The sequence below is a fragment of the Kitasatospora sp. NPDC001539 genome (genome assembly GCF_040298565.1).
Classification (GTDB): domain Bacteria; phylum Actinomycetota; class Actinomycetes; order Streptomycetales; family Streptomycetaceae; genus Kitasatospora.
Genome location: NZ_JBEPAK010000001.1, coordinates 1 through 56611, shown reverse-complemented (window position 1 = coordinate 56611; position 56611 = coordinate 1). Strand labels below are relative to the sequence as shown.

At 73.5% G+C, this 56611-nt stretch carries 48 protein-coding genes and 2 pseudogenes; 28 read left to right on the top strand and 22 right to left on the bottom strand.

Features of this window, described 5'->3' with window-relative positions; genetic code table 11:
• Positions 1-57 precede the first annotated feature (57 nt).
• On the top strand, positions 58-861 hold the full coding sequence (locus ABT247_RS00250; protein WP_350735486.1) for a thioesterase family protein: 804 nt from the start codon (positions 58-60) through the stop codon (positions 859-861).
• 118 nt (positions 862-979) lie between these two features.
• Here ABT247_RS00250 and ABT247_RS00245 read toward each other — a convergent pair whose 3' ends face one another.
• Complete coding sequence (locus tag ABT247_RS00245; protein ID WP_350735484.1) at positions 980-2305, bottom strand: radical SAM protein; 1326 nt, start codon at positions 2303-2305, stop codon at positions 980-982.
• Positions 2306-2796: 491 nt separating this feature from the next.
• On the opposite strand from ABT247_RS00245, the gene ABT247_RS00240 reads away from it, so the two are divergent.
• On the top strand, positions 2797-4131 hold the full coding sequence (locus ABT247_RS00240) for a family 2 encapsulin nanocompartment cargo protein terpene cyclase (RefSeq protein WP_350735481.1): 1335 nt from the start codon (positions 2797-2799) through the stop codon (positions 4129-4131).
• Positions 4132-4222: 91 nt separating this feature from the next.
• Complete coding sequence (locus ABT247_RS00235; protein WP_350735478.1) at positions 4223-5101, top strand: geranyl diphosphate 2-C-methyltransferase; 879 nt, start codon at positions 4223-4225, stop codon at positions 5099-5101.
• Between the two features lie 129 nt (positions 5102-5230).
• On the opposite strand, the gene ABT247_RS00230 is transcribed toward ABT247_RS00235, so the two are convergent.
• On the bottom strand, positions 5231-5881 hold the full coding sequence (locus ABT247_RS00230) for a dihydrofolate reductase family protein (protein ID WP_350735476.1): 651 nt from the start codon (positions 5879-5881) through the stop codon (positions 5231-5233).
• Positions 5882-6252: 371 nt separating this feature from the next.
• Here ABT247_RS00230 and ABT247_RS00225 point away from each other — a divergent pair, with 371 nt between their 5' ends.
• From ABT247_RS00225 to ABT247_RS00215, 3 genes are all read left to right on the top strand, one after another.
• Positions 6253-7323, top strand: coding sequence for a phosphatidylinositol-specific phospholipase C domain-containing protein (locus tag ABT247_RS00225; RefSeq protein ID WP_350735474.1), 1071 nt, complete (start codon positions 6253-6255; stop codon positions 7321-7323).
• Between the two features lie 306 nt (positions 7324-7629).
• Positions 7630-8019, top strand: a complete 390-nt coding sequence (locus ABT247_RS00220) for a guanyl-specific ribonuclease (RefSeq protein ID WP_350735471.1) — start codon at positions 7630-7632, stop codon at positions 8017-8019.
• A 144-nt stretch (positions 8020-8163) separates the two neighbouring features.
• Positions 8164-8691 (top strand): hypothetical protein, encoded by a 528-nt coding sequence (locus ABT247_RS00215; RefSeq protein WP_350735469.1) that lies wholly within the window; start codon positions 8164-8166, stop codon positions 8689-8691.
• Between the two features lie 531 nt (positions 8692-9222).
• Here the strand turns inward: ABT247_RS00215 and ABT247_RS00210 are convergent.
• Entirely contained in the window at positions 9223-10845 is a 1623-nt protein-coding gene (locus tag ABT247_RS00210) for an alpha/beta hydrolase (protein ID WP_350735467.1), read from the bottom strand.
• Between the two features lie 234 nt (positions 10846-11079).
• Between ABT247_RS00210 and ABT247_RS00205 the strand changes: the two genes are divergently transcribed.
• The 3 genes from ABT247_RS00205 to ABT247_RS00195 all read left to right on the top strand — a co-directional run bounded on the left by ABT247_RS00205 (position 11080) and on the right by ABT247_RS00195 (position 14818).
• Positions 11080-12444 carry an MFS transporter gene (locus tag ABT247_RS00205; protein ID WP_350735464.1) on the top strand — a complete coding sequence of 455 codons (1365 nt, stop codon included), beginning with the start codon at positions 11080-11082 and terminating at the stop codon, positions 12442-12444.
• Positions 12445-12502: 58 nt separating this feature from the next.
• Positions 12503-13351 (top strand): SAM-dependent methyltransferase, encoded by an 849-nt coding sequence (locus tag ABT247_RS00200; RefSeq protein WP_502892351.1) that lies wholly within the window; start codon positions 12503-12505, stop codon positions 13349-13351.
• Between the two features lie 198 nt (positions 13352-13549).
• Positions 13550-14818: a serine hydrolase domain-containing protein gene (locus tag ABT247_RS00195; protein WP_350735461.1), complete on the top strand. Its 1269-nt coding sequence runs from the start codon at positions 13550-13552 to the stop codon at positions 14816-14818.
• Positions 14819-14853: 35 nt separating this feature from the next.
• On the opposite strand, the gene ABT247_RS00190 is transcribed toward ABT247_RS00195, so the two are convergent.
• A complete protein-coding gene (locus ABT247_RS00190; RefSeq protein WP_502892350.1) occupies positions 14854-16044 on the bottom strand; it encodes a CapA family protein in 1191 nt (396 codons plus the stop codon).
• A gap of 285 nt (positions 16045-16329) precedes the next feature.
• Here ABT247_RS00190 and ABT247_RS00185 point away from each other — a divergent pair, with 285 nt between their 5' ends.
• Positions 16330-16608, top strand: coding sequence for a hypothetical protein (locus ABT247_RS00185; protein ID WP_350735455.1), 279 nt, complete (start codon positions 16330-16332; stop codon positions 16606-16608).
• A gap of 140 nt (positions 16609-16748) precedes the next feature.
• On the opposite strand, the gene ABT247_RS00180 is transcribed toward ABT247_RS00185, so the two are convergent.
• The gene (locus ABT247_RS00180; protein WP_350735452.1) at positions 16749-18122 is read right to left on the bottom strand and encodes an FAD-dependent oxidoreductase; all 1374 of its coding nucleotides are present in this window, start codon (positions 18120-18122) and stop codon (positions 16749-16751) included.
• Between the two features lie 295 nt (positions 18123-18417).
• Between ABT247_RS00180 and ABT247_RS00175 the strand changes: the two genes are divergently transcribed.
• The gene (locus ABT247_RS00175; RefSeq protein ID WP_350735449.1) at positions 18418-19059 is read left to right on the top strand and encodes a DUF4360 domain-containing protein; all 642 of its coding nucleotides are present in this window, start codon (positions 18418-18420) and stop codon (positions 19057-19059) included.
• Positions 19060-19416: 357 nt separating this feature from the next.
• A complete protein-coding gene (locus ABT247_RS00170) occupies positions 19417-21066 on the top strand; it encodes a purple acid phosphatase family protein (protein ID WP_350735446.1) in 1650 nt (549 codons plus the stop codon).
• 213 nt (positions 21067-21279) lie between these two features.
• On the opposite strand, the gene ABT247_RS00165 is transcribed toward ABT247_RS00170, so the two are convergent.
• From ABT247_RS00165 to ABT247_RS00145, 5 genes are all read right to left on the bottom strand, one after another.
• Positions 21280-22740 (bottom strand): cytochrome P450, encoded by a 1461-nt coding sequence (locus ABT247_RS00165; protein ID WP_350735443.1) that lies wholly within the window; start codon positions 22738-22740, stop codon positions 21280-21282.
• A 39-nt stretch (positions 22741-22779) separates the two neighbouring features.
• Complete coding sequence (locus tag ABT247_RS00160) at positions 22780-23397, bottom strand: GTP-binding protein (RefSeq protein ID WP_350735440.1); 618 nt, start codon at positions 23395-23397, stop codon at positions 22780-22782.
• The gene (locus ABT247_RS00155; RefSeq protein WP_350735438.1) at positions 23378-23737 is read right to left on the bottom strand and encodes a DUF742 domain-containing protein; all 360 of its coding nucleotides are present in this window, start codon (positions 23735-23737) and stop codon (positions 23378-23380) included. Before ABT247_RS00155 ends, ABT247_RS00160 begins: the two co-directional genes overlap by 20 nt.
• Positions 23738-23800: 63 nt before the next feature.
• Positions 23801-24187 carry a roadblock/LC7 domain-containing protein gene (locus ABT247_RS00150; protein ID WP_350735435.1) on the bottom strand — a complete coding sequence of 129 codons (387 nt, stop codon included), beginning with the start codon at positions 24185-24187 and terminating at the stop codon, positions 23801-23803.
• 17 nt (positions 24188-24204) lie between these two features.
• The gene (locus ABT247_RS00145; RefSeq protein WP_350735432.1) at positions 24205-25869 is read right to left on the bottom strand and encodes an ATP-binding protein; all 1665 of its coding nucleotides are present in this window, start codon (positions 25867-25869) and stop codon (positions 24205-24207) included.
• A 438-nt stretch (positions 25870-26307) separates the two neighbouring features.
• Between ABT247_RS00145 and ABT247_RS00140 the strand changes: the two genes are divergently transcribed.
• Together ABT247_RS00140 and ABT247_RS00135 are read left to right on the top strand one after the other, a co-directional pair.
• On the top strand, positions 26308-27243 hold the full coding sequence (locus tag ABT247_RS00140) for a class I SAM-dependent methyltransferase (RefSeq protein ID WP_350735429.1): 936 nt from the start codon (positions 26308-26310) through the stop codon (positions 27241-27243).
• 4 nt (positions 27244-27247) lie between these two features.
• On the top strand, positions 27248-27760 hold the full coding sequence (locus ABT247_RS00135; RefSeq protein ID WP_350735426.1) for a GNAT family N-acetyltransferase: 513 nt from the start codon (positions 27248-27250) through the stop codon (positions 27758-27760).
• Between the two features lie 104 nt (positions 27761-27864).
• Here ABT247_RS00135 and ABT247_RS00130 read toward each other — a convergent pair whose 3' ends face one another.
• The 4 genes from ABT247_RS00130 to ABT247_RS00115 form a co-directional block, all read right to left on the bottom strand.
• Complete coding sequence (locus ABT247_RS00130) at positions 27865-28407, bottom strand: GNAT family N-acetyltransferase (RefSeq protein WP_350735423.1); 543 nt, start codon at positions 28405-28407, stop codon at positions 27865-27867.
• Positions 28408-28576: 169 nt separating this feature from the next.
• Positions 28577-28804, bottom strand: coding sequence for a DUF6458 family protein (locus ABT247_RS00125; protein WP_350735419.1), 228 nt, complete (start codon positions 28802-28804; stop codon positions 28577-28579).
• Positions 28805-28925: 121 nt separating this feature from the next.
• A complete protein-coding gene (locus tag ABT247_RS00120; RefSeq protein WP_350735416.1) occupies positions 28926-29090 on the bottom strand; it encodes a hypothetical protein in 165 nt (54 codons plus the stop codon).
• Positions 29091-29146: 56 nt separating this feature from the next.
• Complete coding sequence (locus ABT247_RS00115) at positions 29147-29680, bottom strand: hypothetical protein (RefSeq protein WP_350735413.1); 534 nt, start codon at positions 29678-29680, stop codon at positions 29147-29149.
• Positions 29681-30019: 339 nt separating this feature from the next.
• Between ABT247_RS00115 and ABT247_RS00110 the strand changes: the two are divergent.
• Positions 30020-30589, top strand: a pseudogene (locus tag ABT247_RS00110) (carbohydrate binding domain-containing protein); the annotation flags it as partial.
• Between the two features lie 171 nt (positions 30590-30760).
• A pseudogene (locus ABT247_RS00105) lies at positions 30761-31720 on the top strand (chitinase); the annotation flags it as partial.
• Positions 31721-31872: 152 nt separating this feature from the next.
• Here ABT247_RS00105 and ABT247_RS00100 read toward each other — a convergent pair.
• Positions 31873-32880, bottom strand: a complete 1008-nt coding sequence (locus ABT247_RS00100; RefSeq protein WP_350735410.1) for an NADP-dependent oxidoreductase — start codon at positions 32878-32880, stop codon at positions 31873-31875.
• A gap of 422 nt (positions 32881-33302) precedes the next feature.
• Between ABT247_RS00100 and ABT247_RS00095 the strand changes: the two genes are divergently transcribed.
• Both ABT247_RS00095 and ABT247_RS00090 read left to right on the top strand, forming a co-directional pair.
• Positions 33303-33719, top strand: coding sequence for a hypothetical protein (locus ABT247_RS00095; RefSeq protein WP_350735408.1), 417 nt, complete (start codon positions 33303-33305; stop codon positions 33717-33719).
• Between the two features lie 53 nt (positions 33720-33772).
• Positions 33773-34704, top strand: a protein-coding gene (locus ABT247_RS00090) for an IS5 family transposase (protein ID WP_350735690.1) whose coding sequence is annotated in 2 segments (ribosomal slippage) — positions 33773-34148 and positions 34148-34704 — 933 coding nt in all. Because the reading frame shifts where the segments join, the coding sequence is not laid out codon by codon here.
• 684 nt (positions 34705-35388) lie between these two features.
• Here the strand turns inward: ABT247_RS00090 and ABT247_RS00085 are convergent.
• From ABT247_RS00085 to ABT247_RS00070, 4 genes are all read right to left on the bottom strand, one after another.
• Complete coding sequence (locus ABT247_RS00085) at positions 35389-36420, bottom strand: LLM class flavin-dependent oxidoreductase (RefSeq protein ID WP_350735405.1); 1032 nt, start codon at positions 36418-36420, stop codon at positions 35389-35391.
• A gap of 240 nt (positions 36421-36660) precedes the next feature.
• Entirely contained in the window at positions 36661-37050 is a 390-nt protein-coding gene (locus tag ABT247_RS00080; RefSeq protein WP_350735402.1) for an SCO5389 family protein, read from the bottom strand.
• Between the two features lie 102 nt (positions 37051-37152).
• Positions 37153-38697 carry an MFS transporter gene (locus ABT247_RS00075; RefSeq protein ID WP_350735399.1) on the bottom strand — a complete coding sequence of 515 codons (1545 nt, stop codon included), beginning with the start codon at positions 38695-38697 and terminating at the stop codon, positions 37153-37155.
• Positions 38698-38947: 250 nt separating this feature from the next.
• Complete coding sequence (locus tag ABT247_RS00070) at positions 38948-40219, bottom strand: APC family permease (protein ID WP_350735396.1); 1272 nt, start codon at positions 40217-40219, stop codon at positions 38948-38950.
• Positions 40220-40445: 226 nt separating this feature from the next.
• Here ABT247_RS00070 and ABT247_RS00065 point away from each other — a divergent pair, with 226 nt between their 5' ends.
• From ABT247_RS00065 to ABT247_RS00045, 5 genes are all read left to right on the top strand, one after another.
• A complete protein-coding gene (locus tag ABT247_RS00065; RefSeq protein WP_350735393.1) occupies positions 40446-41552 on the top strand; it encodes a hypothetical protein in 1107 nt (368 codons plus the stop codon).
• 182 nt (positions 41553-41734) lie between these two features.
• On the top strand, positions 41735-42436 hold the full coding sequence (sigK, locus tag ABT247_RS00060) for an ECF RNA polymerase sigma factor SigK (protein WP_350735391.1): 702 nt from the start codon (positions 41735-41737) through the stop codon (positions 42434-42436).
• Positions 42433-43527, top strand: coding sequence for a MerR family transcriptional regulator (locus tag ABT247_RS00055; protein WP_502892349.1), 1095 nt, complete (start codon positions 42433-42435; stop codon positions 43525-43527). The genes sigK and ABT247_RS00055 overlap by 4 nt, the downstream gene beginning before the upstream one ends.
• 153 nt (positions 43528-43680) lie before the next feature.
• Positions 43681-45174 carry an SDR family oxidoreductase gene (locus ABT247_RS00050; RefSeq protein WP_350735388.1) on the top strand — a complete coding sequence of 498 codons (1494 nt, stop codon included), beginning with the start codon at positions 43681-43683 and terminating at the stop codon, positions 45172-45174.
• A gap of 236 nt (positions 45175-45410) precedes the next feature.
• A complete protein-coding gene (locus ABT247_RS00045; RefSeq protein ID WP_350735386.1) occupies positions 45411-46730 on the top strand; it encodes a cryptochrome/photolyase family protein in 1320 nt (439 codons plus the stop codon).
• A gap of 285 nt (positions 46731-47015) precedes the next feature.
• Here ABT247_RS00045 and ABT247_RS00040 read toward each other — a convergent pair whose 3' ends face one another.
• The 3 genes from ABT247_RS00040 to ABT247_RS00030 all read right to left on the bottom strand — a co-directional run bounded on the left by ABT247_RS00040 (position 47016) and on the right by ABT247_RS00030 (position 50575).
• Entirely contained in the window at positions 47016-47630 is a 615-nt protein-coding gene (locus ABT247_RS00040) for a hypothetical protein (protein ID WP_350735384.1), read from the bottom strand.
• 284 nt (positions 47631-47914) lie between these two features.
• The gene (locus ABT247_RS00035) at positions 47915-49573 is read right to left on the bottom strand and encodes a beta-1,3-glucanase family protein (protein WP_350735381.1); all 1659 of its coding nucleotides are present in this window, start codon (positions 49571-49573) and stop codon (positions 47915-47917) included.
• Between the two features lie 252 nt (positions 49574-49825).
• Positions 49826-50575, bottom strand: a complete 750-nt coding sequence (locus tag ABT247_RS00030) for a FadR/GntR family transcriptional regulator (RefSeq protein ID WP_350735378.1) — start codon at positions 50573-50575, stop codon at positions 49826-49828.
• Positions 50576-50787: 212 nt separating this feature from the next.
• Between ABT247_RS00030 and ABT247_RS00025 the strand changes: the two genes are divergently transcribed.
• From ABT247_RS00025 to ABT247_RS00005, 5 genes are read left to right on the top strand one after another with little or no spacing between them, the layout of a single operon-like run.
• Entirely contained in the window at positions 50788-52353 is a 1566-nt protein-coding gene (locus ABT247_RS00025; protein ID WP_350735377.1) for an amino acid permease, read from the top strand.
• Entirely contained in the window at positions 52350-53708 is a 1359-nt protein-coding gene (locus tag ABT247_RS00020; protein ID WP_350735374.1) for a glutamine synthetase family protein, read from the top strand. Before ABT247_RS00025 ends, ABT247_RS00020 begins: the two co-directional genes overlap by 4 nt.
• Positions 53705-54433, top strand: coding sequence for a gamma-glutamyl-gamma-aminobutyrate hydrolase family protein (locus ABT247_RS00015; protein ID WP_350735371.1), 729 nt, complete (start codon positions 53705-53707; stop codon positions 54431-54433). Before ABT247_RS00020 ends, ABT247_RS00015 begins: the two co-directional genes overlap by 4 nt.
• Entirely contained in the window at positions 54430-55803 is a 1374-nt protein-coding gene (locus tag ABT247_RS00010) for an aldehyde dehydrogenase family protein (RefSeq protein WP_350735368.1), read from the top strand. The genes ABT247_RS00015 and ABT247_RS00010 overlap by 4 nt, the downstream gene beginning before the upstream one ends.
• A 5-nt stretch (positions 55804-55808) precedes the next feature.
• Positions 55809-56576 (top strand): 3-oxoacyl-ACP reductase, encoded by a 768-nt coding sequence (locus tag ABT247_RS00005; RefSeq protein WP_350735366.1) that lies wholly within the window; start codon positions 55809-55811, stop codon positions 56574-56576.
• Positions 56577-56611 lie beyond the last annotated feature (35 nt).

The following is a 56611-nucleotide window of genomic DNA, read 5'->3' as shown; positions in this document are numbered from 1 at the left end:
CGGAGTCCTGCGGCGCCCGCTCGGCCCCCCGCGATCCGGCCCGAGGAGAAACGCACCTTGACCGCCCCCACCGCCGCGCCCGACAGCTACTACCAGCGCACCGGCGAGCACCGCTACAAGCCGACCGGCCACGCGCAGGGCGCCTGGCACCCGGACGAGCAGCACTTCAGCCCGGTGGGCGGCCTGATCGCCCACGCGATCGACCGCTACCGGGCCGGCCGCCCCGCCGACGGCCTGGCACTGGCCCGGATCAGCTACGACATACTCGGCCTGATCGCCCTCGACGAGCTCGAGATCACGGTGGAGACCGTCCGGCCGGGCCGCACCATCGAGCTGGTGGAGGCGGTGGCCACCGTGGGCGACCGCGCGGTCGTCCGGGCCCGGGCCTGGTTCCTGGCCGAGCTGGACACCGCCGCCGTCGCCGGAACCCACGACGAACCGCTGCCCGCGCCCGAGGAGTTCGAGCCGTGGGCGATGAGCGGACAGTGGGGCGGCGGCTACATCGCCTCCATCGACGTCCGGCACCGCCTCACCGCCCCCGGGCGCGCCGCCGCCTGGGTCTCCACGCCGCTGGAGCTGGTCGCGGGGGAGCCCAGCAGCCCGCACGCCGCCTTCCTCACCCTGGTCGACACCGCCAACGGGATCGCCGTCCGCCGGGATCCCGGTGAGTGGATGTTCCCCAACACCGATCTGACGGTCCACCTGCACCGCCGCCCCGAAGGCCGCTGGACCGGCCTGGACACCGCCGTCACCTTCGGTCCGGCCGGGCACGGTGTCACCAGCACGGTGCTGCACGACGTCCACGGCCCGGTCGGCCGTGCCGAGCAGATCCTCACCGTCCGCCCGCTGAACGGCGGGTGAGGCCACGCTCGGCCGGCCTTCGACGGGCCGCTGCGCGGCGGGCGAGCGCTCGCCGGGCGGGTCCGGCGGTCCGGCAGTGCCGCCCCCGGCCGGGCGCGCGGCACCGCCGGCAGCGGGCTCAGCCCGGGAGCGAGTCCATGAAGGAGCTGACCGAGAAGACCGCCTTGCCGGGACCGGCCGGGCCGTAACCGGGCGGGGAGGAGAGGCCGAACTCCTCCAGGGCCGCCCGGTAGGTCCGCAGCAACCGGATGTGGTACTCCAGCGGCGCGCCCTGCGGGTTGGCCTTGCCGAGCGGGGTGGTGGGCTCGGGGCACCAGGTGGTGAACCGGGGGACCACCCCGTGGGACATGAAGAACCGCAGGCCTTCCCGGGTGGAGGCGATCGCCTCGTCGACGGTGGTGAAACCGAAGGGCTCGGCCATCTCCACGCCCGCGACGAAGTTGGGGATCACGTTCTCCGCGCCGAACACCTCGGTGGAGTCGAGGATCCGGCGGTGCCACTCGTCCCGGCCGACGTAGCGCTCCTTGCCGGGGCAGTAGAGCTCGAACAGGCGCTTGTCCCAGACCTCGAAGTTGGGGTGGTAGATCCGCACGCCGTAGTCGCGGAAGCGCTGGATGTCCTCGCGCGGCAGCGCCTGGGCGACCACCTTGCCGATCCAGCGGCGGGGGAAGCGCTCCTCGATGGCCCTGGCGTACTGCCCGTAGAAGTCGGCCTCGTCCCGGCCGCCGACGTGCGAGGTGATGGCGCCGCCGGTGAGGGTGTAGGCCTGGGAGGCGCGGGCGGTGTCGTGCCGGTCGATCAGCTCGAGGGCCTCCAACACCTCCTCGACCGGCTTGACCCCGGTGTACGGGCGGCCGGCCGCCTTGTGCTGGCGCCAGTTGTGGTTGATGTCGCAGTACTGGCACTCCTCCTTGGCGCCGAAGTACTGGCAGACCCGGAACACCGTGAGGTAGATGAGGTAACCCCACTGGATCGTCGGGGCGACCTCCATCACGGACTTGCCGTTGGCCAGGGTGTGGCGGTAGTAGTCGGGCATCGGCGGCAGGCCGACGTCGGCGATCCGGGCTCCGTCCAGGTAGAGGCCGAGGGTGCCGTCCTCGCCCGCCCCCACCCGGTACGGCGAGTCCGGGTTGACCCGCACCGACACCACCGTGCGGCGCAGCCCGTACGGTCCGCCGGTCAGCACCACCTCCTCCGGCGGCCGGTTGAGTGCGGCCGCGCCGAGTTCGGGCAGGGTGCGGTGGTCGAAGGAGAAGATGAAGTACGACTTCGGCTTGACCTCGCCGCCCCCGTCGGCGCCGGAGCTGCCGCTGAGGGCCGACTCGTCGAAGGCCATGCCTCCGCGCAGCAGATCCTCCTTGATCACCGCCTCCCGGGGCACGTCGGGGAAGCGCTCCATAAGGTCCTCGACGAGTGCGGTGCGACTGCTGGGCTGGCTCTCCATGCGCTGGTCTTCCTTCCCGGTCCCGCTTCCTCGACGGGGCCCCAGGCCATTCTTCTCCCTCTTACACGGCCGGCTACGGGCGGAACCGCTCGTCGGGGCGGGCGGCCCGCGGCCGGGCAGCGCCGGACGCGCCACGGTCGCGGTGGGTTGACGCGGTCCGCAGCGGGGGCGCAGGGGGCCGGGCCGCCGCCATGCGCCGGAGGGTGGGGTCGGCCCGTGCAGGATGAGGGGGCGCTTCAAACGCCGTACGCATGAACGTTCACCTTATCGGGTGTAGAAGATCGTCCATTGCGTTCCGTGGCACGCCTTCGCGCCTACGGTTGGGAAACGAGCGAGACGGGGCCCGCGGCGTGGAGTTCCCCTTCGCGACGGCGGGATGACGGCCCGTCACATCCTGCGGTCCTTCTCAGAGGAGGCTCCATGCCCGTGCGCACCCAACCGGACTCACCACCCCCACCGCCCACGACCGTCCTCGTGTCAGGGGTGGGCGCATGAACACCAGCGCCATCGAGCGGATCCTGCGCGGACCGAGCGGAATCGGGACCGCCGGGCTGCAGCCGGCGCCGCAGCTCGCGGCGGCCCAGGCGCCGGCGGCAGCGGCCGCCGTCCCCGCGGAAGTCCTGCCCGAGACCGAGGTGCCCGAGGTCAGGACCCCGGAGGTCAGGACCCCGGGGTTCGGGACTCCCGGCTCCAAGGCCCCGCTCCTGGTCGGGTCGGCCGGTCCGGCGCCGGGCCTGCCCGGTCCGCCCCGCCTCGCACCGGCCGTCGCCGTCGATGCACAAGCCATCGGTGCCCCGGCCGTCGGTGTCCCGACCGTCGATGCCCCGACCGGGGGCAAGCCGAAGGCCGGCGATCCCGTCCCCGGCCTCTACCACCACCCGATCGCCGAGCCCGACCCGGTCCGGGTGGAGGCGCTCAGCCTGAAGATCAAGGCCTGGGCGATCGACGAGATCGAGCTCTACCCGCCGGAGTGGGAGAAGGACTTCGACGGGTTCTCCACCGGGCGCTACATGGTGGCCTGCCACCCGGACGCGCCCAGCGTCGACCACCTGATGCTCGCGGCCCGCCTGATGGTCGCGGAGAACGCCGTGGACGACTGCTACTGCGAGGACCTCGGCGGCTCTCCGGTCGGCCTGGGCAGCCGCCTGCTGCTCGCGCACACCGCGCTCGACCCGCTCCACACCACGGCGGAGTACCACCCGGCCTGGGAGGCCTCGCTCTCCGAGGACCCGCCCCGGCGCGCCTACCGCTCGGCGATGGACTACTTCGTCCGCGCCGCGACGCCCTCCCAGGCGGACCGCTTCCGGCACGACATGGCGCGGCTGCACATGGGGTACCTGGCAGAGGCGGCCTGGGACGAGACCGGCCACGTGCCGGAGGTGTGGGAGTACCTGGCGATGCGCCAGTTCAACAACTTCCGCCCCTGCCCGACGATCACCGACACCGTCGGCGGCTACGAGCTGCCCGCCGACCTGCACGCGCTGCCCGCCATGCAGCGGGTGATCGCGCTGGCCGGAAACGCGACGACCATCGTCAACGACCTGTACTCGTACACCAAGGAGCTGGCCAGCCCGGGGGTGCACCTCAACCTCCCCGTGGTGATCTCCGAACGCGAGCGCGTCTCGCACAAGGAGGGCTACCTGAAGGCCGTCGAGGTCCACAACGAGCTGATGCACGCCTTCGAGGCGGAGGCGGCCGCGCTGGCCGCGGCCTGCCCCGTGCCGACACTCGTACGGTTCCTGCGCGGCGTCGCCGCGTGGGTCGACGGCAACCACTACTGGCACCAGACCAACACCTACCGCTACACGCTGCCCGACTTCTGGTGAGCGCCGTTCCCGGTCGCACGCCCGGCAGCCGCCCGAATCCCGGTAATCACCCGTTTCCGGTAACCACCCTTGAGAACACTGGAGTTGACCCATGTCCGTGACCGACGACCTCAGCGCTCCCGACCGCACCATCCCCGGCCCGGCGACTCCCTACCAGGGTGACATCGCGCGCTACTGGGACCACGAGGCCCGCCCGGTCAACCTCCGCCTGGGTGACGTCGACGGCCTCTACCACCACCACTACGGCATCGGCGCGGTCGACCAGCAGGCGATCGGCGACCCGGCCGACAGCGAGCGCGAGAAGAAGGTCATCGCCGAGCTGCACCGCCTGGAGTCCGCCCAGGCCGACGTGCTGCTCGACCACCTCGGCGACATCCCGGCCGACGGCCTCCTGGTCGACGCCGGCTGCGGTCGCGGCGGCTCCATGGTCATGGCGCACCAGCGCTTCGGCTGCCGCGTCGAGGGCCTGACCCTCTCCACCCAGCAGGCCGAATTCGGCAACAAGCGCGCCGCCGAGCTCGGCATCGGGGACTTCGTCCGCTCCCGGGTGGCCAACATGCTCGACATGCCCTTCGAGAACGGCTCGGCCGCCGGCTCCTGGAACAACGAGTCCAGCATGTACGTCGACCTGCATGACCTGTTCGCCGAGCACTCCCGGGTACTGGCCGTCGGCGGCCGGTACGTGACCATCACGGGCTGCTGGAACCCGAAGTACGGGCAGCCGTCGAAGTGGGTCTCGCAGATCAACGCGCACTTCGAGTGCAACATCCACTCCCGCCGGGAGTACTTGCGGGCGATGGCCGACAACCGCCTGGTGCCGCAGGCCGTCATCGACCTGACCCCCGACACCCTGCCCTACTGGGAGCTGCGCAACACCACCTCGCTGGTCACCGGCATCGAGGAGGCGTTCATCGAGTCCTACAAGGACGGCTCCTTCCAGTACGTGCTGATCGCGGCCGACCGGGTCTGACGTGCCCGGCCGGGTGTGACCGACCGGATCCGACGAGCCCAGGCGGTCCCGGCCGGCCCGGGCGGTCCCGGCCGGTCCGGTGTGTGTCGGGCGGCCTCCCCGGAACGCGGGGAGGCCGCCCGTACCGCGTCAGCCCCGGCGGCGGGTGAGGGTGAGGTGGGTGACGCCGCTCGGGCTGCTCACGGCTTCGCTGTCGAAGCGCTGCTCCAGGCCCTCGAGCCCGGCCCACAGTGACTCGCCCCGGCCGAGCACGATCGGCACCACGACCACGTGCAGGTGGTCGATCAGGTCGGCCTCCAGGAAGGCGCGGACGGTGCTGGGCCCACCGCCGATCCGGACGTCCTTGCCGCCGGCTGCCTTCCGGGCCTGCGCCAGCGCCTCCTCGGGGGTGGCGTCGAGGAAGTGGAAGGTCGTGCCGCCCTCCATCTCGAGGCTCGGGCGCGGGTGGTGGGTGAGCACGAACACCGGGGTGTGGAACGGCGGGTTCGGGCCCCACCAGCCGCGCCAGTCCTCGTCCTGCCAAGGGCCTCGTTGCGGGCCGAACTTGTTGCGCCCCATGATCTCCGCGCCGATGTCGTCGGCCCAGGTGCGGGCCATCGCCTCGTCCACACCGGTGTCGCCGCCCGTCTTGCCGTGCATCCGCCGGAAGGTCTGGGTGCGGAAGAACCAGCGGTGCAACCGATCGGTCGCGTGGCCGAAGGGCTGCTCGAGGCTCTGGCCCTCGCCGGTGCCGTAGCCGTCGAGGGAGATCGAGAAGTTGTGGACGCGGACCAGGGACATCGGTTTCCTCCGCTGCTCGGTGCTCGGTGCTCGGTGCTCGCTGTTCGTGGGCTGGGTGATCTCGAACCCGGTGCTCGTCGCCCGGGTGGGTCGTCACAGTGCTAGTCGTCACAGTGCCCGGCTTCCAGGTGTTCGCGGGACACGCTAGCGCGCGGGTACGACAGGCTGATGCTTCGTCACCTCCGGGGCGTGGCGCCCTGCGCGGCACCCCGCGCGGGCCGGGGGAGCCCGGCCCGGACCCCCTGCAGGCGTGACGGAGTCGTCACGCTATTGTCGTGTCTTCTTCACGAGAAGCACGCCCGGGCGGGCGATGCTTGCTCGGGCGGCCGCGAGGGCGGCCGACGCGACCGAACCCGGGGGGAACGATTCCGATGACCGTACGCCGTACCCTGGCCGGCCTCATGGCGGCCGGCCTGGCCGCCGCCGCGGCGGCCCTGATCCCGACCGCCGCCCCCGCGGCCGCCGAGGGCGGCACGGGCGACCTGCCGTTCGGCTCGGCCACCACCGTGGGCCTGCACAACACCTACGACCCGGCCGCCTACCCGTACCTCGCCCAGAGCCTCGACACCGGCACCGGGATGATCGAGCTGGACCTCTGGACCGACGTCGTCACCAAGGAGTGGAAGGTCAGCCACTCCAACCCGCTCGGCAACTCCAACAACTGCACCGCCGCGGACACCCCGGCCCAGCTCTACGCCGGCGGCACCAACAAGAACCTGGAGCACTGCCTCGACGACGTCCGGGTCTGGCTCGGCGCCCACCCGGGCGCCGGACCGCTGGTGATCAAGCTGGAACTCAAGGGCGGCTTCGCCGGGAACATGGGGATGGGTGCCGACCAGCTGGACGCGCTGATCGCCGGCCACCTCGGCAACGCCGTGCTGCGCCCGGCCGACGTGCTGGCCAGGCCCGGCGGCGGCTCGTACGCCACGGTCGACGAGGCGGTGCGGGCGGGCAACTGGCCGAGCCGCTCGGCGCTCGCCGGTCGGGTACTGCTCTACGCGATCCCCGGGACGGTCGAGGAGGGCAACCCCTTCGACAACCTGCACACCGACGTCGAGTACGGGCGGCACCTGCGGGACCTCGCGGCGGCCGGGCGGATCGGCCAGGCCCAGCTGTTCCCCGCCGTGCACGGCGCCGCGGCCGGCGACCCGCGCGGCAAGTACACCGGGGCGGACGCCGGGATCCGGCCCTGGTTCGTGGTCTTCGACGGCGACGCCGCCGCCTACGTCAACGGCATCGACACCGCGTGGTACGACCGCTCGCACTACCTGCTGGTGATGACGGACGCCCAGAACGTCGCGCCGCAGATCAGCGCGACCGATCCGACCGCCGACCAGGCGCGGGCCCGCACCGAGCAGTTGGCCCGCGCGCACGCCAGCATCGTGTCGAGCGACTGGCGCAAGCTGTCGGCGGTGCAGTCCCTGGTGCTGCCGCGCGGCTGAGCCGCGCGGTCGTCCGGCACCGCGTCCGGCACTGCGGCCGTCACCGCGTCCGCCATCGCCTCCGCGTCCGCCACCGCCTCGACCGGCGGTGGCGGACGCATGTGCGGGTGCGGGGGCGAGTACCTGTGCGGGTGCGGCTGGGGTTCGGCCGGTGGGGACGGCCGACGGGCCGGCCGCCCCCGGATGCGGTCACGCGGAGCGGCCCGCTGACCCGGTCAAGTCCTGCAAAAGTACGGTGAGTTGACCGGAGGTGAAGACTCCGGACAGGGCTTCCGGGCCGCTCCCGGGCTCGTCATCCTGGGTGGCATGACCCGAACTCCACGCGTGTCAAAGCGTGTTGCCGCCACCACCGTCCTCGCCCTGACCACACTCGCGCCCGTCGCCGTCGCCACCGAGGCGCATGCCTCGGTGAGCGGCAAGGTGTGCCTTTCCGCCCTGCCCTCCCAGGCCCGGACCAGCCTCGACCTGATCGCCGCAGGCGGTCCCTTCCCGTACCGCCAGGACGGCACCGTGTTCGGCAACAAGGAGCACGTGCTGCCCTCGCAGCGGTCCGGCTACTACCACGAGTACACCGTCGTCACCCCCGGTGCCCCGACCCGGGGCGCCCGCCGGATCGTCACGGGGCAGCGGTACCGCGAGGACTACTACACCGGTGACCACTACGCCACATTCCGCCTGATCGACTTCGGCTGCTGAGCCCGCTGTCGACCTCGCCCGCGTGCCGGTGGGCCCCGGTCTCTCCCGGCCGGGGCCCACCGCCGCCGGCCGGCCGACGAGCCCGGGTGACGGCTGGTGGAACGCCGACGGTATCGTGACTGCGCCTCGGGGAGGGGGACGAAGGTGACGGCAGCAGACGCCGGCGCGGCCGGCGGACCGGAGCAGCCGGTGGACCGGGCCTCGGCGATCGCCGCCCGGCTGGAGCGGCTGATGGCCCGGGAGGCGGCGCGGTCCGGCGGACGCCCGCCGGCCTACCGGGAGTTGGCCGAGCGGATCAACCGGCTGGCGGGACGCGACGTCATCTCGCGCGACACGGTGCGCAACCTCCACCTCGGCCTGAACCAGAAGGGCCAGGCCTCCAACCCCACCGTGGACACGCTGGACTGGCTGGGCCGCGGCTTCGGCATCAGCGCCGGCGCGAGCTACTTCCTGGACGACGCCAAGGCCGCCCTGGTCGATGAGCAGCTCGATCGGCTGGGGCGGATCGGCGAGCTGGAACAGGCCCTCGGCCACGACGGGGTGGTGGACCTGGCCAGGCGTGCCGCCGCGCTCTCGGACCGGAGCCTGCGGGTCCTGCTCGCCATGGCCGACGACCTCCGCGAGCTCGAGGAGAAGGCCGCGCGTACGCCTGGTCCGGCCGACGGCCGATGAGCGGAGGCGCCGCACCGTTCGGCGATGTCCGTTTCCGCGCCGCCCACGCGGCCCGTGGCTCGGTCGGCCGCGACGGGTGGCCGTGCACCGTGCGGGGAGGCGAGCTCGCCGGTTTCGGTGGTCGCGGGGTACAACGCGCGTCGCCTGGCGATTATGATCGTCACCGCAGTGCGGGTTCGCCGACACCGACGTGATGCAGGATTGCGAAGTGGTGGCACGGGAGGTCCGCAGTCCTGCGCGGGGGCGGTCTACCGGGAGAGGGCAGGAGGGGATTTCCGGTGGCGCCGCCGCCCCTGCGAGGCCGGCTGGGTCCGACGGAGCGCGAAGGGGCGCCGCGCCTTTGTTGACGGCAGGTCCGGAAGGGGCGCCGGCGGTTCCCGTGCCGACAGTTCCCGTGCGAACGGTTCCCGTGTCGACGGCTCTCGCGGTGAGTTCCTGTGCCGACGGTTCCTGTGCCGACGGTGTGCCGACCCCCTGCCCGCTCGGGGGAGAGGCAGGGCAGGGGGACTCGGCGCGCGGCAGCCCCGGGCGTCAGTCGGTCGTGCAGCGGGTGCCCGCGGTCGGCACGGTGCCGTCGACGAGGAAGGCGTTCACCGATGCGCGGACGCAGGCGCTGCGGTCGTACGCCACGTGCCCCTCGCCCTCGCGGGTGAGCAGGACGGCGTTGCCGAGCTCGCCGGTGAGCTTCTCCGCCCAGGCGTAGGGGGTGGCCGGGTCGCCGGTGGAGCCGACGACGACGATCGGGGTGGCGGCGGTGGACTTGACGACGTGCGGCTTCTCGGTCGAGCGGAACGGCCAGACACGGCAGTCGGGATCGAACAGCGCGGCCGTCGGGTCGTGCTTGCTCACCAGCGGGGCCTTGGCGGCGAGGTCGCTGAGCGCGGCCTGGAGCTGCTCGCCGGAGGGCGCGTCGGTGGCGCCGTCGGCGCAGTGGATGGCGGTGTAGGCGTCCGTGGAGGGCCCGTAACGGCCGTCCTTGTCCCGGCCGTTGTAGTCGTCGGCGAGCGCGAGCAGGTCGTCCCCCTCGCCGCGGACCATGGCCCAGCCGAGGGCGTTGCGCAGGCCGGCCCAGGCCTGTTCGCCGCCGTAGAGTCGGCCGATCACGCCGTTCCAGGCCGCGGTGGAGGTGAGGGTCCGGCCCTTGGCGGTCTTGAGCGGCTTGTCCTTGAGCCCGTCGAGGAAGTCGGCGAGCTTCCCCGCCGCGAGATCGGGGTCCTTGCCGAGCGGGCACGGGTTCTTGGCGGCGCAGTCCGCGGCGAACGCCTTCAGCGAGCGCTCGAATCCGGCTTCCTGCTCGATGTTGTGCTGGATCAGGGTGCTGGACGGCGAGGTGGCGCCGTCCAGCACCAGCCGGCCGGCCCGGTCCGGGAACTCCTCGGCGTAGAGCGAGCCGAGGTAGGTGCCGTAGGACATGCCGAGGTAGCTGAGCTTCCGGTCGCCGAGGGCGGCGCGCAGGACGTCCATGTCGCGGGCGGTGTTGCGGGTGCTGACGAAGGGCAGCACCCGGGCGTACTTGGCCTGGCACGCGTCGGCGAGCTGCTTGCCGTGGTCGGCGCCGGCCTCGTCGGTGTTCAGCCAGCCGTCGCGGGTCCGGTCGTCCAGGCAGTTGAGCGGGCTGGTGCCGCCGACGCCGCGCGGGTCGAAGCCGACGAGGTCGTACCGGTCGTGCACCGGACCGTCGAAGCGCTTCGGGCCGCCCTTGACCATGGCGACGCCGGAACCGCCCGGACCGCCCGGGTTGAGGATCAGCGAGCCGATCCGCTGGTCCTGCTTGACCGCGGGGTTGCGGATCACGGCGACGTCCAGCGTGCCGCCGTCCGGGGCGGCGTAGTCGAGCGGGACCTTGAGGGTCGAGCACTGCAGTGCCGAGGTGTCGGCCTGTTCCTCGCCCGACTGGTCGCCGTCGTTCCGGCAGGGCGCCCAGGCCAGCTGCTGGCCGTAGAAGGCCTTGAGGGCCGGGTCGTCGGCGCCGGTGGGCTTGGAGGTCGGGGTCGGGGTCGCGCTCGGAGTGGCGGACGCGAGGGTGGTGGCGGACGCCGCGGCCGGGGCGGGCGCGGAGGAGGAGCCGCCGCTGGTGCAGCCGGCCAGCAGGGCGACGGCGGTGGCGGCGGAGACGGCGACGGGCAGGGCGCGCCGTGAGGTCCGGATGATCATCGAATGCACCGCACACAAATATCACCAGGTAGTCACACCGGTCACATCGGTGGTGCGTACCCTTCCCGTACGCCCTCTCGCACGCCCGCACGCCCGCACGCCTGCTTGCCCGGAGGGGGCCGCCCGCTACGCCCGCTTGCCCCAAGGGGCCGCCCGCACGCCTGCTCGCCGACCGCCCGGACGAGCCCGCCGGGCCCGATTCCCCCGCCCTCCCGACGGTGCCATGCTGACGCCATGACAGATCGCAACGAGACCGATCCCGCCGGGGGTGAGGCGCGAACCGGTGGTCGACGGCGGGAGCTGGCGGCGGCGACCGTCGGGTCGGTGGTCGAGTCCTTCGACTGGAACGTCTACGCCGTGCTCGCGCCGTACTTCGCCGCGGACCTCTTCGGCCACGGCAAGGGCGGCGTCAGCGGGGTGCTCGGCGCGTACGCCACCTTCGCCGTCGGCTTCGGGGCCCGGCCGGTCGGTTCCTACCTGATCGGGCGGCTCAGCGACACCCGGGGGCGGCGGTTCGCGCTCAGCCTCGGGATGGCGGTGATCGCGGCGGCGAGTCTGGGCATCGCCGTGCTGCCGGGGCAGCGGAGCGTCGGCGCCTGGGCGGCCGTGCTGGCGGTCACCGCGCGGGTGGTGCAGGGGCTCGCCTTCGGCGGCGAGGCGCCGAGCGTCGCCGCGTACGTCACCGAGACCGCCCCGCCGCGGCACCGCTTCGCCTTCAGCTCGGTGTCCTACGGCGGGATCATCCTCGGCTCGCTGCTCTCCTTCGGCGTGCTCACCCTGCTGATCCACACCATCGGCAAGTCGGGTCTGGAGCACGGCGGTTGGCGCTGGGGCTTCGGCGCCGCCGCGCTGCTCGGCCTCGGCGCGGTGTGGGTGCGACGTGCCGCGCCGGAGAGCGCCGAGTTCCACCGCGCCCGCGCGAGGTCCCGCGCCCAGGGGCCGGACGCCGCACGCCCGCCGTTCCTCCGGATGCTCCGTGAGCACCGCTGGGCGGTGCTCACCGTCTTCCTCAACACCCTCGGCGGCACCGTCGGGTACTACTTCGCGCTGGTCTACCTGCCGCAGTACGCCGCCGCCTACCACGTGATCGACAAGGAGCAGGCGGCCTCCTTCATGACCGTGGTGCTGGGCGCGGTGCTGGTCACCATGCTGCTCACCGGTGCGGCCGCCGACCGCTTCGGCCTGCTGCCGGTCGCCCGGCTCGGCTTCGGACTGCCCGTCCCGGCCGTCGGCATCCTGCTGGCCGGGCTGCGCGGTGGCTGGCTGCCCTTCCAGGCCGTGGCCGTGCTGCTCGGGATGCTGGTGGCGACGGTGCTCGGCACGCTCAACGTCTTCACCGGTCTGCTCTTCCCGACCGAGGTCAGGGCGGTCGGCCTCGGCGTGGTCAACGCGGCCACCATCGCCGCCTTCGGCGGGACCTTCCCGCTGCTCGCCGAGTGGCTCGACCACCACAACCGGCTCGGTGTGATCCCCGCCTACGTCACGGTCTGCACGGCGGGGCCGGCCCTCGCCCTGCTGACGGCGATGCGGGTGCCCTCGTTCGCCGCCGCGGTGAAGGAGGCGGAAGCAGGCGTTCAGCGGACACCGGGAACCGCCTGACGGACGTCGCCTCCTGTGGTTGAGTGGTCCGGGACGGACGTCGAACGGGGAGGGCGCAGTGGACAGCATCGGGCCGGAGAGCTGGTTGACGGAGGCCGCGTTCGACCAGCCGCCCCAGGTGGACCTGCGGACCGACCGGGCGCACTCGGCCCGGGTCTACGACTACCTGCTCGGTGGCAAGACCAACTTCCCGGCCGACCGCGAGATGGCCGACCGCCTGCTCGCCGACCTGCCCGGTGCCCGGGACGGCGCCGCCGCGGCCCGCGGCGTGATGCACCGGATGGTCCGCCGCCTGGCCGGGACGCACGGCATCCGCCAGTTCCTGGACATCGGCACCGGCATCCCCACCGCCCCCAACCTGCACGAGGTCGTCCAGGCGGTGGACCCGACCTGCCGGGTGGTCTACGTGGACAACGACCCGATCGTGCTGGCCCATTCGCGGGCGCTGCTCAGCAGCACCGCCGAGGGCCGCACCGCGTACGTCGAGGGTGACCTGCGCGACCCGGAGAAGTTCCTGGCCGACCCGGCGGTGGCCGCCACCCTGGACCTGACCGAGCCGGTCGCGCTGACGCTGATCAACATCGTGCACTTCCTCTCCGACGAGGCCGCGCACCCGCCCGTCCGCAAGCTCCTGGACGCCCTGCCCTCCGGCAGCTTCCTCGCGCTGACCGCGGGGACCGCCGACAACGCGCCGGAGCAAGCAGCGGTCGGCGCGCGCCGCTACGCGGAGGCGGGGATCGACGTCCACGTACGCTCCCTGGCCGAGGTGGAACGTTTCTTCACCGGTTTGGAACTGGACGACCCGGGCGTGGTACTGGTCAACCGCTGGCACCCGGAGCTGGGGGAGCCCTCGGCCGTCGCCGACAGCGAGGTCTCGGTGTACGGCGGCCTCGCCCGCAAGCCGTAGGGGCAGCCGCCCGCCCCCGGCCCCTGACGGCTCGTCGGGGGCCGGGTACTCCGAGGGGAGCAGGGCCGGGCACTACCGGAGTAGCAGAGGAGCGACGAGAGTTTCCTGCTGCATGGTGACGACCGGTCACGGGATCCCGTGATGGTGTGGGGGCACCCAGGAGCGATCACGCTCCCCGCCGCACCGGAGGAGACCACCGTGACTTCGTCCACCCCGCGCCGCCGTCCGCTCCGCAGGGCGGCGGCCACCGCGGCAGCCGCCGCCCTCGCCCTCCTCACGCTCGCCACCCCGGCGGTCGCCGCCCCGTCCGGCGCTGCTCCGCCCGGCACCGCCCCGGCCGGCACTGCCGCGCGTCCGGGCGCCCCGTCCGGCGCTGCTCCGCCCGGCACCGCCCCGCGCCCGGGCGCCCCGCCCGACACCGTCCAGGGCCGGCTGGACGCCCTGGTGACGGACCTCGGGGTGCCCGGAGCGCTGCTGACCGTCCGCGACGGCCGGGGCCGGACCGCCGGCCGCACGGCCGGCGTCGGCGACGTGGCGACGGGCGCACCGGTGCCCCTCGACGGAGCGGTCAGGGTCGGCAGCAACACCAAGAGCTTCGTCGCCGTCGTCCTGCTCCAGCTGGTCGACGAGGGCGAGGTGGCGCTGGACGACACCGTCGACGACCACCTGCCGGGTCTGGTGAGAGGCGAGGGCATCGACGGGGGGAACATCACCATCCGTCAGCTGCTCCACCAGAGCAGCGGACTGCCCGACTACAGCGACCACCTCGGTGACGAGGTCCGGCACTACGAGCCCCGGGAACTCCTCGACGTCGCCCTGCGGCACCCCGCCGCCTTCCGGCCGGGGGCGTCCTGGCAGTACAGCAACACCAACTACCTGGTGGCGGGCATGATCATCGAGGAGGTCACCGGCCGGCCCCTGTCCGAGGAGCTGAACCGGCGGATCATCCGCCCGCTCGGGCTTCGGCACACGTACCTCCCGGCCCCGGGCGACACGACGATCCGGGGCCCGCACCCCGAGGGGTACGACAGGCCGGCGCCCGGCGCCCCGTTGGTCGACGTCACCGAACTCGACCCCTCCTGGGCCTGGGCTGCCGGGGGCCTGGTGTCCACGAACTCCGACCTGGACCGGTTCTTCACCGCCCTGCTGGAGGAGGACCGTCTCCTGCCCGGCGATCTGCTGGCCGAGATGCGCACCACGACCCCGGCCGAGGACACCTTCGGTCCGGGCGCCGAGTACGGCCTGGGCCTGGTGCGCAGGCCGCTGTCCTGCGGCGGCTACTACTGGGGACACGGCGGCAGTTACCCCGGCTACGAGACGCGCGCCGGCGCCACCGCCGACGGAAGGTCCGCCGGCGTCGCGGTGACGGCGCAGGTGACGGACAGGGCGGGCCGCCAGCGGCTCGACGACCTCGTGGACGCCGCCCTGTGCGCACTACCGGACGCGGCACCGGGAGGCCACCGTTGATCCGGGCGGACCGGCGGACCCGGTACCGGCGGCCGTCACCGCTGCGGCGGCGTCATGGTGAGGCCGGCCGCACCGGCTCCGCGGCTGAGCACCACCGTACGGATGTGCTCCAGCGCGCGGGCCCAGTCGGTGCGGCCGGGGTAGCGGCGGACGGCCTCCCGCAGGTCGAGCACCCGGTAGGGCGGGCCGAGGTCGGTGATCTGCGGCACGAACTCGGCCCGGGTGACCGTCCAGCGCTGCCCGGGGCCGGCCGGCGGGCTGACGGTGAAGCGGGCGAGGGAGCTCCAGTTGCCGCGCGGGTCCTCGGCGCCGTCGTAGGTGAACATGTGGCCGGCGAGCTGGTCGCCGAGACCGTAGACCGTCCAGGTGTCGTTGATCTTTTCGTAGGCCTGGGGGATGTGGGCGTGGGTGCCGAGGACCACGTCGATGTCGGGTCGGCCCGGACCCTGCCCGGCTGCGCACAACTCCCGTGCCAGGGTGAGCTGTTGCTCGTTCGGCGCGTCCTGCCACTCGGTGCCCCAGTGGATGCTGACCACCACCAGGTCGGCGCCGTTCGCCCGGGCGGCGCGGGCGTCGGCGAGGATCCGGTCCCGGTCGATCAGGTTGACGGCCCAGGGTTCGCCCTCGGGCAGGGGGATGCCGTTGGTGCCGTACGTGTAGGCGAGCTGGGCCACCGTCGCGCCGCTCGTCCGCAGCAGCGCGGGCCGACCGGCCTCCTCGGCGGTGCGGGCGGATCCGGTGTGGGCGAGGCCGACGGCGTCCATGGCGTCGAGCGTCCGGCGGATTCCGGCCGCGCCGTCGTCCAGGGTGTGGTTGGACGCGGTGTCGCAGGAGCTGTACCCGGTGTCCTTGAGCGCCTTGGCCACCTGCGGCGGGGACTTGAACGTCGGATAGCCGGTGTACGGGCCGCCGTCCGCGCCGTAGACGGTCTCCATGTGGCAGATCGCCAGGTCCGCACCGCTGACAAGCGGTTTGACTCCGGCCAGCATGGCCGTGAAGTCGTACCCGTTGCCGCCGGCGTCCTCCTTGGCCTGCTGGATGATCTCGGTGTGCGGCAACACGTCGCCGGTGGCGACCAGGGTGAAGGCCCTCGGGCCGGTCGGCGTCGGCGTCGCCGCCTGCGGCGTGGGGGCGGGCGGCTCGGCTGCCTGCGGTGCGCCGCAGGCCGGGAGGGCGAGCAGCAGGACCAGGGTCGTGGCGGCGGTCCGCCGACGGGAGAGGGGCATCATCGGCTCGTCTCGTGATCGGAAGGTATGACCAGCCCTTCGACCATGCGGGCGCGCCCGGCGCGGACCGTTTCCCCCACGCCCGCAGGTCACCCGGGGAGACTCCGACCGCTGCCCGGAAGGCCGGGGCCCCTGTGCCCGGTGGTGGAGTGCTTCGGCATCTGGCCAGCGCCCTGACCACAAACTTTCACCGGGCTGGGTGTCGTTCGGCCGGCCGGTGTGAGCGGTCGCGGGCTGCGGCACCGGCGGTGTCCTGGGCACCCGTGTGGGTGGCAGCATCGTCCTGTGATCACTGGGGTTGAAGAAGGCGGAGCTGTGGTTCAGGGAGGCGAGGTCGTCAGGGCCCTTCTGGCGGCGGTGGCGACCTTGGAGGATCTCGTTGCGGTGGGGCATGACTCTCATGCGGCGCTGAGCACCCTGGAAGAGATTGCCTATGAGCTGGGCAGGATGGATCCGGGCGGGCGTCGGCGATTCATCGAGGGGCTGGAGCGCGTTGCTGCGGAAGAGCAGGATCGAGCCGCTTGGATCCGGGGTGTTCCAGATGCATTGGGCCTTGATCACTGAGGCCCGAGAACCGGAGGTCACGCGGCTGCACGGATGGGGCGTCCGCCCCATCGAATGCCCTTCTCGCTCCGGATTCGGGCACGCGGCGCGCCTGGCCACCGCAGCGGAGGGTTCGGACACCGCGCGGTGCCCGGCGGGACTCAGCCGGGGATGGTCGCGTCCCACTGGGCCCGAGTCGGCCCGTCGTGCTGGGGAGTGAAGTCCTGGCGGGCATCGAGCCAGGCGGTGAGGTGGCGCTCCACCTCCTCGGTGCCGTAGGCCTCCTCGGCCGGGCGGACGAGGTGGCGCACCTGGGCGCGGGCCCTCATGACGACGGGGTCCTCGAAGGCGCAGGCTGCCAGCGCCGCGGCCCGGCGGTCCAAGAGCGGTGAACCCTCGGCGAGGCGTTGGGCGTTGACGCGGTCGGCCGTCACCTGGGCGTCGAACCACGGGCGGAGGGCCTGGACGGTCCAGGCGTGGTAGCCGTCGGGGTCGGCGGCGATCTCGTCGGCGTGGCCGGCGAGGTACTGGCCGGCGAGCAGACCGAGGGCCACGCCGTGGCCCAGCGTGGGATTGGTGTGGATGAGGCTGTCCCCGATGCTGACCAGTCCGGTGACGACGGGCCCGGCCTCGTCCGCGAGGGCCGTCCAGCGGTTGTCCAGCCCGGCCATCGCCAGGACGGCCGACCGGGGCTCGGGATCCAGGTCGAGCCAGGCGGCGCAGGCGGGGAACCTGCGGGCAACGGCCTCGAACACCGCGGGGTCCAGCAGCGCGCCGCGGGTCGGATCGCCGGTGGAGAGCACCAGGTTCACCGCGAAGGTGCCATTGTCGGAAGGGAAGAGGCCGGCCAGGGCGAACGGTGCGGCCGAACCGGTCCTCACCTGCCCGGGATCGCGGGGGCCTTCGGCCCGCAGCCGGTACCAGCGGCACAGGTAGGCGATCCCGGCACGGTGGCTCTCGACCACGGGCGGACGGCAGCCGGCCGCGACCAGCCAGTCCGGAACCGACGAACGGCGGCCGGAGGCGTCGACGACGAGGTCCACCTGGTGAGTCCGCGCGCCCACCCGCACTCCGGTGACCCGGGCCGGCCGGCCTTCGTCGACGACGAGACCGCTCACCCGGTGGCCTCCCCGCACCTCGACGGTGGGTTCCCGCCGCAGGGCCGCGATCAGGGCGGCCTCCAGCACGATGCGGCGGGTGCGCAGGGTGACCAGTTGCTCATCGCCGGCCCGGTGCGGCGGATGCTCGCCGAACCAGTCGAACTCGTGGTATTCCCGGGCCCCGCGGGCCAACAGGTCGGCGTAGACGTCGGGGCTCTCGGTGCGCAGCACGGTCCGTACCGGCGCGAGCAACGAGTGGGGCTGGACGGCCTGCGGGACGCGGGGCCGGCGCCAGTCGAAGAAGTCGCGTTCCAGGTCCTCCCCGGCCTGTCGCGCGTCCTGTTCGAACAGTGTGACCGGGTGTCCCCGCCGACCGAGCATGAGGGCCGTTCCCAGCCCGCTGATACCGCCACCGATCACTGCAACCCGCGCCAACTGGCTCCCCTTCGCGTCGTGTTGCGGAGCGAGCCTACCGCACGGTGATCTTCGCCTCGCGGACGGGTCGTCGGCTGCGGGGCTCGGGGTGGAGTGCGGGGCCGGGCGAAGGGCTCGAACAGCCCGGGCATGGCGGCCGTCGGCGTTGGCCCGGATCGTGGTGACCATGCGTCACCCTCTGGACACAGTGCGCTCGAGCGTGATGGCATAGCCATGTCAATCCGGCTGGCGCGCCCGCGCCAGGACCGGGGCAATCGCCGTCCCCGGCTCCCGTGGACGATCGAAGGGAAGCCCCATGCTCCTCCGCACACTGGCCGTCGCGACCGCCGTCCCCGCCGCGCTCGCCGGCTCGCTGGCCTTCGGCGCCGACTCGCTCCCGAGCCCGCCGGACCGGATCGTCATCGACGTCGCCACGGTCAACGGCTCCGGCTGCCCGGCGGGGACGGCGGCGGTGGCCGTGGCGCCCGACAACACCGCCTTCACCGTGACGTACAGCAGCTACCTCGCCCAGGTCGGCGTGGGCTCCAAGCCGACCGACTTCCGGAAGAACTGCCAGCTCGACCTTCGCGTGCACGTCCCGCAGGGCTTCACCTACGCGATCGCCTCCGCCGACTACCGCGGCTTCGCCCACCTGGAGCCGGGAGCGACCGGCACCCAGCGGGCCGGCTACTACTTCCAGGGCCAGTCGGGGACGACCTCCCAGAGCCACCGCTTCACCGGCCCGAGGGACGACAACTGGCAGGCGACCGACACCGTCGACGTCGCCTCCCTGGTGTTCGCCCCCTGCGGGGAGGAGCGCAACTTCAACATCAACACCGAGCTGCGGGTCGCCGCCGGTTCCTCGGACCCGACCCGCACCACCAGCTTCATGACGATGGACTCGACGGACGGCGACATCAACACCGTCTACCACCTCGCCTGGAAGCAGTGCCCCTGACGCGATCCGCCTGACCCCGGTGCCGGCCGCCACGCTCCGGCCCCGGTCCACCGACCCCCGATCCTCGAATCCCAGGGCCCGCCCCGGCCCCGGCGGAGCCCCGGCCGCCGGGGCCGGGGCGCATTCCGTGCCGGATGCGGCACTCGCGGGGATGTCACCGGCCGGCCACTCCAGCCAGTCCAGCCACGCCGGCCACTCCAGCCAAGCCGGCCCGTCCCGCCATGCCGGCCACTCCGGCCACGCGAAGTCACCCCGGCCACCCCTGGCATGACCCCTCGTCAGAAACCGATCGCCTGTGCATGCTCATGTCGCTACAGTGCTGCGGATCCCGAACCCCCACTCGGCGGACGGAGCACCATGACGATCGCACGCAGGTCCATCCTCAAGGGCACGTCGGCGGCCGGTGCCGCCCTGGTCGCGGGTGGTGCCGTCGCCCAGCCGGCTGCGGCCGCGGACCCCGGCCGTCCGGACGACGACGCACCCGCGAGTCCGCTGCTGCAGACCACCCCGCACCGCGCCGGGGCGCCGAGCGTCAGCGGCGTGCACCTGCAGTTCGGCACCGACCCGGCCACCGCGATGACGGTCTCCTGGATCACTCCGCAGTCCGTCCGCCGCCCGCAGGTCCGGCTCGGCACGCCCGACGGCGGCCACGGCCGGGTCGTCGAGGCGGAGACCCGCACCTACCGCGACGCCCTCGGCAAGGACGAGGTGTACGTCCACCACGCCAGGCTCACCGGCCTGCGCCCGGCCACCACCTACCTGTACACCGCGGGCCACGACGGCGCGAATCCGGAGACCGGCAGCTTCACCACCGCCCCGCGCGGCCGAGCGCCCTTCACCTTCACCAGCTTCGGCGACCAGGCCACCCCCAACCTCCGCCGCCGACTGGTCTTCCCCGACGGCATGCCCTCACCGCTCGGCAAGTACCCGGTGTACATGAGCAGCCAGATCGGTTCCCCGCACGCCGCCGACATCGTCGCCGCCGTCGAACGCGTCGGCCCGCTGTTCAACCTGGTCAACGGCGACCTCTGCTACGCCTCCTACAGCGGCCGCCACGGCCAGAGCCGCACCGCCACCTGGGCCGACTGGTTCATCAACAACAGCCGCTCGACCCGGTCGCGCCCGTGGATGCCCTGCGCCGGGAACCACGAGAACGAGAGCGGCAACGGCCCGATCGGCGCCCTCGGCTACCAGACCTACTTCTCGCTGCCCGACTCCACCGCGGACCGCGACGAGGAGACCAGGGGCATGTGGTACGCCTTCACCGTCGGCTCGGTGCGCTTCATCAGCCTGTCCAACGACGACGTGGCCATCCAGAACTCCGGTGAGAGCTATCTGCGCGGCTTTTCGGGAGGAGCCCAACTCCGCTGGCTGGAACGCGAGCTGCGTACGGCCCGGAGCAGCCGGGCGATCGACTGGATCGTGGTCTGCATGCACCACCCGATGATCTCCACCTCCAAGCACGGCTCCGGCAGCGATCTCGGCGTCCGCGAGTCCTGGGGCCCGCTGTTCGACGCCTACGGGGTCGACCTCGTGGTCAGCGGCCACGAGCACTACTACGAGCGCTCCCACCCCGTCCGCGGAACCCTGCCCAACGACACCCGCACCCCGGTCCCGACCGGTACGGACCCGCGCCTGGCCGACACCGGCCGCGGCACCGTCCACATGGTCATCGGCGCCGGAGGCAACGCCGCCACCACCCAGGACGACCTGTTCGAGCGGCCCCAGGGCCGGGTGGTGATCGGCCTGGAGGACCACCCCGCCCCGGGCGCCCCGTACCGGGAGTCGATCTGGCTCACCGAGGACGCGCCGTGGTCCGCCTTCCAGGACCGCGTCCACACCCACGGCTTCGCCGCCTTCGACGTCGACCCGGGGGACCGGCCCGGCGGCACCACCACGATGCGGGTCACCTACTACACCTTCGACGGCCCGCACGGGGACCTCACCCCGGTGGACACCTTCACCCTGCACCGCCGCCGTACCGACGCCGGTGGGGACCAGTACTGAGCACGCGGCAGGCGAGGGGCGGGAGACCACCGGCCCCCCGCCCCCCCGGCCCCCCGCCTGCCGAGCGCCGAGTGACCATCAGCGCCGGAAGAAGCCGACCAGCGCGGGGCGAGGGATCAGCACTCGGCGCGGCTCACCACCGCAACCTCGGCGTACCGCCGCACGACGGCACTGACCACCGCGCGACGCGGCCGTCAGCACACACGCCGCTGATCACCGCCGGAAGATCCCGGTCAGCACGTCCCACCAACTGCGCCGCTGCGCCGGAACGGCCGCCGGCGCAGCGGCTGCGGCCGCCGCCCGCTGGACGGCCCGGAGCGCCTCCGCCTCCCGGGCGGCCCGTTCCTCCGCGGCCAGCTGGGCCTCCGCCACCGACTCCGGGTCGGGTTCGATCTCGCGCGGGGTGAACTCCACCGGCAGTGCCGTCAGGTGGCGGGAGATCCAGGACGAACTCCAGGTCAACTCCTCCTCCGGCACCGCCAGCCGGAGGTCCGGCAGCAGTGTGAGCAGGATGTCGATCCCGGCCTCCGCGACGTGCCGTCCGATGTCCTGCCCGGGGCACTCGTGCGGCCCGGCTCCGAAGGACAGGTGCGAGCGGTTGCCGTACAGCGGGGTGGCGAGGTCGGGCCGGATCACCGGGTCGACGTTGCCCGCCGCGAGGCCGAGCAACAGGAAGTCGCCGGCCTTGATCTGCTGGCCGCCGAGTTCGGTGTCGGCCGTCGCGCAGCGTCCGGCGACCAGCGACATCGGCGGCGAGTCCCAGAGCACCTGGTCCAGCGCCTCACCCAGGGTCATCTGCCCGCCGGACAGGTGGGCGCGGAAGCGCGGGTCGGTGAGCACCATCTTCAGCGAGTCGGCGATCAGGTTGACGGTCGTCTCGTTGGCCGCCAGCAGCACCACCCGCAGGTGCTCCATCACCTCGTCCTCGGTCAGCCCGGCCGGGTGCGCCAGGAGCCGGCTGGTCAGGTCGTCGCCGGGGTGGTCGCGCTTGTAGGTGATGGTCCGGCGCAGGCTCGCCACCACGTACTCGTTGCTGGCGATCGCCGTCTCGGTGCCCTTCATCAGGTCGCGCGCGGCGTTCACCAGCTGCGGCCCGTACTCGTCGGGCATGCCGATCAGCTTGGTCATCACCAGCATCGGCAGGTGCTCGGCGAACTGGGAGACCAGCTCGGCCCGGCCGGTCGTGCCGACCACCTGCACCAGGTCGGTGGTGAAGCGGCGGACGTGGCGGCGGATGCCGCGCCGGTCGAAGCCGTTCAGACCGTCCAGGACGGCGCCGCGCAGCCGGCGGTGCTCCTCGCCGTCGGCGAAGACGCAGATCGGCTGCCAGGCGACCACCGGCAGCAGCGGGGAGTCGGCCGGGATCTCGTTGTTGCGGAAAGCGCTCCAGAGCCGGGAGTCGCGGGAGAACAGCGAGGGGGTGCGCATCGCGGTGATGTTGGCAGCGTGGCCGAGGATCAGCCAGGCCCGGTGGTCGCCGTGCAGCAGCACCGGGGCGACCTCGCCGTACTCGGCGCGCAGCTTCTCGTAGAGGCCCGCCGGATCGGCCTCGGCCTCCGGGCCGTACAGGCGTCGCAGGCCGCCGGGGCCGATCGGCCCGATGTCGCGGCCGTGGGCCGGGCAGCCGGGCGGCGGTGCGAGGGCGGCGTCGTCGGCGGGGAACGGGGTGGTCACAGGGGCTCCGGTTGCGGGGTGCGGAAGGGGGGAGGGTTGTCAGGCGGTGGGTGGGGCGGCGAGTTCGTACAGGTAGTGCATCAGCGCCATCAGGGTGTCGCGGCTGGATTGGCGGCTGCGGGCGTCACAGGCCACGATCGGTACGTCGGCCGGGAGGTCGAGTGCCTGCCGCAGCTCCTCGAGCGCGTAACTCGGCGCCTCCGGGAAGCCGTTGACGGCCACCACGAACGGGACGCCGCGGTCCTCCAGCCGTCCGATCACCTCGAAGCTGACTTCCAGCCGGCGGGTGTCGACCAGCACCACGGCGCCGAGAGCCCCCTCGAACAGTCCGTTCCAGAGGAACCAGAACCGCTCCTGCCCGGGGGTGCCGAAGACGTACAGCACGAGCTTGTCGCTGATGCTGATCCGGCCGAAGTCCATGGCCACCGTGGTGGAGGTCTTGCGTTCGACCCCGGTCGGGTCGTCCACGCCGACCCCGGCCTGGGTCATGGTCTCCTCGGTGGTCAGCGGGCGGATCTCGCTGACCGAGCCGACCAGCGTGGTCTTGCCGACGCCGAAGCCACCGACGATCACCACCTTCACCGCCGTGGCGACGGTGTCGGGCAGCAGGTCCGAGCTCGCCGGGCCGACGACCGTGTCAGAGCCGCTGTAGTCCATGGATCACCGCCTCCAACAGGGCACGGTCGGGGAGTTCCGCCGCCGGGATGGCGGCGCGGGCCTCGATCCGCCCGTCGTCGAGCAGGTCCGCCAGCAGGACGATGACCACGCTCGGGGGCAGTTCGAGATAGGCGGAGACCTCTGCCACCGAGAGCGGGGAGCGGCACAGCCGCAGGATGGCCGCGTGCTCGGGCTGCATGGCGGGGGTCGGCTCCGCGCGGGAGACGATCAGGGTGACCAGGTCGAAAACGCCCGGCCCGGAGGGGCCGCTGCGGCCCCGGGTGATCACGTACAGGCGATCTGGGTCCGGTCCCTCCCAGCCGCCCTGTTCGGCCGTCATGTCACCGCCTCGGTGTGCTGGTTCACGTCACCGCCCGGGCGCCGCGGCGGTTCGCCGGCCGGATCACGCGACCACCTCGGGGTTGCGCGGCGGGGTGGAGAGGTGCTCGCCGATCCGTTCCACCAGGTCGCGCATCTGGTGGCTCACCAGTCCGGCGTCCACCCCTTCGTCGGCGAGCACCGCGAGGTAGGCGCGGTCGCCGGCCGACATCAGGTAGAAGTAGCCGCCGTCGACCTCGATGACGACCAGCCGCATCGAGCCGTTGCCGTGCGGGAACTCGTGCCCGACCGCCGCGGCCAGGCTCTGCAGGCCGGCGCAGGCGGCGGCGAGGCGGTCGGCGGTGTCCGGGTCGGCGCCGTACTGGGCGATCCGCAGGCCGTCGGCGGAGAGCACGATGACGTGGCGCACGTACGGGACGCTGTGTGCGAGGTCGTTGAGGATCCAGTCCATGTTGCTGCGGTGCGGAATCACTGCTCGCCTTTCCCTGCCGTCTCTTCACTGGTCTGTCCGGTGCCGGGTTGTCCGGCGCCGGTCTGTCCGGTCGAACTCGCCGACGGGCCGGTGCCCTTGTAGCCGTCCATGAACGCCTCCAGCCACAGGCCGGGCTTCTTCGCGGCCGGCCGGGGGGTCGGGCCCGCCGGACCCGCCGCCGGCCCCGAGGTCGGCCCGCTGAGGTGCGCGCCGGTGCTCTTGGGCTGCGCGGCGGCGCGCGGGGCCGGGGCGAAGGCGGCCCGGCCGGTCGGCCGGTGGCGGCGGCGCTGCGGCAGGCCGTTGGCCGTCCGCTCGGTGATGGTCACCTCGTCGTCCCCGGTCTCCGGGCCGGCGGACCCCCACGGGCTGGTCGAGCCGTAGGACGGCCCGACGCCGGCCGACGGCGCGGAGGTCCGGGCGCCCCAGGGCCGGGAGGGGGTGGTCTGCCGGGGCGGGTTCGCCGGGAGCGGGCGCGGGCCGGAGAAGGCGCCGATGCCGTGGGCCCGGCCGGTCGGGGGCGCGGTGGTGAGCAGTTCCTGGGGGACGACCAGCACCGCGCGCACGCCGCCGTACGCCGACCGGCGCAGCGACACCTGGAAGCCGTACGCCTGGCAGAGCCGGCCGAGGATGGCGAAGCCCAGCCGGGGGGACTCGGTGAGGTCGTCGAAGTCCTTGGAGACCATGGCCTCGCGCATCGAGCGCTCGGCCCGGGCGCGGGCCTCGTCGGTGAGCCCGAGGCCGCCGTCCTCGACCTCGATCGCTATTCCGCTCTGCACCTCGGAGGCGCTCAGGTGGACGTGGGTGTGCGGCGGGGAGTAGCGGGTGGCGTTGTCGAGGAGTTCGGCCACGGCGTGGATCAGCGGTTCGACGGCCGGGCCGGTGACGGAGATCTGGGTGACCGGGTGGAGGTCGACCCGCTGGTACTCCAGGATGCGGGACATCCCGCCGCGCAGGACGCTGTAGAGCGCGATCGGCCGGGTCCACTGCCGGCCGGGTCGGGCGCCGGAGAGCACGGCGATGGAGTCGGCGAGGCGGCCGACCAGGGCGTTGCCGTGGTCCAGGCGCAGCAGGTCGTCGAAGACGGCCGGGTCGTTGCCGTGCCGGTCCTCCATCTCGCGCAGGTCCTTGGCCTGCCGGTGGATGATCGCCTGGACGCGGCGGGCGAGGTTGACGAAGGCGCGCTCGGCGGAGTCGCGCCGGCTGACCTCGTCGTCGACGGCCTTGGCGATGCCCCGGGCGACCATCTCGAGCGACTCGCGGAACTTCCGGGAGAGCAGCGGGTTCGGCTGCTGGAAGGGCTTGAGCAGCACGTCGATGGAGGAGCCGTACCGGGCCCCGCCGACCAGGCGGCGCAGTTCGCCGGCGGCGAGCCGCTCGATCTCGTCCTCCTGGGCGGCCAGCTTGCGGTGCAACTCGTCGACCCGCCGGATGTGTTCGGCGCGCAGTTCCTCGAGCGCCCGGCCGCGTCGGGCGGATTCGGCGGCCACCACGGCGACCAGCACGGTGGCGGTGGCCCCGCACCACAGCACCCCGGCCCGGGCTTCGACGGACACCACCACCGCGGCGACCGCCACCGCCACGGCCATGACGGCAGTGGGCAGCAGCCAGCCGAGCAGAGGCGCGGGGCGCCGTCTGGTGGGTGACGATCCAGCTCGAAGCATTCGGCATCCTCAAACGATCGGAACAGAACGGGGACGGGCGACGACCGGCTCCGGAGGCGTGGTGCTGCAGCATAGCCAAGTTCAGGACAACCCTGACCGAAACTCAAAAATACTGTCCGTCAACCGACTTGTGGCAACTTGCCGGACATGCCAGACATCTCGCACACCAGTCGCAGCCCGGGTCGGTCACCGCCCGGTCACCAGGCTTCTCGCCTCGGACCCTCCGCACCGGCAACCCGGCCGGGATTCGCTCATGCGAAGGGTTTCCGGCTCAATTCGCGGCGTGCGGCGGATAGTTCGTGCTAGGGCTCGGACGCGGCGGCCTCCATCACCCGTGCGGGGGATATTTTGGCCCGCCCACGGCGTGGCGCAACATCTGTTGCCTCTCTGGGCAATGCCTGTTGACGGCCGCTGCGCGCGGGACCTACTGTGCGGGCCATGAACACGGACGATCTCGGGCGCCGGGTGGCGGACGACGTGGCGGGAGCGGGAGGACTCGACGGGCTGCGGCGGCTGTCGGGGGTGATCGCGGCCCTCGAGGAGCGGCGCACCGGTCTGGTCGAGGAGCTCCGGCGCGGGAAGCAGGCGACCTGGGAGGAGATCGGCCGCGCCTGCGGAATGACCCGCCAGGGCGCCACCCGGCGCTGGACGGGGCGGCTGCAGGCCCGCTCCTTCGGCACCGCGGCCGCCTCCTACCAGCACGGGCGCCCCGGCTACCCCCATGCGCTGATCGGCTCGGCGGTGCCGCGCGAGGCCCGCAGGGTGCTCGATCTCGGCGCCGGCACGGGCCAGTTGACCCGACTGCTCGTCGACGCCGGCCTCGACGTCGTCGCCGTCGAGCCGGACGAGGACATGCGGGCCCTGCTCGCCGCGTATGCGCCCCGGGCGGCGGTCCGGGCCGGCACGGCCGAGCGGATCCCGCTGCCGGACGGCAGCGTGGACGCGGTCGTGGTCGCCCACGCCTGGCACTGGTTCGACCAGGCGGCGGCCCTCTCCGAGATCGCCCGCGTGCTCACTCCCGGAGGCACTCTCGCCCTGGTGTGGAACGTCCGTGACGAGTCGCAGCCCTGGACGGCCGAGCTCGGCGCCCTGATGCGCCGCAGCACCCGTCGGCGGATCGACACCGCGCCCGTGGTCCCCGCCCCGTTCGGCGCTCCCGAGCGGCTGGAGATCCGCTGGGAGCACCAGACCACCCCGGCCGGGATCCTCGACATGGTCGCCTCGCGCAGCTACGTCATCGCCCTGCCCGAAGCCGAGCGCGCCGGCCTGCTGGCCGACGTCGAGCGCTTGCTCGCCACCCATCCCGACCTGGCCGGTCGGGAGCGGATCGCCATGCCCTACCTCACGAGGTGCACCCGTGTCCGTCTCGGCTGAAACCATGACGGTCCGCCGCCTCGGCGTCGCGGACGCCGGACCGTACCGCGCCTTCCGGCTGACGGCCCTGGAGGAGACACCTGGTGCCTTCACCTCCGGCCACGCCGAGGAGCGCGGCAAACCGCTCGCCGACACGGTCCGGCGCCTCGCCGAGGCCGAGGCCGGGCCGGGCGCGCTGCTCGGCGCCTTCGATGACGGCGGCACGCTCCTCGGCACCGCCGGACTGCGGGTCCACCCGCGCGCCCAGGAGCGGCACAAGGCCACCCTGTACGGCATGGCGGTGGCCCGCGCCGCCGGAGGGCGGGGGATCGGCCGGGCCCTGGTCGAGCGGGTCCTCACGATCGCCGCCGCGGACGGGCGGCTGCGCCAGGTGCTGCTGACCGTCTCGGAGGGCAACGAGCCGGCGCTGCGGCTCTACACCGCCTGCGGCTTCGAGGTGTGGGGCCGGGAGCCGAGGGCCGTCCTGGTGGACGGGCGGGAGGTCGCCAAGCTTCACATGGTGCGCCTGCTGGACTGACCGGTCGCGGGGCAACCGGCCGCGGTGCCGTGCGGCCGCCTCAACGACCGGCTGCGGTCCCGTGCCGCCGCCTCAACGACCGGCCGCGGTGCCGTGCCGCCGCCTCAACGACCGGCCGCGGGGTACTGGTCCGATGACAATCCGAACACCCGGACCCGCCGACCGCTGGTGGGAGTGACGGTCTCCCGGACCAGGCGCATCCCGAGTTTGGCCGTGACCCGTTCGGAGGCGCGGTTGCCCACCTGAACGATGGAGACGACCCGGTCGAGCCCCCGCTCCTCGAATCCGAAGCGGAGGGCGGCCGCGGCGGCCTCGGTGGCCAGGCCCTGCCCCCAGTGGCTGCGCCCCAGCCGCCAGCCGACCTCGACCGCCGGCAGCACCTCCGGCAGGAAGGCCGGTACCGACAGACCGGTGAAGCCGGCCAGCTCACCGGTGGAGCGGACCTCCACGGCGAACAGGCCGAAGCCCTCCGACTCCCACTCGCCCTCCCAGGCCTGGATCCCGCTCCGGGTCTGCCCTTCGTCCCGGACCCTGCCGTCACGGATCCACCGCATGACCTCGGGGTCGGCATTGATGAGGGCCATCGGGGCGATGTCGTCCTCGCGCCAGCGACGCAGGACCAAACGGGGAGTCTCGAGCCTGACCATCCGGTCATTCTGGTTGACCAGCCGGGCCGTCAGCCATCCCCCCCGGCTCCGAGGACCCCACCGTGCGGGCCGCAGTGGCGGAGAAGGGCGCACACGGTGGGCCTGCGGCCCTCGCGGGGGACTCGGACGGGACCGAGGCGGCCAGCCCCCGCCCGGCGTCGGTGACACCTCACGGCTCGTCGTAGTAGCGCCGTTCCTCGACGACCTCGTCGGCTCCGGCCCGGCCCATGAAGCGCCGGCGCCGGAAGACGCTGGCGTAGGTGATAAGGCCGAGCAGTCCTGCGGCCATCAGGATCCAGCCGACCACGTGCACGTTCATCCCGGAGAGGTGCCAGTCGACCCCGAAGGCCAGCACCGCGCCGAAGGCGAACAGGAGGATGCACCCGCCGATACCCATCTTCTCCACTCCTCTGCGTTCGGATGGAGTCCGGCTACCCCGGAGTCGGCGGATGACACAGCGGATGACACAGGCGGTTGCGCGGTTGACCTCCCAGCCCTCGGCTCCCCGGGGGCCGGCGCTACCTGCGCCCGGCCTGCCGGCGGCCGATCCTCATGCCGCCGAAGAGCAGGGCCGCGAGGAACAGGACGATCCCGATCACCAGCAACCAGAGCAGGCCCTTCACCAGGACGCCGACGAAGCCGAACACCACGGCGACGAGCACGATGAACAGGAACAGGGCCATGTGGTCTCCCTGAGTCGTTTCCCACGGTGCCGAGTTGCGGTGCGTGGCACCGCCGGTCAGGAGGGGCGCCGATGCGCCGCGGCGCCGGTGCCGTCGGTGGCGGGGTCCGGCCGCAGTGCCCGGGCGGCTTCCGCCTGGCGGGCGTCCAGGATGTCCGCCTGGCGTTCGGCCCTGGCCTCCAGCACCCGCAGCCGGGAGTCCATCAGGTCGTCGCGCGCCACCGTCCGCAGTGCCCGCCAGAGCGCGAGCTTCCCCTGGACGCCGGTGCGCATGGCCTCCGCCTCCAGGAGGTCGCTGAGCGGCGAGCGGCGCACCAGCCGTCCGTTGGGTTTCAGCCGGCCGGCCTTCTCGGCCGCCGCGCCGAGGACCATCCGGTACCGCCGGGGGCGGACGCCCAGCGCCCGCATGAGTCCGACGAGTTCGTCGCGGTCCTCGGCGACCTCCCGGGCCAGGCGCCGCAGGTCCGGCGCGGAGGGACCCGCGGGGTGCGTGCGGGCGATCCGCCGCGCGAGCGCCGCGCCCGCGCAGGAACCGGCCAGGTGGTCGTTGAGGTAGATCGCGAGCAGGTGTTCGTCGTCGACGACGGCCATGCTGTCACCCCTTCACGGTGCTACGCGCCCGGCTGGGCGGCCGGAGCCCTTCCGGTGCGGCGGATCCCGTCACCGGGTTCCGCCGTCGCGCATCGCGGGTGCCCAGCCGGGAGCGGACGGAAACGGGAACGGCCCGGAGCCGTGGCCGGTGTCGAGCGGCGCCGAGCGTGGGCCGGCCGTACGGCGTCCCGGCCTCGTGGGCCGGACCTCGTCGACCGGACCGGAATTGGTCCAGACCTATTGACGGGCCCGGTCGGCCCTCCCTACGATCCGGTCCGGCACAGCCCCACATGTCCCCACCTCACCCAGGGCCGGGCGTCACGCCCCCACGCGCTCGTCATGTCCATGGCGTCCGGCGGAAGGGAGCACCACATGTTCCGTCGGAGGCCGCACACCCCACGCCCGCCGGGCGTGGAACGCGCACCGCAGCCGAACCGCACCGCCCTGAACCGACCGGCCGCCCTGAAGCGGCCCCTCGCCGCGGTGAGCGCGCTCGCCCTCCTCGGCGCGTGCGCCGCCGTGGCCGGGGCGGTCACGGCCGGGGCCGTCCCGGCCGGGGCCGCCACCACCAACCTGGTGGCCAACCCCGGCTTCGAGAACGGGCTCTCCGACTGGACCTGCTCCGCCGGCTCCGGCGCGGTCGTCGGCAGCCCCGTCCACTCCGGGACCTCCGCGCTCCGGGCCGTGCCGACCGGCCAGGACGACGCCCAGTGCACCCAGACCGTCAGCGTCCAGCCCGACTCCTCCTACACGCTGAGCGCCTACGTCCAGGGCAGCTACGTCTACCTGGGGGCCACCGGCACCGGGATCACCGGTGCCCAGTCCACCTGGACACCCGCCAGTCCTTCGTACGGCCAGCTCAGCGTCGGGTTCACCACCGGGCCGAACACCACCTCGGTGACCGTCTACCTGCACGGCTGGTACGGGCAGCCCGCCTACTACGCGGACGACGTGTCGCTCACCGGACCGGGCGGCAGCAGCCCCACGCCGACCGCCACCCCGCCGTCCAGCACCCCGCCGACCACGCCGCCGCCGACCAGCACCCCGCCCACCACGCCACCGACCAGCACCCCGCCGACGGGCGACACCTGCCCGACGAAGCCCAAGCCCTCCGGCAAGGTGCTGCAGGGGTACTGGGAGAACTGGGACGGAGCGGCGAACGGAGTGCACCCCGGCCTGGGCTGGATCCCCATCACCGACAGCCGGATCGCCGCGCACGGCTACAACGTCATCAACGCGGCATTCCCGGTGATCCTCTCGGACGGCACCGTCCTGTGGCAGGACGGCATGGACGCCAACGTCAAGGTCGCGACCCCTGCCGAGATGTGCCAGGCCAAGGCGGCCGGGGCGGCGATCCTGATGTCGATCGGCGGTGCCACCGCGGGCATCGACCTGAGCTCCAGCGCCGTCGCCGACCGGTTCGTGGCGACCGTCGTCCCCATCCTCAAGAAGTACAACTTCGACGGGATCGACATCGACATCGAGACCGGCCTGGCCGGAAGCGGCGACATCAACACGCTGTCCGCCTCCCAGGCCAACCTGGTGCGCATCATCGACGGCGTGCTGGCCCAGATGCCCGCGGGCTTCGGCCTGACGATGGCCCCCGAGACCGCGTACGTCACCGGCGGGAGCGTCACCTACGGCTCCATCTGGGGCGCCTACCTGCCGATCGTCAAGAAGTACGCCGACAACGGCCGGCTGTGGTGGCTGAACATGCAGTACTACAACGGCAGCATGTACGGCTGCTCCGGCGACTCCTACCAGGCCGGCACCGTCCAGGGCTTCACCGCGCAGACCACCTGCCTCAACAACGGCCTGACCGTCCAGGGCACCACCGTCCGGGTGCCCTACGACAAGCAGGTGCCCGGACTGCCGGCCCAACCCGGCGCGGGTGGCGGCTACCTGGACCCGGGCGCGGTCGGCCAGGCGTGGAACGCCTTCGGCGGCTCCCTCAAGGGGCTGATGACGTGGTCGGTCAACTGGGACGGCTCGAAGGGCTGGACCTTCGGCGACAACGTCCGGGCGCTCCAGCGCCGTTGACCTCCCGTGACCTCCCCGCGCCCCGGACCGGTGACGAGCCCGGGGCGCGGGGGCGTCGGCTCCACCGTCCCGACCTCCGCGCCCCGCGCCCGGCTGCCTCGCGCCCCGCTGCGCCGTGCCCCGGTCGGGCCGGCCACCGGCGCGGCGTGCCCTCACGTCAGACGCAGCACCAGCTTGCCGGTGTTCTCGCCGCGGAACAGCATCCCGAGGGTCTCCGGGAAGTCGTCCACGGTCCCCTCGACCACGTGCTCCTTGACCTTGATCCGGCCATCGCCGATCCAGCCCGCCAGCTCGGCGGCCGCGGCGCTGAACCGCCTGGCGTAGTCGAAGACCACGAAGCCCTCCATCCGGGCCCGACGCACCAGCAGCGACAGGTAGTTGGACGGGCCCTGCACGGCGCTCTCGTTGTTGTACTGGCTGATCGCGCCGCAGATCACCACCCGGGCGTGCATCGCCAGCCGGGTCAGTGCGGCGTCCAGGATCGGGCCGCCGACGTTGTCGAAGTAGACGTCGATGCCGTCCGGGGCGTGGGTGCGCAGTGCCTTGCGGACGTCCTCGGCGCGGTAGTCGATCGCCGCGTCGAAGCCGAGCTCATCGACGAGCAGCGCGCACTTCTCCGGTCCGCCCGCGATCCCGACCACCCGGCAGCCCTTGATCTTCGCGATCTGGCCGACCAGGGTGCCGACGGCCCCGGCGGCGCCGGACACCACCACCGTCTCGCCCTCCTTGAGCGCGCCGACATCCAGCAGCCCGAAGTAGGCCGTCATGCCGGGCATCCCGAGCGCCCCGAGGTAGGTCGGCAGCGGCGCGAGCGCGGGGTCCACCTTGAGTGCCCCCTTGCCGTCGGACACCGCGTACTCCTGGACCCCGAAGGTGCCGACGACGTGGTCGCCGACCTGGAACGTCGGGTGGTTGGACGCGACGACCTCGACCACCGATCCGGCCCGCATCACCTCGCCGAGGCCCACCGGCGGCAGGTAGGAGGGCCGGTCGTCCAGCCACCCGCGCATGGCCGGGTCGAGCGAGAGGTACCGCGTCCGCCCCAGGAACTCGCCGTCGCCCGGAACGCCCACGGCCTCCTCGGCGTGCGCCCAGTCCTCCGCCCGGACCTCCCCGACCGGCCGACGGGCGAGGCGGATCTGGCGGTTCACTACGGTCATGACGTCTCCAAGGGCGTGTTCGGGGTCCAGCAAGGGGCAGGGCCGAGTGTAAGCAAGCGCTTAGTCATCTGGCCAGAGCCCCCACCCGGAGACGGGGCGCCATCTCGGGAGCCGGGCCCGGTGCCGGCCGACTCCGCACCGGTGGGCCGCCGGTGGAGGGGGCGTGACCGTCGCCGGCGGCCGACGCTCTGGCCTGGCCTCGCACCAGCGGATTGCCGATCCACGACAGGAAAGCCGAGACCGCCGTGAGCGTTCCCCTGCGCAGGACAACTGCCCTACCGTTCCTCGCACTTGCCGCGGCGGGCTGTACGGCGGGCGGTACCGGCACGGCGGCCGCGGGCCCGTCCGCCGCGGGCCCCACCACCCCCGCCGCCGCCCCGAGGCAGGCACCACCGCCGGCGGCCGCGGTCGGTCCTGCCGGGGTGCTGGAGGCCTGGCTCGCCGACGTGTACCGGGGCGACGTCGATGGGGCGTGGACGCTCACCCGACTCCCGTCGAACGCCGGCTCCGCCCCTCAGCAGGACCCCAAGGCGGCGTTCACCCGGCTGGTGAACTCCCTTCACGAGAACTTCGTCCAGGCCGTCCAAACGCCGGACTTCAAGGTCACCCACCGGGCCCCCGGGGCGGCGGGCCAGAGCGTGATCACCGACGCGGACGTGACCGTGGACGGGCACACCCTGCGGCAGGCGATCCTGAGTACCAAACAGGGCTCCGGCCAGGTGCGGCTCGCCCTCACCTTCACCCTCGGCCAGGTCACGGGCGAGTGGCGGCTGACCAACCTCGGCATGGACCTCGACGCCTCCGTCGCGGCGACAGGGGGCGCCGGCGTCACCGGCTAGGTTCCGTCCGGTCGATCATGTGACTATCGCTCGCCGTGCTCGGTGGTCGGGGCATGGGGCGGGGAGATCTCACGGATGCCGAGTGGGAACGGCTTCGGCCGTTCCTGCCGGTCAGCAACAGGCGTTGTGGCCGGTGGCGGGACCATCGGCAGGTGATCGACGGGATTCTGCACCGGGTGCGGACCGGTGTGCACTGGCGGGATCTGCCCGAGCGGTTCGGTCCCTGGAAGACGGTCTACGAGCGTCACCGGCTGTGGTCGGCCGACGGGACCTGGGAGCGCTTGCTTCAATGGGTCCAGGCCGAGGCGGACGCGGCCGGCGACATCGACTGGGACATCTCGGTGGACTCCACCATCGTGCGGGCCCACCAGCACGCGGCCGGCGCCCGCGCCGACCCGCCTCCGGCCCTTGCGCCAAAGGGGGCTGGGCGAGGAGAACACCAGGACGAGACGCCGTGGCAGAGCCTCCTCGCCCGCCTGGTGGAGGTGGTGCTGGAGGTGAGGGCCTGGGCCGCTCGCGGGGCGGGTTCACCACCAAGGTCCACCTGAGCGCGGACGGCCGCTGCCGCCCGCTGTCACTGGTCCTCAGCGCGGGGCAGCGGGCGGACTGCACGCAGTTCGAGCCTGTACTGGAGAAGATCCGCGTCCCACGGACCGGTCCGGGCCGGCCCCGCAAGACGCCCGACAGCGTGGCCTGCGACAAGGCCTACAGCAACGGGCCAAGTCGCGCCTACCTGCGCAGACGCGGCATCCGGCACACGATCCCGGAGAAGGCCGACAGTCGGGCCGCCCGCCTGCGCAAGGGCTCACGCGGCGGACGGCCACCCGGCTTCGACGAGGAGCGCTACAGGAAGCGCAACACCGTCGAACGAGCCATCAACAAGCTCAAGCACGCCCGAGCCGTCGCCACCCACTATGACAAGCGCGGATACGTCTACCTCGGCACCGTGACCGCAGCAGCCCTCGCCATCTGGCTCCGCACATGATCGCCCGGACGGAACCTAGCCAGCGCCGCGGCCGCCCCGGGGGGTCGGGCGGCTGGTCCCGGCCCGGCGGGCCGCGTTCGCCATCGGCCGGACCGCGGCCCGAGTGACGGTCGGGACGGTGGTCCGATCGGGCCGGCCACCGCGCCCGCGGTCCTCGGCCGAGCAGGATGTCGGCGCGCACCCGGTCCATGTGCTCCTTCGCCGCCGCCAGGCCCTGACGGCCCTGTTCCGCGAGGGCCGGCCGGCCGTCCGCGCCGGTGGCGCGCCGGCTCCGGTGGACGGGGGCGTCGGCGGAGTGGGCGATCACCTTCGAGTCCGAGAGTCCGATGCCGTCGGGCACGGCACGGAGCTCCGCCCTGGCGCGGCCGGGCGCGGCGCGCGGGCGATGTCGTTGAGCGCCCACTACGAGGGCCGGGTGGTGTCGATGCGTGCCAGGGTGGCCTGCGAGTGCCGCAGGACCGCCTCGGGGGCGCGCCAGGCGGCCAGGGCGATGGGCCGCCGGTCGTGCTCCGTGGTGTCGGCCTGCGCCGTGTTCCCGGTGGTCCTGGTCGTGGCGCCAGGACGCCAGGTGCGGTCGAGGTCGAGTCCGGCTCGGGTCGAGGGGGTCGCGCCGGTCGGCGGCCGGCCTCCCCGGCCGGCGCCTCGACGGGCGAACCGTGCCGCCGACGCTTGCCGGTCGGCTGCTCAGTCGCGCCCGGGGGCCCAGCCGAGGGCGGGGGCGAGCCGGGTGGCGAGGTCGGTGAGGATCTGCACGTAGTCCTCGTGCTCGAAGGTGAACGGCAGCGCGAACGCAACCTCGTCCACCTCGCGGTACCCGGCGTGGGCGTGCAGCCGCTCGGCCAGCTCCTCGGAGGGGCCGACCAGGTCGGGTGCGAAGAGCAGCCGGTTCGGCCCCTGCGGGGCTAGGGTGCGCGGTGTGCGGGCGAGGGCGTAGGCCTCGTACTTGGCGCGCTGCCCGGGGGTCGCGCTGTCGGTGGGGATGACCACCAGTCCCTGGGAGACCCGGGCCCGCTCGCCGGCGGGGTGCAGGGCGCGGAAGGCGCGGATCTGCCCGGCCTGGATCGTGGCGAAGTCCGGTGCCTCGTCGGCCGCCTCGGGCCTGACCACGCTGCTGGTGAGCAGGTTGAGCCCGTGCTCGCCCGCCCAACGCGCCGAGCGGAGGCCGGCTGCGCCGTACCAGAGCCGGTCGGCCAGGCCGGGGGAGTGGGGCTGGACCCGGCGCGAGTACTCCTCGATGCCCTCGGTCCCCTCGAAGTCCGAGGCGGCCTCACCGCGGACCAGCGCGAGCAGGCGCTCGGCGCGGCGGTGGCTGAAGTCCTCGTCCGCGCCGGTGTCGGGGTAGAGCGCGCCGCGCACCTGCTCGTAGTGGACGGGCGGGCCGACGCTGAAGCCGGGGTTGAGCCGGCCGCCGGAGAGCACGTCGACGGTGGCCAGGTCCTCGGCGAGCCGGAGCGGGTTCTCCCAGCCGAGCGGGGTGACGGCGGTGCCGAGCTGGATGCGGCTGGTGCGCTGGGTGGCGGCGGCGAGCACGGCGACGGGGGAGGAGATCCCGTACTGGAGGTGGCGGTGGCGCAGCCAGGCGCTGTCGAAGCCGAGCTGCTCGCCGAGGACGATCAGCTCCAGGGTGGATTCGTGGCCGCGGCGCGGGTCGGCCTCGTCGAAGAGCCCGATGGCCAGGAAGCCGAGTTTCCGCAGCGGTCGGGAGGAGGGCGGCATGGTGGCGGCTCCGCGGGGATCTGGCGCCCCGGGAAGGGGCCGGTCGGGGTTGCCCGTCGACCGTACGCGGGCCGCGCAGGTTGCCACAAGATCGGCGCCGGATCCGGACACCGGGCCGCAACGGGCGGCAATGCGGCGCAACGCCGGCCCGTCGGGGCCGAGGCGGCGGCCGGCCACCGGGCGACCCCGCGGCGGGTCCCCGCCGCGCGGGGCGGGGAGCCGCCACCAACCCGTGGGGGCTCAGCAGCTGCGCAGCTCCGGGCTCTGGTTGCGGATCTGGTTGTGCAGCGAGGTGAACTCCCGGTACGCCTCGCTGTCCTCGGCCCCGGGCCGGAACGCGCCGACCCGGTGACAGTTGACGAAGGCGAGCTTGACGCCGAAGTGGTCCTCCAGGCTGCCCCGGATGGCGTTGCTGGCCAGCGCGCGCAGCAACTGGGCCCGCTGCTCGTCGCTGGGGGTGGTGTTGTCGGTGGTGAACTCGGCGTCACCGGCGGCCAGTTCGGTGCTCAGCCCGGCGACGACCTGGTAGGCGTACGGGAGCGAGCTGCGGACGGTGTCGAGGAAGTCGGCCTGGTCCACGTGGCCGTGGCGGGCCTGGTCGAGGAGGGCGGGGGAGACGTCGAGCGACATGGATGTCCTCTTTCGCGGAGCGCGTGGGCACGCGCTGGGGGATGGCTATCGAAGATGAAAACCATTTGCGGAAAAGGACTCTGCTGGACGCCCGACGCCCTGTCAAGTACCGGCCCCCGAAGGGCTGACGGGTGGCGGTTCGGGCAGCCGCGGCGCCTTGATGACGAACACCGCGATCAACGCCGCGAGCGCCGCGAAGACCAGGCCCAGCTGGAAGGCGCTGGAGATGCCGTGCACCAGTACCTCCGAGGAGTACGGCGCCGGCAGCTTGCCGCTCGCCCTGAACTGGGCGGCCTGCTGCGGGGTGGCGTGCTGGAGGAACGCCCCCACCTGGTTCCGGGCCTCGTTGCGGCTCGCCGTGCCGTACACCGTGACCAGGATCGACAGGCCCAGCGAACCGCCCACCTGCTGGGTGGTGTTGAGCATTCCGGTGGCCGCGCCGGTCTCGTGCGGGGCGACCCGGGAGACGGCGGTGAGCATCACCGGGACGAAGATCGAACCCATGCCGAGACCGAACAGCAGGGTCGGCCCGAGGATGCCGTCGACGTAGGTGCTGTTGATGTCGATCCGGGACGCCCAGGCGACCCCGGCCAGCACCAGGACCGACCCGGTGACCAGGAACGGCTTCGGGCCCCACCGCACCTGGTTGCGGGCGGCGAACTGGGCGGCGCCGATGATGGCCACGCTGATCGGCAGGAACGCGAAGCCGGCCCGCAAGGGGCTGAAGCCGAGGATCTCCTGCACGAACAGGGTGATGAAGAAGAAGATGCTGAACATCGCCGCGGCCACGCAGAGCATCAACCCGTAGGCCCCGGAGCGGTTGCGCTCGCGCAGGAGGTCGAGCGGCGTGATCGGCTGCCGGGCGTGCCGCTCGTTGAGCACGAAGGCGGCCAGCAGGACCACCGCGAGGCCGAACGCGGTCAGGGTGACGGCGTCGGTCCAGCCGTGCTCGGAGGCGCGGATGAAGCCGTACACCAGCGAGACCATGCCCGCGGTGGAGGTGAACGCGCCGGTCAGGTCGAAGTGTCCCGGGTGGCGGTCCGACTCGTTGATGTAGAGCGGCGCCAGCAGGGCGATGGCGATGCCGATCGGCACGTTGACAAAGAACACCCAACGCCAGGACAGCCAGGAGGTCAGCATGCCGCCGAGCAGCAGCCCGATCGCCCCGCCCGCTCCGGCGACGGCGGAGAACACGCCGAAGGCCCGGTTGCGCTCCGGGCCCTCCTTGAAGTTGGTGGCGATCAGCGCCAGCGCCGTCGGTGAGGCGATCGCGCCGCCGAGGCCTTGCAGGGCGCGGGCGGCCAGCAGCCAGGCGGAGGACTGTGCGACCCCGCCGAGCAGCGAGGCGAGGCCGAAGACCAGCACGCCGACGATGAACACCCGCCGTCGGCCGAGGATGTCGCCCGCCCGTCCGCCGAGCAGCAGCAGCCCGCCGAAGGTGAGGGTGTACGCGTTGATGACCCACGACAGGTCGGTGGTGTTGAACTTCAGCGCCTGCTGGATGTGCGGCAGCGCGATGTTCACGATCGTGATGTCGAGGACGACCATGAGCTGCGTGGCCGCGATGACGGTGAGTGCTATCCCTGGGTGCTGGCCCCGACGTGCGGTCGCGGGCGGAGCCGTGGCCAGGGCACGCGAGGTGGCCATGGCAGGTTCCCCAATGGCTCGGGAGCGAACGATGGGAGGGGGACGGATTCGTTCACCTCCCTCGACAGTAGTGCGGGGAGATAGGGAACACAACCGTTCATTACGGACACGGCGACATCCCGACGGCCGTTGATCGGACCGCGTGCGGCGGACCCCGCCGGACCAGCCGCGATCGACCGCCCCTCCTGCCCCGGCCGCCTCAGCGGGCCCCGCCGCCGCAGCGGACACAGCCGGCCGCCGCCGCGCGGACTCAGCCGGACCGGCGTGCGAGGGCTCGGCGCACGCCGTAGGCGGCCGCCCCGACCGCGAGCACCACCGCCCCCCACAGCACCGAGGCCGCGGGCAGGGCTAGGGCCAGCACCAGGCAGCCGGCCGCACCGAGGACGGGCACCACCCTCGGGGGCCGCCCCTCCGCGGAAGTGAGCGTCCAGGCCGAGGCGTTGGCGACGGCGTAGTAGGCGAGCACGCCGAACGAGGAGAAGCCGATCGCGCCCCGCAGGTCGCCGGCGGCCGCGACCGCGGCGACCACCGCGCCGACGGCCAGCTCGGCCCGGTGCGGCACGCCGAAGCGGGGGTGCACGGCGGCCAGACGGTGCGGCAGGTGCCGGTCCCGGGCCATCGCCAGGGTGGTGCGGGAGACACCGAGGATCAGCGCCAGCAGCGAGCCGAGCGCGGCCACGGCCGCACCGACCCGGACGACCGGGGCGAGGCCCGGCGAACCGGCCGCCCGGACGGCGTCCGCCAGCGGCGCCCCGGCGTGGGCCAGCCGCACGGGGCCGAGCACCGCCAGCACGGCCAGCGCGACGGCGGCGTAGACGACCAGCGTGATGCCGAGCGCCAGTGGGATCGCCCGGGGGATCGTGCGCTGCGGATCGCGGACCTCCTCGCCGAGGGTGGCGATCCGGGCGTACCCGGCGAAGGCGAAGAACAGCAGCCCCGCGGCCTGCAGCACCCCGTGGAAGCCCGTGTCCGCGCCGACCGCCCAGCGGCCGGTGTCGACGTCGCCCCCGAACAGGCAGCCGACCACGACCGCGGCGAGCACGGCCAGCACCACTGCGACGATCCCCCGCGTCAGCCAGGCGGCCTTCTGCACGCCGACGTAGTTGACCCCGGTCAGCACGACGACCGCCGCGACCGCGACGGCGTGCGCCTGCCCGGGCCACACGTACGAGCCGACGGTGAGGGCCATCGCCGCGCACGAGGCCGTCTTGCCGACCACGAAGCCCCACCCGGCGAGGTACCCCCAGAACTCGCCGAGCCGCTCGCGGCCGTACACGTAGGTCCCGCCTGACTGCGGGTAGCGGGCGGCCAGCCGGGCGGAGGAGGTCGCGTTGCAGTACGCCACCGCGCCGGCCAGGGCCAGACCGACGAGCAGCCCCGACCCGGCGGCGCCGGCGGCGGGGGCGAGCGCGGCGAAGACGCCCGCGCCGATCATCGACCCCAGTCCGATCACCACCGCGTCGACCACGCCCAGCCGCCGCCGCAGCTCCCGGGGCCCGCTCGTCGGCGCCGACGTGCTCATGGATCCGTACCCTCCGGTGAGTTCCGATGTCGGCGCACCCTACTGGACGCAGGAGACGGCGGACCGAACCGGACCACCGGCCACCCACCACCGCGGGACCCACCACCGGGCACCCACCACCGGCCACCCATCACCGGCCGCCCGCGGCCGACTGCGGCCGACCGACGGAACCAACTCGACCGAAATCGTGTGGAAGCCGGTCCGCCGGCGGATGGAGGATGCCGGGATGAACGAGATCCTGCGCGCCGCCGGTGAACTCCTCGGAACCCGGCTCTGCGAACCGGTCGGCCTGGGCGGCAGCTCCCGCACCACCGTGCTGCGCTGCCGCACGGCCGAGGGGCGCAGCGTCATCGTCAAGGCCTACACGGGTGGCCCGGACGCCCTGCGCGGTTTCACGGCGGAGGCCGCCGGGCTCACGCTCGGCCTGGCCGGCCCGCCGCTCCTCGGAGTGGATCCCGAGGTGCCGCTGCTGGTCCTGGCGGACCTCGGGGACTCGCCCACGCTCGCCGACCTCCTGCTGGGGACCGACCCCAAGGCCGCCGAGGAGGGGCTGCTGGCCTGGGCACGCGGGCTCGGCACGCTCGCGGCGCGGTCGGTCGGACGGGATGAGGAACTGGCCGGGCTGTGGGCGCGGTACGACCGGGGAATGCCGACCTGGGCACAGGAGCCGTGGATCGCGAAGGCCGCCGCCGAGTTCCCCCGCGTCCTCGAAGCGGCCGGTATTGCCGCTCCGGTCGGGCTGGACGGGGAGCTCGCCCGGATCGTGACCGCGGTCGGTGCGGAGTACCCGGCGTTCACCCCGGGGGACACCTGCCCGGACAACAACCTGATCACCCCCGAGGGCCTGTGGCTGCTGGACTTCGAGGTGGCCTGCTTCCAGTCGGTGTTCCTCACCGCGGCGTACTGCCGGATGCCGTTCTCCACCTGCTGGTGCGTGTTCGACCTTCCGGGCGGCCTCGCCCGCAGGATCGAGGCGGCGTACCGGGCCGCGGTCGTCCCGGTCTACCCGGCGCTCGCCGAGGACGCCGTGTGGGAGGACGGCATGCGCCGGGCCGTCGCCGTGTGGACGGTCAACGCGACCGTGCGACTGCTGCCCCGCACGGTCGAGGACGGTCCGATGCACCGCACCCGTCGCCCGGTGCCGACCAGGCGGCAGGTACTCAGGCACCGCTGGGAGACGGCTGCGGCGATGGACGGGTTCCCGGCGTTCGCGGAGACGATGCGGCTGCTGCTGCGCGAGGTCGCGGGCGGATGGGAGGCGGGCGGATGGGCGGCGGACCCGCTGCCGGGCTACCCGTGCTTCCGGTACGACGGGGCCACCCGCGACAGCTGACGAGGACTCCGGTCACCGCCCGGCTCCCGCGGCGAGGCCCGAGCCGCCCGCTGCGGCCGCGTCCTCGCGACCAACCCGTCCGGGCGGCCAGGGCGCCGCACCGCCAGCCGCCACACCCGCCGCAAACGATGCGAAAACGCTGCGGATGGGACCCCGTGTCATGGCTGCGCGACGGTCGGACGGTGGAGGCAATCACCGACGGGCCGTTCGCCCCGCCCACCCCCGCCCGGATCGTCCGCCGAGCCGTTCCCGAGCCCGCCGACGGCGGGCGCGCCCGGCTGCGCGCCCTGATGGCCCGCACCGCCCACGCCGACGAGCCGGCCTTCGAGGACCTCTACCGGGCCACCGCCGACACCGTCCACGGGCTCGTCCTGCGGGTGGTCCGCGATCACGCCCAGGCCGAGGAGGTCCTCCAGGAGACGTTCTGGCAGGTGTGGCGGGAGGCTCCGCGCTACCGCCCCGAGCGGGGCGAGGTCCTGCCCTGGATCCTCACCCTCGCCCACCGGCGCGCCGTCGACCGGGTCCGCTCCGCCCAGGCCGCCGCCGACCGCGACCGCGCCGTCGCCGTACGCGCCTACGCGCCGGTCTTCGACGAGGTCGCCGACCGGGTCGAGGGCAATCTCGACCGCGACCGCGTCCGACGGGCCCTGGCCGCACTGTCCGACGTGCAACGCGAGTGCCTGCTGCTGGTCTACTTCGGAGGCTGCACCCAGGCCCAGGCGGCCGCCGTCACCGGAGCGCCCCTGGGAACCGTCAAGACCCGCATCCGTGACGCCCTCTCGCGGCTGCGCCGCCACCTCGGCGACCTGCCCGAGGCGCCCTCCCTCCGGCACGCGTGCCCGCCGACCGGTCCGCGCCGCCAGGCCGTAGGCTCGCACCCGTGACCGCCCCGACCACTCCGACGGCTCGGAAGTCCCCCAACCCGCCGACCTCCCCGAAATCCCCGGCCCCTCCGGCCGACCCGGCCGGCGCGCCCGACCCCGCGGACCCCGCAGGTCCGCCCGGTCAGTCCGGGCCCCTCGGCCTCGAGGCGCCCGGACTGACCACCGGAGCCCTCGCCCTGCGGCTCGGGGTCTCGCCCACCACGATCCGCTCCTGGGAACGCCGCTACGGCCTGGGCCCCGCGCACCGCGCCCCCGGGCGGCACCGCCGGTGGGAGCCGGGGGACGTGGCGGTGCTGGAGGAGATGTGCCGGCTCACCGCCCGCGGAGTGCCCCCGGCCGAAGCCGCCCGCGCGGCCCTGGCCGGAGCCCGGTCCACGCCCTCGACTCCCGCCCGGCCCTCGGCCCCGGAACCGGGGGCAGCGGTGTCGGCCCGCGGGGGCGCCACCCTGGGCGTGGGCACCGTCCGCCCCGAGTGCCGGGGCCTGGCCCGCGCCGCGGTGCGCCTCGACGCGCCCGAGATGGCACGGATCCTGCGCCGCACCGTCGAGGAGCTCGGCCCGGTCGCCGCGTGGAACGAGGTGATGACGCCGGCCCTCCGGGCGGTCGGGCGCAAATGGGCCACCGAGGGCGAACGGTACGTGGAGGTGGAACACCTGCTGTCCTGGCACGTCGCCGTCGCGCTGCGCCGTGCCGCCGACCGGCCGGAGCCTCCCGGCGGACCGGCCGTGCTGCTCGCCGGCATGCCGGCGGAACTGCACAGCCTCGCCCTGGAGGCGGTCGCCGCGGGCCTCGCCGAACGCGGCCTGCCGTTCCGGATGTTCGGCCCCGCCCTGCCGCCCGACGCGCTCCTGGAAGCCGTCCGCCGCACCGGGCCGCCCGCCGTGCTGCTCTGGTCCCAGGCCGCCCGCACAGCGGACCGGGCCCTGGCCGGCTGCGTCGCCCGGGTCGAGTGGGGGCCGCCCGGCGCACGGGCCCGCCCCGTCGTCCTGGCCGCCGGGCCCGGCTGGTCCGGCCCACGCCGCCCGCCCGGCGCCCTGCGGCCCCGCGACCTCGCCACCGCCCTCGACCAGCTGGCTGCCCTGCTCCGCTGACCGGAAGTCCCTCGCCCCCGCCCCGCCGCGGCCCTGTCCGCCCGGCTCGGCGCCCCCCGGCCCATCCGGGCACCCCTCCGCTCCGAATACCACGCGTCCCCCGTCCGTTGAAGGATGGGGGAGGTGAGGTGAGCTGCACGGAAGGAGCCGACGGTGGAGGACCGAACCCCGACCGGCGCGCGCTGCCTGGTCACCGGAGCCACCGGCTACATCGGCGGACGGCTGGTTCCCGAACTGCTCTCCGCCGGATACCGGGTGCGCTGCCTGGCCCGCGACCCCGGGCGCCTGCGCGACCAGCCCTGGCGCTCCGAGGTGGAGGTGGCGACCGGTGACGTCACCCGGCCCGAGACCCTGGCGGGCGCCCTCGACGGTGTCGACGTCGCCTACTACCTGGTCCACTCCCTGGGCACCGGGCGGGGCTTCGAGGACACCGACCGGCGCGCCGCCCGCTCCTTCGCCCGGGCGGCCGCGGAGGCGGGCGTCGGCCGGATCGTCTACCTCAGCGGGCTGGTGCCCTCCGGAGTCCCCGAGGCCGAGCTCTCACCGCACCTGCGCTCCCGGGCGGAGGTCGGCCGGGCCCTGCGGACCGGCGGCGTGCCCACCGCCGAACTGCGGGCCGCCGTCATCATCGGCTCCGGCTCCGCCTCCTTCGAGATGCTCCGCTACCTGACCGAGCGCCTGCCCGCCATGGTCACGCCCCGCTGGGTCGACACCCGCATCCAGCCCATCGCCGTGCGCGACGTGCTCCACTACCTCGTCGGTGCCGCCGCCCTGCCGCCCGAGGTCGACCGGGCCTTCGACATCGGCGGGCCGGACGTCCTCACCTACCGGCTGATGATGCAGCGCTACGCCAGGGCGGCCGGCCTGCCCCGCCGGCTGATCGTGCCCGTGCCCGTGCTGTCCCCGGCGCTGTCCAGCCTCTGGGTCGGCCTGGTCACCCCCGTACCCGGACCGCTCGCCCGTCCGCTGGTGGAGTCGCTGCGGCACGAGGTCGTCTGCGGCGAGCACGACATCGCGCGGTGGATCCCCGACCCGCCGGCAGGGCTGACCGGGTTCGACCGCGCCGTCGAACTCGCCCTGCGCCGCATCCGCGAGGCCCGGGTCACCACCCGGTGGTCCTCCGCCTCACTGCCGGGCGCCCCCAGCGACCCGCTTCCCACCGACCCGGACTGGGCCGGCGGCAGCCTCTACCAGGACCTCCGCGAGCGACGGGTGGCAGCCGACCCCGCAGCCCTGTGGCGGGTCGTGGAAGGCGTCGGCGGCGAGAACGGCTGGTACTCCCTCCCCTTCGCCTGGGGCGTGCGCGGCATCGTCGACCGGCTGGTCGGCGGCGTCGGGCTGCGCCGCGGCCGACGCGACCGCGACCACCTGCGGGTCGGCGACGCCCTCGACTTCTGGCGGGTGGAGGAGATCGAACCCGGGCGCCTGCTGCGACTGCGGGCCGAGATGCGCCTCCCGGGCCTGGCCTGGCTCGAACTGCGGGTCACCCCGGACGGCGACGGCGGCGCCTGCTACCACCAGCGGGCACTGTTCCACCCGCACGGACTGGCCGGCCACGCCTACTGGTGGTCGGTGGCCCCCTTCCACGGCCTGGTGTTCGACGCGATGGCCCGCAACATCACGGCGCGCGCACTCGGCGCCGCCTGATCCGTGCACCCGCGCTCGCGCGGGCCGTCCGACCGGCGACGGCGAAGCGGCCTGACCGCCGGGCGTGGCAGTCGTACCAATCCGCGATGCGCCCGGCTCCGAAGGACCTACAGAGTGGGGAGGGTCCGTCCAGCCTGTCCACTGCCCGCCTGTCAGTCTCCCGTCCGCCGGGCCGGTCCCCGCCCGCACCGGGGAACCCGACCGCATCCGTTTCCGACATTCCCGAAGGCCCGCCGATGACCGTCTCGATCGCCCTGTTCACCCAGGACCTTCGCCTCCACGACAACCCCGTCCTGCACGCCGCACGTGACGCGGCGGACCAGGTGGTCCCGCTGTTCGTCCTCGACCCCGGCGTGGAGAAGGCGGGCTTCGCCGCGCCCAACCGGCAGGCCTTCCTGAGTGACTGCCTCGCCGACCTGGACGCCTCGCTGCGCCGGGCGGGCTCCCGCCTGGTCGTGCGCCGCGGCGGAACCGCCGAGGAGACGGCCCGGGTGGCAGCCGAGACCGGCGCAGCGACCGTGCACGTCGCCGCCGGGGTGAGCGCCTTCGCCCGCCGGCGCGAGGCCGGGCTGCAGGCACTGTTCGGGGCGCGCCTGCACGTCCACGACGCCTCGGTGACCGTCATCCCGCCGGGCCGGATCGCCCCGGCCGGCCGCGACCACTACGCGGTCTTCACCCCGTACCACCGCGCGTGGCAGCAGTCCCCCCGCCGTACGGTGCTCGGCGCGCCCCGGGTGATCCGGACGCCCGACGGCATCGGCAGCGAGAACCTGATCGTCAGCGGCCCGTTCTCCCCGGGCCTCCTGCACGGTGGCGAGTCGGCGGCGCGGGCGCGCTGGCGGCGCTGGGACGTCGACGCCTACGAGGACGTGCACGACGACCTCGCGGCGGACTCCACCTCCCGGCTCTCCCCGTACCTGCACTTCGGCTGCCTGTCACCCACGGAGCTGACCGTTCGGGCCCTCGAGCGCGGCGGTGACGGCGCCGAGGCCTTCGTCCGGCAGCTCGCCTGGCGGGACTTCCACCACCAGGTCCTCGCCGCCCGCCCCGACGCGGCGCACCGCGACTACCGCGGCAGGGACGACCACTGGCACCAGGACGAGGACGAGGCCGAAGCCTGGCGGCAGGGCCGCACCGGCTACCCGATCATCGACGCCGGGATGCGCCAGCTCGCCCACGAGGGCTGGATGCACAACCGCGCCCGCCTGCTCACCGCGAGCTTCCTCGCCAAGACGCTGTACCTGGACTGGCGGATCGGCGCGGCCCACTTCCTGTCCCTGCTGGTCGACGGTGACATCGCGAACAACCAGCTCAACTGGCAGTGGGTCGCGGGCACCGGCACCGACACCCGGCCCAACCGGGTCCTCAACCCGCTCCGCCAGGCCGACCGGTACGACCCCGACGGCGCCTACGTCCGCCGCTGGCTGCCCGAGCTCGCCCACCTCCCCGGCCCCACCGTCCACCGCCCCTGGCCGCTCGCCCCCGACTACCCGGAGCCGATCATCGCCCCGGAGGCCCTCGGTGTCCGGCTGCGCCGGGCGCGGGGTCTGGACTGAGCCCGTCCCTCCCCGCAGCGCGCGGTGACCTCGCCCGGGCCGCCGGAGCCCGGGGAGGTGACTCGCTCAGGTGCACCACAACAGGAAGCGCGTGCAGCTCGGGTGCGGGGTGGCGGAGGGCGGCGGGACTGGGCAGGGGCCGCCCCTGACGATCCGGAGCCGATCATCGCCCCGGAGGCCCTCGGTGTCCGGCTGCGCCGGGCGCGGGGCCTGGACCGAGCCCGTCCCTTCCCGCAGTGCGCGGGGACCTCGCCCGGGCCGCCGGACCCCGGGGAGGTGACTCGCTCAGGTGCACCACAGCAGGAAACGCGTGCAGCTCGGTGTGCCGCTCGGGTGCGGGGTGGCGGAGGGCGGCGGGACGGGGCCGGGGTTCGTCCCCGTGGTGCTCGGGGAGGGTTTCGCGGGCGGGTCCGCCGGAGGACGGGAGGCGGAGGACGCGGGCGGGCCAGAGGGGAGCGCTGCGGTGGCGCTGCCGGACGGCTTCGGCCGGGTGGAGGTGGCCGACGGCTGCGGGCGGGCCGCGGCTGTCGTGGTGGCCGGCGCCGGTGCGACGGGCGCGCCGGAAACGGCGGCGGTGTTCGGCGAGGGCGAGTCGGTGCCGGCGGAGGCGGGGGACACCGCGCCGTCCGAGTTGCCGCCGGCCAACAGGACGGTGGCCAGCCCGCAGACCACCACACCGGCGGCCGACGCGGCCAGGGCGGGCCGCCGGAACCGCCCGCCCCGCCGCCGGGTCGAGCGCCCTGCCGAGCGGTGCGGCGGCGCGGAGGCGGCGGACGGCACCTCGTCCGGGGTCGTGGCGCGGTGCACCGCGTCCCCGGCAGGGGTTTCGGCGGCCCGGCCGCAACCGGGGCAGGAGAGCGCGCCGTTGAGGTGGCGTCGGCAGGGCGTGCAGTAACTCATGGGATCTTTTCGGTAGGTGCGGCACGACCGGGATCCGGGCGGTGGCTGCCACGCCGCCCGCGGGCCGGGTCGGTCGGGTGCGAGCGTACGCAGACCGGCCTGGTTCGCGACACCCGGTCGATGCGAGGCTTCTGCGCAGGTCAGGTGTCGTTCGTGTGGCCGGCGCGCAGGTAGGTCCGCCGCAGACGTGCGCGGGCGTGGGCGCGGGCGTGAGCGCGGACGCAGGCGCGGAACGCGGCCGACCGGACCGCGATCCACGCCCACGCCCGTCGCGCGGCCCGGGCTCAGCCGAAGGTGAACCAGTTGAGGTTGACGAAGTCGGCGCTCTGCCCGCTGGCGAAGGTGAGGTACACGGTGTGGGTCCCGGTGGTCCGGGCGATGTCGGCGGGCACCGTCCGCCAGGTCTGCCATCCTCCGGTGTTGGCGACGGCGAAGCTGCCGACCGGCGCGGCGGTCGGGCTGTCCAGCCGTACCTGGACCAGCCCGCTGACCCCGGCCGCGGCGCCGGAGGCGACCCTGGCCTGGAACCGGGTCGCGCCGGAGGCGCCGAAGTCCACACCGGCGTAGGCGAGCCAGTCGCCGTTGGCGATCCAGCCGACGTCCTGGCCGCCGCCGGTGTCGCCGCAGGTCTCCAGGGCGGTGCCGGACTGCGAGGTGTAGGACTCTGCCTCGATGGTGCCGAACGCGCTCCGTCCGCCGCCGGGTTGCGGGGAGGGCCCGGGGTCGACCGGGCCCCGGCCGCCGCCGACCGTGACGGTGAGCAGGGTCGGGTTCGCCGACTGCACCCTGCCCTCGAAGTCCACGCCGGCCGGGTGGACGTCGTCGTACGGGAACGCGTAGCCGAGGTGGTCGGGGTTGGTCGCGTGCAGGACGCGGGCGTAGTGGTTGGTGCGCGCGGCGGTGTAGAAGGCGGCGGGGTTCTCGCCGTCCGGCTGGTGCGGGTCGTCCAGCAGGGTGGTGCGGTTGAGGGCGGCGGCGAGGCGCGCGCTGAGGTTGCCCATCAGGTCGTTGCCGGTGGTGAACGGCGCCGAACTGCAGTTGAACACGGCGGCGGTGGAGGGTTTGGCGAAGCCGCCGACGCCGGGGAAGGTGAGCACGCCGTTGCTGACCCGGCCGGTGACGGTGCCCCAGCCGGCCTGGGTGTCGATCACCAGGTCGGTGCCCTGGTACTTCTGCCACACGGCGGCGATGTAGCTGTCGAGGTAGCCGTTGAAGAGTGAAGGGTTGGCGCTGATCGCCGTGTTGGGGCTGAGGATGCGCAGGGTCCGGCCGGCGGAGTCCGGGACGATCAGCCGGGCCCAGTCGCCGCCGTCGGCGGCGGCCTGCGCGCGCAGCGCGTTCGCGGCGGTTTCCAGGCCGCCGGCGGGCAGGCCGCTGACGCTCTGCCGCCCGTTGCCGGTGGTCAGGTCGAAGGCGATCGGGACGGCGGCGAAGTCGACGTAGCTGATGTTGGCGTACAGCTGGTCCGGCCCGTAGGTGAACTCGCAGAACCCGTACGAGGTGTCGATGTTGGGGTCGGTCGGGTTGCTCACCGAGGGCAGGGCGATGCCCGGCCCCGGGTTGATCAGGAAGACCAGCTCGCGGCCGACGGAGAAGTAGATCCGTCCGCTGGAGAGGTACGGCAGTCGGATCCGCCGCGGGGTGCCGCCGGGCGCGGCCAGGGCGATGGCGCAGTCGGCGCCGAGCGGCGCGCCCGGAGCCGTGGGGGACGGCGGGTGGTAGAGCGTGCTGCCGTCGGAGCGCAGGAAGGCCCAGCTGTTGCCCTGGGCGGGGTCGAGGCCGAGGACGTAGGCGTAGACGGGCTGGGACGACAGGGTGTTGACGAGGTCGACGTCGAGCCGCTGCGGTGTGGTGCTGCCGTCGGCGGTTTGCGACAGGGCGAAGAGTGCGGGGGCGGTCAGGGCCGCGACGGAGGCGCCGAGCATGGTCCGGCGAGTGATCACGGGAGGCTCCGGGGGCGGTGGGGGAGGGCGGGCGGCGCGGACTGCGCCGTCCGGCTGTCACCCTTCCGCTCGGCGGTGAACACGTCAATATCTGTCACCATAAATGGTCCTTAAGCCCGAGCGCGTTCACTTCTTGAAGACTGCGCGGTCTTGAATACTGCGTGGTCTTGAATACTGCGCAGTCCTGAGGACCGCGCGGGTCGTGAAGACTGCCCGGCCGGTCCGCCCGTCGAGCCGGACGGTCCCGGAAGTTCAGGCGAGGAAGCCCCGCAGCAGTGCGGCGGTGGCGGCGAGGTGTTCCTCGGTGGCGCGTCGGGCGGCGTCACCGTCGCCGGCGAGGATCGCCCGGACCATCGCCCGGTGCTGCTCGGCGGCGTGCTCGATGTTCCGGTCCAGCATGGGGATGGCGTTGAGCAGGTCGTTGAGGCGCATCCGGGCCTCGGCGATGGCCGCGGCCAGGGTCGGGGAGCCGGTGAGTTCGCCGATCGCCAGGTGGAAGCGCGAGTCCAGTTGGCGGTAGTGCTCGGGCGGGGCCCCCTCCAGGTCGGTCAGCCGGCTCTCCAGGTGGGCCCGCTGGTCGGGGGAGAGGGGGTGGCGGGCCGCCGCCTCGGCGGCGCCGACCTCCAGGACCTGGCGGTAGGTCAGCGCGTCCTCCAGTGCGCCGCCGAGGTCGCGGGCCGCGCGGCGCAGGTCGGCGACGTCCGGCGCCGGCATCCGGTAGGTGACGAAGGTGCCGCCGTACCGGCCGCGCCGGGGCTCGACGCAGCCGGCCTGCTGGAGCGTGCGGAGAGCCTCGCGCAGGGTCTCCCGGCTGACGCCGAGCCGGGCGGCGAGGTCCCGCTCGGCGGGCAGTCGGTCGCCGAAGCCGAAGACGCCGAGCTTGATCGCCTGGAGCAGCCTCTCGACGGTCTCCTCGAAGGCGTTCCCGGTCCGGACCGGCCGGAAGATCGCGCCCGCCCGCCAGTCCAGCCGCGCCCGCTCACGTGTTTCGTCCGCGTCCACGCCGGAATCGTACCTACGAACGGGTTTCCGGATTCGTCCCCCGTCGCTCTTGACGCGGCCCGGATCCAGCCGGAACGATGCTGCTCACCCACCCAATGGACTGATTCCAGACCATTGAAGAGCCGTCCGACCGTCGAACCCGTCGGGGGGACCCTGCCACGCCGTCGTGGCCGGGTGGCTCCCCGGCACACCCTCAACCCCCAGGGGTGCCCATGACCGACGCACGCTCACCCGACCACCCTGCCCCCGAACGGTTTCCGGAGCCCACCGCCCCCGTTTCGGCCGACGAACAACGACTCCGCGAGCTGGGCTACACCCAGGAACTGGCCCGCTCGATGTCGGGCTTCTCCAACTTCGCCGTGTCCTTCTCCATCGTCTCGATCCTCTCCGGCTGCCTGACCCTGTACGGGACGGGGATGAAGACCGGGGGCCCGGCCCTGATCATCTGGGGCTGGCCGGTGGTCGGCCTGCTGACGCTCTGCGTCGGGCTGGCGATGGCCGAGATCTGTTCCAGCTATCCGACGGCCGGCGGGCTGTACTACTGGTCCGCCAAACTGACCCGCAGTCGGGGCCCGGCCTGGAGCTGGTTCACCGGCTGGTTCAACTTCCTCGGCCAGGTCGCGGTGACCGCCAGCGTCGACTACGGCGCCGCCTTCTTCACCAACGCCTTCCTCACCCTCCGCTTCGGCGTCGAGGCCACCCCCGCGCACACCATGGAGATCTTCGCCGTCATCCTGCTGGTGCACGGCCTGCTCAACACCCGGGGCGTGCGCCTGGTCGCCGTCCTCAACAGCGTGTCCGTGTGGTGGCACCTGGTCGGTGTCGCGGTCATCGTCGGCGCGCTCGCCGTGCTCCCCGACCGGCACGCCTCCGTGTCCTTCGTGCTCACCGAGTTCGTCAACCAGACCGGCTTCCACAGCCAGTTCTACGTCGCCATGCTCGGCCTGCTGATGGCCCAGTACACCCTCACCGGCTACGACGCCTCCGCCCACATGACCGAGGAGACCCGCGACGCCGCCCGTTCCGGACCGCGCGGCATCGTCAACGCCATCACCGTCTCCCTGGTGGCGGGCTGGATCCTGCTGCTCGGCATCACCTTCGCGATCCGCGACTACGACGGCGCGCTCGCCAGCGACACGGCCGTCCCGCCCGCGCAGATCTTCATCGACGCGATCGGCGACGGAGGCGCCCAACTGCTGCTGCTCATCGTCATCGGCGCCCAGTTCTTCTGCGGCATGGCCTCCGTCACCGCCAACTCCCGCATGATCTACGCCTTCTCCCGGGACGGCGCGCTGCCCGGCTCCCGCCTGTGGCACCGCATCGACCCGCGCACCCAGACCCCGACCAACGCGGTCTGGCTCGCGACCGGCGGTGCCCTGCTGCTCGGCCTGCCCGCGCTCTGGAACAGCACCGCCTACACCGCCGTGACCTCGATCTCCGTCATCGGTCTCTACATCTCCTACGTCATCCCGGTGTACCTGCGGCTGCGTCAGGGCGCGGACTTCCCGCGCGGCCCCTGGCACCTGGGCCGGTGGAGCCGCCCGGTCGGCGTCGTCGCGGTCGCCTGGACGGCGGTGATCACCGTCCTGTTCATGCTCCCCACCGCGAGCCCGATCACCGTCGAGAGCTTCAACTACACCCCCGTCGCCGTGGCCGTCGTGGTCGGCTTCGCCGGCCTGTGGTGGCTGGCCTCCGCCCGGCACTGGTTCACCGGCCCCCACGTCCACGGCACGCCGCCCGCCCCCGACGCCCGGGACACCGAACTGGAGGTCCGATGACCACCCCCCGGCTCACCCTCGACGAGCTGCGCGCCCGCGTCGCCGACGGGTCCGTCGACACCGTCGTGCTCGCCATGACCGACATGCAGGGGCGCCTCCAGGGCAAACGCGTCGCCGCCGAGTACTTCCTCGACGACGTCGTACCCGGCGCGGCGGAGGGCTGCGGCTACCTCCTCGCCGTCGACGTCGAGATGAACACCGTCGACGGGTACGAGATCTCCTCCTGGGACAACGGCTACGGCGACCTGGTGCTGCGCCCCGACCTCGCCACCCTGCGGCCCATCCCCTGGCACCCCGCCACCGTCATGGTCCAGTGCGACGTCACCCACCACGACGGCAGCCCCGTCGCCGTCTCCCCGCGCCAGGTCCTGCAACGGCAGCTGGACCGGCTGGCCGGCTACGGCTGGCAGGCCCACGCCGCCACCGAGCTGGAGTTCATCGTCTTCCGGGACAGCTACGAACAGGCCTGGGACAAGGACTACACCCGGCTCACCCCGGCCAACCAGTACAACGTCGACTACTCCATCCTCGGCACCGGCCGGATCGAGCCCCTCCTGCGCCGGCTCCGCAACGACATGGCCGGCGCCGGCCTCACCGTCGAGTCCGCCAAGGGCGAGTGCAACCTCGGCCAGCACGAGATCGCCTTCAAGTACGCCGACGCCCTCACCACCTGCGACAACCACGCCGTCTACAAGACCGGCGCCAAGGAGATCGCCGCCCAGGAGGGCTGCAGCCTCACGTTCATGGCGAAGTACGACGAACGCGAGGGCAACTCCTGCCACATCCACCTGAGCCTGCGCGACGAACAGGGCGCCCCGGTGTTCCCCGGCGACGGTCCGCACGGCTTCTCCCGCACCATGGAGCACTTCCTCGCCGGACAGCTCGCCTGCCTGGCCGACTTCGCCCTGCTGCTCGCACCCACCGTCAACTCCTACAAGCGCTACGTGCCCGGCAGCTTCGCGCCCACCGCGATCGCCTGGGGGCGCGACAACCGCACCTGCGCCCTGCGCGTGGTCGGCCACGGCCCGTCACTGCGCTTCGAGAACCGCGTCCCCGGCGGCGACGTCAACCCGTACCTCGCGGTCGCCGCCCTGATCGCCGCCGGACTCCACGGCGTCGAGCAACAGCTCGAACTCGAACCGGAGTTCACCGGCAACGCGTACGCCTCCGCCGCGCCCCGGGTGCCCTCCACCCTGCGTGACGCGGTCGACGCCTTCGAACGCAGCGCCGTCGCCACCGCGGCCTTCGGCAAGGACGTCGTCCGGCACTACACCCACGCCGGACGCGCCGAACTCGCCTCCTACGAGCGGGCGGTGACCGACTGGGAGCGGCGCCGCGGATTCGAGCGGCTGTGAGCCGCGACGACGGCCGACGACCACTGATCGGCATCACCGCCTACCAGGACGACGCCGCCTGGTCCGTCTGGAACCAGCGCGCCGCCCTGGTGCCCCAGACGTACGTCGACGCCGTCGCACGCGCGGGCGGCACCCCGGTGCTGCTGCCACCGCAACCGGGCGGGGTCGACCATCTGCTCGACGCCCTGGACGGGCTCGTCCTCGCCGGCGGACCGGACATCGACCCGGCCCGCTACGCGGCGCCCGCCGATCCGCGCACCGGCCCGCCCCACCCCGCCCGCGACGACTGGGAGAGCCGGCTGCTCGCGGCCGCCCTCGCCCGCAACCTCCCGCTGCTCGGCGTCTGCCGCGGCATGCAACTGCTCAACGTCGAACTCGGCGGCACCCTCCGCCAGCACCTGCCCGACGGAAGCCACCAGATCGTCCCCGCCCGCTTCGTCCGGCACCGGATCGGCCTGGTGGACGGCAGCAGCCTCGCCGCCGTCCTCGGGCCGGCCGCCGACGTCTCCTGCTACCACCACCAGGCCGTCGACCGGCTCGGCACCGGCCTGCGGGCCACCGCCTGGGCCGCGGACGGCACCGTCGAGGCACTCGAACTGGCCGGCCACCGCTTCGCGGTGGGCGTCCAGTGGCACCCCGAGACCGACCCCGACGACCTGCGCCTCTTCGAAGCCCTGCTCACCGCCGGCCGGACCACACCCACGCACAGGGAGACAGCTCCATGACCGAACCGGACCTCTTCGAGGTCGTCAACCCCGCCACCGAGGAGGTGATCACCACCGTCGAACTGGCCGGCCTCGCCGAAACCGATGCCGCCGTCGCCCGCGCCCGCGCCGCCTTCGACACCTGGCGCCGGGTGGCCCCCGCCGACCGGGCCCGGCTGCTGCGCTCCTTCGCCGCCGCCGTCGACGCCGACCGCGAACACCTCGCCGCACTGGAGGTCGCCAACGCCGGCCACACCATCGGCAACGCACGCTGGGAGGCGGGCAACGCACGGGACGTCATCGAGTACTACGCCGCCGCGCCGGAGCGGCTGTTCGGCCGGCAGATCCCCGTCGCCGGCGGCATCGACGTCACCTTCCAGGAACCGATCGGCGTGGTCGGGGTCATCGTGCCCTGGAACTTCCCGATGCCGATCGCCGCCTGGGCCCTGGCCCCCGCGCTGGCCGCCGGCAACACCGTCATCGTCAAACCGGCAGAGCTCACCCCGCTCACCGCCCTGCGCCTCGGCGAACTCGCCCTGGAGGCCGGGATCCCGGAGGGCGTGCTCCAGATCCTGCCCGGCCGCGGCCCGGTCGTCGGGCAGCGCTTCGTCACCCACCCCGACGTGCGCAAGGTCGTGTTCACCGGCTCCACCCGGGTCGGCAAGGAGATCATGGCGGGCTGCGCCGCCCAGGTGAAGCCCGTCACCCTCGAACTCGGCGGCAAGAGCGCCAACATCGTCTTCGCCGACGCCGACCTCGCCAAGGCCGCCGCCACCGCGCCCTACGCGGTCTTCGACAACGCCGGGCAGGACTGCTGCGCCCGCTCCCGGATCCTCGTCGAGGCATCCGTGTTCGAGGACTTCCTGGCGCTCCTGGAGCCGGCCGTCCGCGGCGTGCGGGTCGGTGACCCGACGGACGAGAAGACCGAGATGGGCCCGCTGATCTCGGCCGCCCACCGGGCCCGGGTCTCCTCCTACGTCCCGGACGGGTCGGCCGTCGCCTTCCGCGGCAGCGCCCCCGACGGGCCGGGCTTCTGGTACCCGCCGACGGTGCTCGCCCCGGTGCGGCACGACGACCGCGCCTTCACCGAGGAGATCTTCGGGCCGGTCGTCGCCGTCGTCCCCTTCCAGGACGAACAGGACGCGCTGCGGATCGCCAACGCGACCGAGTACGGGCTGTCCGGCTCCATCTGGACCAGGGACCTCGGGCGCGCCCTGCGGGTCTCGCGCGGCGTCGACGCCGGCAACCTCTCCGTCAACTCGCACTCCTCGGTGCGCTACACCACGCCGTTCGGCGGGTTCAAGCAGTCCGGCCTCGGTCGCGAGCTCGGCCCGGACGCCCTCGACGCCTTCACCCAGACCAAGAACGTCTTCATCTCCACGGAGGAGTGATCAGCATGACCCAGCGACTCGACGGCCGGGTGGCCGTCATCACCGGCGCGGGCAGCGGCATCGGCCTGGCGACCGCCCGCCGTTTCGCCGCCGAGGGCGCCAAGGTGGTCTGCGTCGACCTCGACGCGGAGACCGGGGCCAAGGCCGCGAACGAGGTCGGCGGCCTGTTCGTCGAGGCCGACGTGACCGACGAGCAGGCCGTGCGCGACCTCTTCCAGCGGGTGGTCGACGAGTACGGGCGGCTCGACATCGCCTTCAACAACGCGGGCATCTCGCCGCCGGACGACGACTCCATCCTCACCACCGGCCTGGACGCCTGGAAGCGGGTCCAGGAGGTCAACCTGACCAGCGTCTACCTCTGCTGCAAGTACGCGATCCCGCACATGCAGCGCCAGGGCAAGGGCTCGATCATCAACACCGCGTCGTTCGTCGCGGTGATGGGCGCGGCCACCTCGCAGATCTCCTACAGCGCCTCCAAGGGCGGGGTGCTGGCGATGTCCCGCGAGCTGGGCGTGCAGTTCGCCCGCGAGGGCATCCGGGTCAACGCCCTCTGCCCCGGCCCGGTGAACACCCCGCTGCTGCAGGAGCTGTTCGCCAAGGACCCGGAGCGGGCCGCCCGCCGACTGGTGCACATCCCGCTCGGCCGCTTCGCCGAACCCGAGGAGATCGCCGCCGCGGTGGCCTTCCTCGCCTCCGACGACTCGTCCTTCATGACCGCCAACACCTTCCTCGTCGACGGCGGCATCTCCGGCGCCTACGTGACGCCGCAGTAACGGGGGCCGCCCCCCGGAGGACGCCGAGCGCTCGC

Excerpts from the sequence above, each read along its gene's own strand:
- ABT247_RS00245 (WP_350735484.1), bottom strand. The coding sequence starts at position 2,305 with ATGGAGAGCCAGCCCAGCAGTCGCACCGCACTCGTCGAGGACCTTATG.
- ABT247_RS00240 (WP_350735481.1), top strand. The coding sequence starts at position 2,797 with ATGAACACCAGCGCCATCGAGCGGATCCTGCGCGGACCGAGCGGAATC.
- ABT247_RS00235 (WP_350735478.1), top strand. The coding sequence starts at position 4,223 with ATGTCCGTGACCGACGACCTCAGCGCTCCCGACCGCACCATCCCCGGC.
- ABT247_RS00230 (WP_350735476.1), bottom strand. The coding sequence starts at position 5,881 with ATGTCCCTGGTCCGCGTCCACAACTTCTCGATCTCCCTCGACGGCTAC.
- ABT247_RS00225 (WP_350735474.1), top strand. The coding sequence starts at position 6,253 with ATGACCGTACGCCGTACCCTGGCCGGCCTCATGGCGGCCGGCCTGGCC.
- ABT247_RS00220 (WP_350735471.1), top strand. The coding sequence starts at position 7,630 with ATGACCCGAACTCCACGCGTGTCAAAGCGTGTTGCCGCCACCACCGTC.
- ABT247_RS00210 (WP_350735467.1), bottom strand. The coding sequence starts at position 10,845 with ATGATCATCCGGACCTCACGGCGCGCCCTGCCCGTCGCCGTCTCCGCC.
- ABT247_RS00205 (WP_350735464.1), top strand. The coding sequence starts at position 11,080 with ATGACAGATCGCAACGAGACCGATCCCGCCGGGGGTGAGGCGCGAACC.
- ABT247_RS00190 (WP_502892350.1), bottom strand. The coding sequence starts at position 16,044 with ATGCCCCTCTCCCGTCGGCGGACCGCCGCCACGACCCTGGTCCTGCTG.
- ABT247_RS00175 (WP_350735449.1), top strand. The coding sequence starts at position 18,418 with ATGCTCCTCCGCACACTGGCCGTCGCGACCGCCGTCCCCGCCGCGCTC.
- ABT247_RS00170 (WP_350735446.1), top strand. The coding sequence starts at position 19,417 with ATGACGATCGCACGCAGGTCCATCCTCAAGGGCACGTCGGCGGCCGGT.
- ABT247_RS00160 (WP_350735440.1), bottom strand. The coding sequence starts at position 23,397 with ATGGACTACAGCGGCTCTGACACGGTCGTCGGCCCGGCGAGCTCGGAC.
- ABT247_RS00155 (WP_350735438.1), bottom strand. The coding sequence starts at position 23,737 with ATGACGGCCGAACAGGGCGGCTGGGAGGGACCGGACCCAGATCGCCTG.
- ABT247_RS00150 (WP_350735435.1), bottom strand. The coding sequence starts at position 24,187 with ATGGACTGGATCCTCAACGACCTCGCACACAGCGTCCCGTACGTGCGC.
- ABT247_RS00145 (WP_350735432.1), bottom strand. The coding sequence starts at position 25,869 with ATGCTTCGAGCTGGATCGTCACCCACCAGACGGCGCCCCGCGCCTCTG.
- ABT247_RS00140 (WP_350735429.1), top strand. The coding sequence starts at position 26,308 with ATGAACACGGACGATCTCGGGCGCCGGGTGGCGGACGACGTGGCGGGA.
- ABT247_RS00135 (WP_350735426.1), top strand. The coding sequence starts at position 27,248 with ATGACGGTCCGCCGCCTCGGCGTCGCGGACGCCGGACCGTACCGCGCC.
- ABT247_RS00130 (WP_350735423.1), bottom strand. The coding sequence starts at position 28,407 with ATGGTCAGGCTCGAGACTCCCCGTTTGGTCCTGCGTCGCTGGCGCGAG.
- ABT247_RS00125 (WP_350735419.1), bottom strand. The coding sequence starts at position 28,804 with ATGGGTATCGGCGGGTGCATCCTCCTGTTCGCCTTCGGCGCGGTGCTG.
- ABT247_RS00120 (WP_350735416.1), bottom strand. The coding sequence starts at position 29,090 with ATGGCCCTGTTCCTGTTCATCGTGCTCGTCGCCGTGGTGTTCGGCTTC.
- ABT247_RS00115 (WP_350735413.1), bottom strand. The coding sequence starts at position 29,680 with ATGGCCGTCGTCGACGACGAACACCTGCTCGCGATCTACCTCAACGAC.
- ABT247_RS00100 (WP_350735410.1), bottom strand. The coding sequence starts at position 32,880 with ATGACCGTAGTGAACCGCCAGATCCGCCTCGCCCGTCGGCCGGTCGGG.
- ABT247_RS00085 (WP_350735405.1), bottom strand. The coding sequence starts at position 36,420 with ATGCCGCCCTCCTCCCGACCGCTGCGGAAACTCGGCTTCCTGGCCATC.
- ABT247_RS00080 (WP_350735402.1), bottom strand. The coding sequence starts at position 37,050 with ATGTCGCTCGACGTCTCCCCCGCCCTCCTCGACCAGGCCCGCCACGGC.
- ABT247_RS00075 (WP_350735399.1), bottom strand. The coding sequence starts at position 38,697 with ATGGCCACCTCGCGTGCCCTGGCCACGGCTCCGCCCGCGACCGCACGT.
- ABT247_RS00070 (WP_350735396.1), bottom strand. The coding sequence starts at position 40,219 with ATGAGCACGTCGGCGCCGACGAGCGGGCCCCGGGAGCTGCGGCGGCGG.
- ABT247_RS00065 (WP_350735393.1), top strand. The coding sequence starts at position 40,446 with ATGAACGAGATCCTGCGCGCCGCCGGTGAACTCCTCGGAACCCGGCTC.
- ABT247_RS00045 (WP_350735386.1), top strand. The coding sequence starts at position 45,411 with ATGACCGTCTCGATCGCCCTGTTCACCCAGGACCTTCGCCTCCACGAC.
- ABT247_RS00040 (WP_350735384.1), bottom strand. The coding sequence starts at position 47,630 with ATGAGTTACTGCACGCCCTGCCGACGCCACCTCAACGGCGCGCTCTCC.
- ABT247_RS00025 (WP_350735377.1), top strand. The coding sequence starts at position 50,788 with ATGACCGACGCACGCTCACCCGACCACCCTGCCCCCGAACGGTTTCCG.
- ABT247_RS00020 (WP_350735374.1), top strand. The coding sequence starts at position 52,350 with ATGACCACCCCCCGGCTCACCCTCGACGAGCTGCGCGCCCGCGTCGCC.
- ABT247_RS00010 (WP_350735368.1), top strand. The coding sequence starts at position 54,430 with ATGACCGAACCGGACCTCTTCGAGGTCGTCAACCCCGCCACCGAGGAG.
- ABT247_RS00005 (WP_350735366.1), top strand. The coding sequence starts at position 55,809 with ATGACCCAGCGACTCGACGGCCGGGTGGCCGTCATCACCGGCGCGGGC.